Genomic DNA, 57,671 nt, shown 5'->3' on the forward strand with positions numbered 1-57,671 from the left:
GGGCTTGAAGCCAGTTTTTGTACTCTCAAGATTTAAGTAACTGTAAAACGGTTACAATCCAAATTATCTCACTTAGTCAGTTTTTGTACTCTCAAGATTTAAGTAACTGTACAACTACATTAGGAATTGTTTGATGTAAAAGAATTGTAATCTAATAGTTATCTGAGTAATACATTAGCGGAATTGTAATTTAGGCTGAAATGGTTTATAATGAAAAGTAGCAAGTATATTAGGAGGCCGTCTAATGGAGAGAAAAATTAAAAAATCGGTAGTTGCGACCGGTTTAGCTGCAACCACTATTATTTCAGGCAGTTTATCACATCAAGTAAATGCCGAAGAAGTAAAAACACAATCTACTGAGCCAAAGACATCTGAAAAAATCACCAAACCAGTTACAGAAACAGATGTTCAATCAGCAAAGATGCAAGCCGATGCTGCAAAGGTTCAGACAGATGCTCAGCAAAAAGTTGTAGAGCAAGTCAAAGGAGATGTAAATACTTCAAAGGACGCGGTGGCAGATAGCGAAAAAGCTGTTGCAAATGCTGAGGCAGAAAAGAAAGAAGCAACTCCAGAAGTTATTGAAACCGCAAAAGAAGAAGTGGCGACATCAGAGAAGGCGGTTACAACAGAGGGAAATAAGGTTCAAGAAGCAGAACAGTCTGAAACAAAGGCAAAAGAAGCTGTTAAAAATCAAGAAAATGTTGTTGCAGGGCAACAATCACTCGTTGATGTAGCACAACGTGAATTAGATACAGCAAAAGCTCCGGTCGCAAATGAGCAGCAAGAGCTCAACCAAGCACAAGATTCAGAAAAACAAGCAGAAAAAGATTTAGCAGACAAGCAAAATAATCTTGCTAAAGTGAAGGAAGAAGTTGCTAATCTTCCTAAAGAAATCAAATCAGCAACTGAACAAGTCAAGCAAAGTGAGCAAAAAGTTGCAGAAAATCAAGCGGCTATTGATCAAAAAGCCGGTGAAGTAGCCCGCGCTGAACAATCAGCCGCTAATAGAAGAAATGTTGATTTGAGTAAAGCAACCTATGGTGAATTTTTACAACACGCTAAAACAAATGGAGCCAACCAAGCGATTCGTAATGCAGCTGCTGAAGCTCTAACAACTTATGAAAGAGCTAAACGTGAAGACGGTATTACAGTTGGTTCTGACGCAACAAGCCCAGCAACTTTAGAAAATAATTTAAAAGCAATTGAGTTAGTTAGAGCTATCAATGCTTATCGTAGACAAGCTGGATTAAAAGAATTATTGATTGATCCTTACAAAAATCCAGCTAGCCAAGTCCAAACTCTTTATTTTGAAAGAGCAAATTGGCATATGGGTAAATATTTGAGAAATGAAAATGTGGCGATTAGTTTTACTCCAAAAGGAGCCGTTGACTTCTGGCATAGTGAAAAAGCTCTATATCAGCAAATTGCTGCACAATACGGTCTTCCAACTGATGAAACCAAAATTGATGCTAATGCTATTTACCAAAAAGTTGGCGCTACTGTTTTTGCAAATATCGGGCATTATGTCCAAATGATGGATAATCAAGCCAACACTATTTCAGCTGCATATGATCAAGTTCCAAATCAATACAGCAATGTATATGGAACGTCTGAAGTTGGATTTCATAGAGAACCTAATTTTAATGCGCGTGTTAATAACGGTACCCTTCTTACTGCAGATGCTTATGAGCAAGCAATCCGTAATTTTGCTGGTGCTGCAAAAGCTGCAGATGCACAAGCAACAGTGGCCAAGAATCAATTAGCTATGTTGCGAGCTCAAAGAACAGGCTATGTATCTACTTTAAATATCCAAAAGGCAAAATTAGCAGACCTTCAAAAATTGGCCGCGAATCGTTCAGGAGCCCTTGCTACTGCAAACGCTGAGTTGATTACAGCAGAAGCCGCTTTGAAAAAAACAAAGCAAAATGTCGTGGTAAAACAAGCAGCTTTGGAGCGCGCTACTGCAGCTATTGCGTCCAAGTTAGCACCAAAACAAGTAGCTTTAGAAAAAGCTCAAAAAGTGCTAGATAGTGCTAAAAATAAATTAGCAGAACTAAAGAAAGCTTTAATTACAGCGGAGTTAAATGTTGCCAAGGCAAAAGATGCTTTGCAAACTAGTCAAACCAAGCTAAAAGAAGCACAAGATAACTTGGAAAAATTACAAAACGCACCACAAGCACTTGAAGCAGCTCAAAAGGCTCTTCAAGCTGCACAAGCTGACTATGCCTCTAAGGTTAAAACGTTAAAAGATGAAGAAGCAAAACTAGAGATTTCTCGTTCAATTTATACCAAGTTACAAGAAAACTATGAGCAATTGAGAAGTCAACTTCCTCAGAAGGCTCAAAAAGAAACAGATGGAGAAGTACAAAAGTTACACTTATCCAGAACTTACCAACCAAAACCATTGTTAGTCAGACAACAAAATAACGCTCAAAAAGTTCTGCCTGCTACGGGTACTAAAGCAGATCAGATTGCTGCATTAGGACTGCTACTTGGTTTAGGAACTCTAGCTAGTGCTCGCCGTCGTAAAAGAAATAACGAAGATTAAATAATTGAAGATTTTAGAAAAAATCTAATCTTTCTTCCCAAAGGCAAACAACTCTGTTTTCGAGTGTTTGTCTTTTTGATTGAGATAATTAAAATCAACAGTGAAGAAATGATAATAAAATAGAATTTAAATAGAATGTAACTTCTGCCTGATAGATATCTAAAGTATCTATCATTTTGAGAATCAGCACAAAAATAGTATAATAAACTGTATTCTCTTAACGAAACGAATAAAACTAAAGGAGTTTTCTATGCAAGTCATCAAACGTAATGGAGAAATTACTGATTTTAATCCAGATAAAATTTATCAAGCTATTTTGAAAGCAGCACAAACGGTTTATGTTTTGACAGACGATCTACGTCAAAATTTAGCGCTTGTAACTAAAAAAGTAGTGTTAGATCTGGAGGAGGCTGGTGTTGAACGAGCTACTATCAGTATGATTCAATCTATGGTAGAAAATCGTCTGCTAGGTGCTGGTTATATCACTATTGCCGAGCATTATATTTCCTACCGCTTGCAACGAGATTTGGAGCGTAATGGTTATGGCGATCATATTGCAGTCCATTTACATTTTGAACAAATTCGATAAATTTGCAGTCTAGATTACAGGATGAAGTATAACTGTCAGATTTTTTTGAAAAATTTGCTAAAAATAAACTCTCTTTTAAGTTAATAAATATCGCTTGTTCTACAAAAGATTACACATTCCCTTAATTTCTGGGACTTGACAAGTGTATTTTAATATGATAAAATTTAAAAGATTTTAAGCTTGAAGGGAGTGAAAAAAATGTCAAAAACAGTAGTACGTAAAAATGAATCCCTTGACGATGCTCTTCGTCGTTTCAAACGTGCGGTTACTAAAGCTGGTACTCTTCAAGAAACACGCAAACGTGAATTCTATGAAAAACCTTCTGTAAAACGGAAACGTAAATCAGAAGCAGCTCGTAAACGTAAAAAATTCTAATTGAGCAAAATGACAGACTTAGGTCTGTTTTTTGTTTCTATTTAGATAAAATTGAACTCGTACTCAATAAAAATCATTAGTTTTAGCAGGTTTACCGTATGGACGTTATCTGCCATCTCAAAACTCCACAGCAAGTTCAATAGAAGTAGCAGCTAGAGGGGCAGGTTAAGGCAAACAGAATATCAAGAAACCGTGAGAGTAAACAAAAACACTGATTTTCATCAGTGAATTTTTTTCATAATTATTTGCTTTCGAGCAATGCTTTGATTTCTTGAAGAACTTCTAATTCAGTTGGTCCTGCAGCTTCTTCAGCAGTGTCTTCTTCTTTTTTAGTAAGACTTTGCGCTTTTTCAACAGACTTGACGATGAAGAAGAGAACTGTTCCGATGACGAGGAAATTGATAACAGCGCTTAAGAAACTACCGTATGCAATCCCATTCCATTTTAAACCAGCAATTTGTTCTACACCAGCAGCTTTTAAAGCTGGATTGAGAAAGAGTGGAGTAATAACATCTCCAATAAGCGAAGTCACAATAGCTCCAAAAGAATTGGCAATGATAACACCGACTGCTAAATCAATTACATTGCCGCGAAGCAAAAACTCTTTAAGATCCTTTAACATTTTCTTTTTTCTTTCAAAATACTAAAACATATTATATCTTAAAAAAGGGAAAAGTTCAATAAAATGTCTAAAAAGCATAGTGAATATTTTACTTTTTGACAAATTTGTTATAAAATGTAAGTTGTTATTCTATGATAAATTGGGGGTATTGTCTATTGATTGATAAAGAAATCATTTCTGATATTAAAAATAGCGTCAATATCATCGAAATCATAGGAGAAGTCGTTGCTCTAACGAAAGCTGGAAGGAATTATCTAGGGCTTTGTCCTTTTCATGGTGAAAAAACTCCGTCATTCAACGTGGTAGAAGAAAAGCAATTTTATCACTGTTTTGGCTGTGGAAAGTCAGGTGATGTCTTTAAATTTATTGAAGATTATCGTGGTGTTTCTTTTATGGACGCTGTACATATTGTTGCAGATCGTGCAGGGATTCCATTAGAAATAGAGCATAGTAGAAAAGAGCAGTCAACACATACACATCGTCATCAGGCACTTTATGATATTCATGCGGAAGCTACAAGATTTTACCATGCAGTATTGATGACAACAAAGATAGGAGAAGAAGCACGTTCTTATCTTTATGAACGTGGTTTAACAGATGAGGTTATCAAGCATTTTCAAATTGGTTTAGCGCCCAATGAAAATAACTATCTTTATAAAAGTGTTAGTGGAAAGTTTGATGAGCAAGTCATTATAAATTCTGGTTTGTTTAACTTAGCTGATAACAATCTGGTTTATGATGCCTTTCAAAATCGGATTATGTTTCCATTGACAAATGATAAAGGACAAATCATTGCTTTTTCAGGTCGTATTTGGCAAGCAAGCGATATAGATCAGAAAGTTGCTAAGTATAAGAATAGCCGCAGTACACCAATTTTCAATAAAAGTTATGAGTTGTATCATCTGGACAAAGCCAAACCGACTATTAAGAAAAGCCACGAAATTTACTTAATGGAAGGCTTTATGGATGTTATAGCTGCTTATCGTGCTGGAATTGAAAATGCTGTGGCTTCTATGGGGACTGCTTTGACGCATGAGCATGTGGAGCATCTTCGTAAATTCGCAAAGAAAGTCATTTTAACGTACGATGGTGACAAAGCAGGACAAGCAGCGACAGCAAAAGCTCTGAATGAATTGCACGATTTGTCAGTTGAAATTGTCAGGATTCCTGATAATATGGATCCAGATGAATTTATCAAAAAGAATTCTGCTGATGATTTACAAAATTTACTGACTAAAACACGAATTAGTGATATAGAGTTTCTTTTGAACTATTTGAAACCAGATAATATCGAAAACTTGCAAGCTCAAATTGAATTTGTTGAACAAATGTCTCCTTTGATTGCGCAGGTTCAATCAATTACTGCACAAAATTCCTATATTTATATGTTAGCTGAATTGTTACCTGATTTTGACTACCAGCAAGTGGAGCAAGCTGTTAATAATCATCGTTTAGTAAATAGAAGAGAGCAACAACAGCAATCTCATCAACAAGTGTCAAGACTTGACATCCCGGTAACGCAGCAAGTATCGCGGCTAATTAAGGCAGAGAGTCATCTTCTGCAGCGGATGATTGATAATCCTGTGATTTTAAATGATTATCGTTTGAGGAAAGATTTTCATTTCGCAACAGTAGAATTGCAGACTTTGTACGATATTTTAAAAACAAATGGCGAGGTAACGCCACAAGATTTGTCTGAGCAAAATGATTCGGTACAGCAAGCTTGGTATCGGGTCTTAGAAGAAAATCTACCAGAGGAAGTTTCTGAGCAGGAACTGGTCGAAGTGGAGCAAACGCGAGATAAGGAATTGCTTCGCAAAGAAAATCAATTGATTGGTAAAAAAGTCCGTGAAGCATCTCATAGCGGGGATGCAGATACGGCATTAGAAGAGCTAGAGCGATTTATTGCTCAAAAAAGGAGAATGGAGTAGGAATGGCTACAAAACAAAAAGAAGTAACAACTTTTGATGTTCAAGTTGCAGAATTTATTCGCAACCATAAAAAAACTGGTACAGCAACCGATGATGAAATCAACGATCAGCTAGTCATTCCATTTACTTTGGAAGCTGATGGCATTGAAAATCTTCTTCAACGGATTCAGGACGCAGGGATTGCTATTACGGATAAAGAGGGCAACCCAAGTGAACGGGTTTTAAATACAGAGGAAGAAGAAGCTGAATTAACAGACGAGGAGTTGCTTGGCAGCAATTCTGCTAAAGTAAACGACCCTGTCCGTATGTATTTAAAGGAAATTGGTGTTGTTCCGTTATTGACCAATGAAGAAGAGCAAGAATTAGCTGTTCTTGTGGAGCAAGGCAACTTAGAAGCGAAACAACGTTTGGCAGAAGCTAATTTGCGGTTGGTTGTCTCTATTGCTAAGCGCTATGTTGGACGCGGCATGCAGTTTCTTGACTTGATTCAAGAAGGCAATATGGGATTGATGAAAGCCGTTGACAAGTTTGACTATACCAAAGGTTTCAAATTTTCAACCTATGCTACTTGGTGGATTCGTCAAGCAATTACTCGTGCGATTGCTGACCAAGCTCGTACGATTCGGATTCCGGTTCACATGGTTGAGACAATCAATAAATTAGTGCGGGAACAACGAAATCTTTTGCAAGAATTGGGGCAAGATCCAACGCCAGAGCAAATTGCGGAGCGCATGGATATGACACCAGACAAAGTTCGTGAAATTTTGAAGATTGCTCAAGAGCCGGTCTCTCTTGAAACACCAATTGGAGAAGAAGATGATAGTCATCTTGGCGATTTCATTGAGGATGAAGTGATTGAAAATCCAGTTGATTATACAACACGTATCGTTCTGCGTGAGCAATTAGACGAGGTTCTTGACACATTAACAGACCGTGAAGAAAATGTACTACGTCTGCGTTTCGGTCTAGATGATGGGAAAATGCGTACGCTGGAAGATGTTGGAAAAGTCTTTAACGTAACTCGTGAACGGATTCGACAAATTGAGGCCAAAGCCCTACGCAAATTGCGTCATCCAAGTCGTAGCAAGCCACTTCGTGACTTTATTGAGGATTAGTAGACAAAAGGAGGCACCATGGCATACACAAACGAACAAATTGATGATATTAAAAATCGTATCTTAGAAAGTTTAGAGCAAGTTATTGACCCTGAATTAGGAATTGATATTGTAAACCTTGGTTTGATTTATGAGATTCGATTCAATGGTGAAAACGGCGAGACACAAATTGATATGACTTTAACAACAATGGGTTGTCCACTGGCTGACTTATTAACTGATCAGATTCATGATGCGATGTCAGATGTACCTGAAGTGAGCAAAGTAGAAGTGAGATTGGTGTGGTATCCTGCCTGGACTGTTGATAAAATGAGTCGCTACGCTCGTATTGCTCTAGGGATTAAATAAGAATATAGCAGCATGACTTGATTATGCTGCTTTTGTTTTGCTCAAACATTCAGAATTTGTGCAATATTTTAACTTTATACTTTATATCACTTGAAGTATTGTAAGAATCTGTTATAATGGTTGAACATACTAAATTTTAGAAAAGGGAGAGAAGATGTTTAAAAAGGGAGCACTGACGGGATTACTCTTGTTTGGAATATTTTTCGGCGCAGGGAATTTAATCTTTCCGCCAACTTTAGGAGCTTTGTCTGGCGAACACTTCTGGTCAGCAATTGCAGGCTTCGTACTTTCAGGAGTTGGAATTGCTATTTTAACATTGATTATCGGTACTTTAAATCCCAAAGGCTATGTTTACGAAATTTCTAAAAAGGTTTCTCCTTGGTTTGCGACCAGTTACTTGGTAGTTCTATATCTAGCGATTGGTCCATTTTTTGCCATTCCTCGGACGGCAACGACTTCTTATGAAGTTGGGATTGCACCATTGCTTTCGAGTAATATGACAGGATTAGGACTTATTATTTTTACAATCTTGTATTTTGTGGCTGCTTACTTGATTTCATTAAATCCTTCCAAAATTTTGGATCGGATTGGTCGGATTTTGACTCCTGTGTTTGCCATTTTGATTGTCATTCTAGTCATTTTAGGGGCGATAAAATATGGAGCAGCTGCACCGCAAGCTGCTAGCACGGAATACGCAAAAGCAGCTTTTGGAACTGGCTTTCTTGAAGGGTATAATACGCTTGATGCACTTGCCTCTGTTGCTTTTAGCGTTATCGCTGTGCAAACATTGAACCAACTCGGCTTTGCTAATAAAAAAGAATATATCTCAACGATTTGGATTGTTGGAATTGTTGTTGCATTGGGATTTAGTGCGCTTTATATCGGATTGGGATTTCTTGGAAATCATTTCCCAATTCCGGCTGATGTAATAGCTTCTGATGCCAATAAAGGAGTTTATGTCTTATCTCAAGCTACACAAGCTATTTTTGGTCCGACAGCACAGATTTTTCTTGCAGCCATGGTAACAGTGACCTGCTTCACGACTACGGTTGGTTTGATTGTTTCAACATCAGAATTTTTCAATAAAACCTTTCCTAAAATAAGCTACAAAATTTATGCAACAGTCTTTACATTGATTGGATTTGCAATTGCAAATCTTGGTTTGGGAGCGATCATTCAGTATTCAGTTCCTGTCTTGCAAATTTTGTACCCGATTACCATTGCGATTGTAATGATTGTGATTGTCAATAAGTTTGTTGCCTTATCTAAGATTGGAATGCAGCTAACAATCGCAGTTGTAACAATTATTGCCTTTGCGAATATCATTGGCTCGCAATTTAAATTGACTAGTGTGAGCAATTTAATCAATGCTTTGCCATTTGCGCAAGCTTCAATTCCTTGGCTGGTACCAACGATTGTCGGGATTGTGTTGTCTTTGTTTTTGCCAAATAAACAAAAGAGTGACACATTTGAAATGGAATAATTAAAAACATCTATCACGAAAAGTGATAGTTTTTTTATGACCATATCAAATTCAAGTTTTTACAAATCGTATCCTCTATTTTTAGATAGTGAACCAGTGTATACTTTTCCTAGAAAGAAAACGAGGAGGAAAAGATAATGATATCTATTGTGTTTTTGATTTCTGTATTTCTAGCGGGAATTTTATCATTTTTCTCGCCTTGTATATTGCCATTGCTTCCTGTATATGTTGGTATTTTATTGGATACAGATGAACCAAGAACAATCATTATTTTTGGAAAGAAGATTGCTTGGTATGGAATTGTAAAAACACTATTTTTCATTGCAGGATTATCAGTAGTCTTTTTAATTCTTGGATATGGCGCTGGCTTTTTGGGAAAAGTTCTCTATACAGAGTGGTTCCGCTATGTATTAGGAGCAATTGTTGTTTTTCTCGGTGTTCATCAAATGGAACTGATCAATTTTAAGCTACTACAACGACAGAAAAGTGTTCAATTAAAAAAAGATAAAAATAGAAATGATTTTTACAATGCTTTCTTGCTAGGTGTGACCTTTAGCTTTGGTTGGACACCTTGTGTAGGTCCTGTTTTGAGTTCTGTTCTCGCAATTGCAGCTTCTGGTGGTAATGGAGCAGTACAAGGTGGCTTCCTCATGTTAGTTTATACCCTTGGTCTTGCTATCCCATTTCTCATTTTGGCGCTTGCCTCTTCTATTGTTTTACGCCATTTTGGGAAAATAAAACCTTATATGGGACTACTAAAGAAAATTGGCGGGTTACTTATCATCTTGATGGGAATTTTACTTATGCTGGGAAATCTTAATGTTCTAGCTTCAATATTTGGTGGATAAAAGGAGGAATCTCATGAAAAAAACAATGTTAGTCATCACAGGTCTTGTTTGTGTTGCTCTGTTGGGTGCCTGTGGAAATCAAAAATCAGCTAGTGGAACTAAGTCTGGACACGGGCAATTTACAAATAAAACGACAGCTACAAAGTTGAATCAAGGCGAAGCAGCTCCTGATTTTGAACTAAAAGGGGTTGACGGGAAAACTTATAAATTGTCAGATTTCAAAGGAAAGAAAGTTTATCTCAAATTTTGGGCATCTTGGTGCTCTATCTGCTTGTCTACATTAAAGGATACTGATGAGTTAGCTAAAAATTCTGGGAAAGACTATGTAGTTTTGACGGTTGTTTCACCGGGGCATGTCGGTGAAAAGTCTGAAGCAGACTTTAAAAAATGGTATGAGAAACTAGAATATAAACATTTACCTGTTTTACTAGATCCTAGTGGTAAATTATTGGAGCAATATGGTGTTCGTTCCTATCCGACAGCTGCATTTATTGGAAGTGATGGGAAATTGGTAAAAACTCGTCCTGGACTTATTAAAAAAGCAGAAATTGAATCAACTCTTAAAAGCATTAAATAGGAGGGGAGGATGATGGATCATAAAATGAAATGGTTATTATTGGGTGGAGCAGTCCTACTGGTTTTAGGTTTATTTGTGCTGGGAAGTCGCATGATACCAACCCTTAAAAATCAGTCTGCTATTAATCAGATTAAAGAAGCAGCTGTTAGTCAGGCTGAACCGGTCAAGCAAAAGAAAGCGGACTTGAAAAATGCAAATTTAAAGCATATCTATTTGGCAGGAGGTTGCTTCTGGGGGGTAGAAGAATATTTCTCACGAGTAGATGGGGTGGTTGATGCAGTCTCTGGTTATGCTAATGGCACTAGCGAAACCACGAAATACGAACTAATCTCGCAGACAAAACATGCTGAAACGGTTCATGTAACCTATGATGCCAATAAAATCTCTTTAAGAGAAGTCTTGCTACATTATTTTAGAATCATTGATCCACTCAGCAAAAATAAGCAAGGCAATGATCGTGGAGTGCAATATCGTACAGGTGTGTATTATAAAGATCAGGCTGATGTAGAAACAATTAACAAAGTCTTTGACGAGCAGAAAGAAAAATTTAAAGAGCCGTTGGCGGTTGAAAGACAACCATTAAAACATTTTATTAAGGCTGAAGAGTACCACCAAGATTATTTAAAGAAAAATCCAAATGGCTATTGCCATATCAATGTTAAGCAGGCTTCTTATCCAGTTATTGATGCTTCCAAATATAAAAAGCCTAGTGATGCAGAGATTAAAAAGAAACTATCCGATGAAGAATATGCCGTAACACAAAAAAATGATACAGAGCGTGCTTTTTCTAATCGCTATTGGGATAAGTTTGATGCAGGTATTTATGTAGATGTTGTAACAGGTGAGCCACTTTTCTCTTCCAAAGATAAATTTGAGTCTGGTTGTGGTTGGCCTAGCTTCACACGTCCAATCAGTCCAGATGTAGCGACTTATAAAGAAGATAAGAGCTTTAATATGACACGGACAGAAGTGCGAAGTCGCGTTGGAAATTCTCATCTGGGTCATGTCTTTACGGACGGACCAAAAGATAAGGGCGGACTTCGCTACTGTATTAACAGTTTAGCCATTCGTTTCATTCCGAAAGACCAAATGGAAAGTAAAGGTTATGGATATTTATTAGACTATGTGTAACAGCAATTTTCACAGAAATTTGCTATAATGAGTTTAATAAATAATAGGGGTGCGCTAGTGTATTCAATTATGATTGTAGAAGATGAATACCTTGTTCGGCAAGGTATTTCGTCTTTAGTAGATTTTGAAACATTTGATATGGAAGTCATGGATGAGGCCGAAAATGGCTTGGATGCTTGGGAAAAGATACAGCTTGCACAGCCCGATATTGTCTTGACAGATATCAATATGCCACATATAAGCGGGATTAAACTAGCTCAATTGGTCAAAGAACAATATCCTTCTGTTCATATTATCTTTTTAACGGGTTATGATGACTTTGACTACGCTTTGTCAGCAGTAAAATTAGGTGCTGATGATTATTTACTAAAGCCGTTTTCGCGGGAAGATGTGGAAACGATGTTGTTGAAAGTCAAAGAGAAATTGGACAAGGAGCGAAAGCAGCAGCAAGTTCATGAACTGGTTGAGCAAGCAGAATTTTCTGATTTAGAACAAGCAATTCATGATCGTTTGACCGATACAGAATTGTCTCTTAAATCACTTGCTTTTCAGTTAGGGTTTAGTCCGTCTTATTTGAGTGTTCTCATCAAAAAAGAGCTGGGCTTGCCATTTCAGGATTACTTAATTCAAGAACGGATGAAGAAAGCAAAATTACTGCTTTTGACAACTGACTTGAAGGTTTATGAAATTGCAGAGCAGGTCGGCTTTGAAGATATGAACTATTTTTCTCAACGCTTCAAACAAGTCGTTGGAGTGACACCGCGGCAATTTAAACGAGGAGAAGGGAAATGAAACGTTATTCGCTTCTGATTCAGTTAGTGATTTATGTTTTTATCATGATATTAGCTCTTTTGGGAATTGTCGGTGGGATTTATTATCAGACTAGTTCGGTTGCTATTCGCCAGACAACTGAGCAAAATACACGCAAGACCATTCAGCAAAGTGGTCAGTTTATCACTTCTTATTTACAAAAAGTTAAACAGACAACGAGTAGTTTGGCTGAAAATGAGAAAATAAAGACATACGCACAAACACCAAGCCAAGAAAACGCTGAACAACTTCGGCAATTATTCGCAACGATTTTAAAAACAGATTCGGATTTGGTATCTGCTATTTTGGTAACAAAAGACGGAAATCTCATATCAACAGATCCTGAATTAACCATGAAGACATCCGCTGATATGATGAAAGAAAAATGGTATCAGGATGCTATCCATAAAGGTGCTATGCCGATTTTGACACCAGCACGAAGAACCGTCAGCCATACAATTGGTGAAAAATGGGTGATTTCAATCATGCAGGAAGTTGTAGATAAAGACGGTAAAAATTTGGGGGTTGTTCGCTTAGATATTGGATACAAGACGTTGGAAGCTTACTTAGATCAACTGCAGTTAGGAAAAGAAGGATTTACCTTTATCGTCAATGCCAATCATGACTTTGTCTATCATCCTAAAAAAGCAGTTTATTCTTCTCACGCTGAAATGAAAGCGATGGCGCCTTATCTTTCTGTAAAAAATGGATATGTCAAATCAAAACAAGCTTATGTATCTCAATATCAAATTCCAAATAGTGGTTGGACATTGATTGGGGTTTCTTCAATGGAACAATTGCATGCAGTTCAAACACAGATTTTGTGGTCTTTTATTGGAACAGGGTTGTTTGCTTTGGGTGTTTGTCTAATAGGGATTTGGTTTGTGCTTCGGCTTTGGATTAAGCCTTTGCGAGATTTACAAGCAACCATTTTAAAGGTTGGAAGCGGGCATTCAGATTTGAGGGCTAATGAAACCGGCTCTCCTGAATTAGTTGATTTGGCAAGACAATTTAATATTATGTTAGACCGGATTGATCAATTGATGATTGCAGTCAAAGAAGAGGAACAAAATGTCAGAAGATATGAATTGCAGGCGCTTTCCAGCCAAATCAACCCGCATTTTCTTTACAATACGTTAGATACAATTGTATGGATGGCAGAATTTAATGACAGCAAGCGTGTGGTAGAAGTCACAAAATCACTAGCTAAGTATTTCCGTTTAGCTTTGAACCAAGGACATGAACAAATTTCTCTTAAAGATGAAATTGACCACGTGCGTCAGTATCTCTTTATTCAAAAACAGCGCTATGGTGAGAAATTGCAATATGAAATTAAAGAGTTGAAGCAATATAATGACTACAAAATTCCAAAGTTGATTTTGCAGCCTTTGGTTGAAAATGCGATTTATCATGGTATCAAGGAAATGAATCGTCAAGGGATGATTCGAGTTAGTGTTTCTGAAAATGACACGCAGCTCATCGTTTCAATTTATGACAATGGTCGTGGCTTTGTCGCCAGCGAAACTACAAATGCTACACTCGTTCGCTTGGGTGGTGTCGGTTTGAAGAATGTTAATCAGCGTTTGCAATTACAATTTGGTAAATCCTATCACATGGAAATTAAATCTGAAGAAAATACTTATACGGAGATTCGTCTCTATTTTCCAAAGGCAAATAAAACCAACTGATGAAAGATTTCAGTTGGTTTTTAATATTTAATTCCCAACACTGGAGAATTTTTTCATGCCGTATTTGAATAAAGCGTAGTTGATAGTAAAAATAACAAGTAGGACTAAAGGAAGTAGCAAACCAATCCAGCTTAGATTTAAAAAATAAAGAGCTGGAAAAAAAGAAGTAAAAGCATAAGGAAATACAAAAATTAGTATCAATTGGATAAAGGTTGGGTAAATTTTGATAGGGTATTGTGCCATTTGATTGAGGGAGAAAATCCCCATTGTGATAGGGAAAGATTCGACAATCCAAAAAGCAAGAGCAGTAGGTCCTAATTGAATAGCGGCATAGAGTAAACCAATACAAATACAGATAAAGACAAAGAGAAGTAGATGAAAAATGTTCCAATGCAGTCCGAGTAAATGATAGGATTGATAAGTTGCAATAGCTCCCATCAGTGTTGTGCCAAAGCCTTGTAGCTGCACGCGTTCACAAATTAGCTGAAAAAGAGGATTGATGGGCATGATAAGCAGGCGTTCAAACTCACCTTTGCGAATATAGCGGCTTCCAAACATCCAAAGATTGTCAAAGAAAATCAAGTGAACTGAACGTCCGATAGTTGCCATTCCATAAATAAATAGCATTTGTCCATAGTTGAATCCGGCAATTTCCTTGATATTTGCAAATAATACATTTAAAAAGATTAAATAAACAATCTGTTCAATCAAAGAAGAAATAAGTCCAATAAAGAAGTCCATCCTATAAGACATACTAGCAATCAAGTAAGCTTTTAAATTATAAAAATAAATATTGATGTATTTCATCTTCAACCTCCTAAAATGACTAAACGGCGTTTAGCTTGATACCAAAGCAGAGCAATGAAAGCTGAAAGTATCGGAATCCAAGCCAACTGAATCCAGAAGAGTTCAGTATTAACAGGTCTTTTCAAAAGGATATTGACTGGAAAATTAACAGCAAAGCTGTAAGGTAATAGTTTCAAAATATTTGCGATATTTTCTGGATAAAAACTCAGTGGCAAAAGCGATCCAGACGCAAGTGAAAAAAGCCCATTTCTGAGAATCAAAATTCCCCATGTATTCGTCGTGAAAAAGGCTGTTAAGCTAAACCCTAAATCTAGCAAGAGGACAATAAATATTCCTAGCAAACTGGAAAATAGGAAAAGCAAGCCTGTTTGCCAATTTGGAAGATAGAGCTGCCCTTGAATGAAAGGAATCACCAGTAAAATTGGAATGAATTTAACAATTTCAACAATTTTGACAGCAAAGTCTTGGAAAAAGAGCGAAGTAATTAAAGAGTAAGGATAAAGTAGCTCACCAGTAATATTCCCATCTACAATCATCAGAGATAGATCCCGTCCAATACTAAAACTATTTAGATTTCCTAGTAGATTTGCGAAGATAATATAGGTAGTGAACGTTTCTAAAGTATAACCATTAACATGAGATTGGGTGAAAAAAATGGTTTTCCAAACAAAAATAGAGACAAGAACTTGTATGAAAGTACGAATCAGGGTTGCAACAAAGAAAGATTTATATTGAAGTTGCGTAATAAGAGCTAATCGTGTGATATGGATATATTTACTCATCAAGCCCCTCCTCATAAATTTGTTTGACGATATTTTCAATTGTCAATTCTTTGATAGCTAGGTCTTCGATTGAATAATGATCAAAAATCTGATTAATAACTTGGGCATTAGTATAAATATCTGTCTGATAATGAATATTGAAATGATAAGAGTCAATTTTCTCAAAACGAAAACCATTGATTTGGAATAGCTCTTCTATTGGCGTTTGCGTTTTGAAAGAAATGGTTTTAACTGTTGAAAACTTTTTTCTTAATTTCGTCAGACTTCCATCATAAACCTTTTTGCCCTTATCAATGATAAAAATTCGTCCACAGAGTGATTCAATATCTTGCATATCATGAGACGTAATGAGGAAAGTTGTCTGGTGTTCTTTATTCATAAAGCGAATGAAGGAGCGGATTGTTTCTTTTACGCTGGCATCAAGACCAATTGTAGGCTCATCTAAGAAAACAACGGCAGGCTGATGAATGAAAATAGCAGCAAATTCGCAGCGAACTCGTTGCCCGAGCGAAAGATTACGAACAGGCTGGTGAATAAAATCTCCTAGCTGCAACAGGTCAATTAATTGCTCCAAGCGTTCCTCAAAAACTTTATCAGGAACGTCATAGATTTTCGCATGCAAAATAAAAGATTCCAGCACAGGAATATCCCAACGTAAATGTGATTTTTGTCCGAACAAAACGCCAATTTGCTTATTGACTGCTGTACGATGTTTCTGTGGGGTAAGTCCATTAATTTTAACACTACCTCGATCTGGATAAAGAACACCTGTCAGCATTTTTATAGTCGTGGATTTTCCGCTTCCATTCGAACCAATATAACCAATAATTTCACCTTTTTGAACCGTTAATGAAATATTCTGTACAGCGTGAATTTGTTTTTTCTTGGGGTGAAAAAAGGCTTTGATAGAACCCTTAAGACCTAATTCTTTCTCGACAATACTATATGTCTTATATAATTGATTTGCTTCAATCATCATTATCTCCTTGTGGCAGAAAACGTTTGCGTATATTCATTATTATAACAAGTTCACGAAATCTGTGCAAGTGAATTTTATGGAATGATCTTTTACACAGAAAAAAGGATGAGACAAAATTGCTCAACCTTTTCTTTGATTTCTTTAGATCAATGACTGGAAGCAGCAGAAGTAGCATCTGCCTCACTCGTGCTCTCGCTGTGACTACCTGTATCCGAAGCACCGGAAGTTGCATCAGCTTTAGCCTGTCCTCCTGCAGGAGCGAATGGACCGCTTCCGCCAACTAGCTGCTGACCAGTTGTTTCCAAGTACCATTCCAGCCATGGTCTGAAATTAAAGACAATTTCATTGATACCAGCGTAAGAGCCGTCTGGATAGTACATGGCCTGATAATTGTGTGTATTTAAAACTGGTGAATGCGGATTTGGAATCAGGGTGCGGACATATTCTTGATTGCCGTTACGCAAGGTTCCGACCACCCACTCTACATTTTTCATTCTGCCAGCCGGAAGTGAATTGTGAACCGTTGATAGGCGGTTTCCTGACTGAGATGGTACACGTTTTGCCAGCATGGTATCAGGGTCTTGATGTGCATTGTTGTAGTAGAGAAATTGGTTGTTGTCATCGGCGTAAGTCAGTTCAAAAGGCATGGATTTCAAGAACATATTGATCTGATCCACCGTTAAAATACCGTGGTCTAGTTTTACATAGGTATCTCCTGAGACAGCGCCCACCATGGCAGCGGCTTTTTCAACCCATTCAGGATCATCTGGGTCAATGCCTTGAATCGTTGTTGCGATAGGTTTGGTAACATCTAAATTTTCTGGTTCAATTGGTTTTGGTTTTTTCAATTTTGAAACGACCTCTACATATTTCATAAAATTATCCAAGCAGGTTTCAAGGAATTTGACGGTTCCTTCGTTGGTAATATTTCCCTCATCGTCAAAGGCTTCTTTGGCTTTTCCAAGCAGAAATTCATTTCCGGGAAGAGTATAAGCATTGACACCTGGTGCGTCAAGAATTTTGCGTAAATGGACCTGTGCGCGTGAAGTTCCTTGATCGTAGTAAGAAGCGCCCACAATCATGACAGGCTTGTTTTCAAATGGATGAACTTCAAATGACAGCCACTCAAGCACGCTTTTCAGAGCGGCGGTAATGGTATGGTTGTGCTCAGGTGTTGCGATAATGACTCCGTCTGCACGGGTAATTTTGTTGTATAGGAGGCGAAGCTGGAAAGATTCGTCCCATTTTTCGTCTTGATTAAACATCGGAACTTCATCGATTTCCAAGACTTCCAATTCAAATTTTAGTTTAAAATGCCTTCTGATAAATTCCAGTAATTCACGATTATACGATTGCTCTGCATTTGAGCCTACAATTCCTACAAATTTCATTGCATCATTTCTCCTTTACTTACAAGTTTTCCCAGTCGAAGTTTTCAGCTTCTTTGTGCAATAATTCCTGCGCGCTGGATAGTTTCTCGGTAATTTTCACAAAAAGACGGAAATCATCAAAGAGTGCATCTAATTTTTGAATGGTTTCAAGGTCGATGAGATTGCCATCTTTATCAAATGCCTGCAGAGAGTGCGACAGCAAAAATTCAGAGCCAGGCATGACGGAAGCTTTCAACTCAGGGGCATCCAAAATCTGGCGAAGCTGTAACTGTGCACGAGATGACCCCAATGTTCCATAAGAGGCGCCTGTAATCATCACTGGTTTATTGAGCAGTGGGTAAATGCCGTAAGATAACCAAGCCAGAGCACTCATGAGCGAAGCTGGGATAGAGTGGTCGTATTCAGGCGTTCCGATAATAACCCCGTCAGCAGCTTCTATCTTTTCAGCAATTTCCGTTACAATAGCTGGAAGTTTTTTGTCTGCGGGTTTATTGAAAATGGGAATGTCTTTGATTTCCACCAGTTCAATTTCTGCTTTATCCGCAAAATGTTTTTGCATATATTGTAATAGTTGGCGATTGGTGGAACGTTTTGAATTTGTACCAACTAAACCGATGAGTTTTAACATAATTATTTCCTTTCCGATATTAAAATAGCAGTTCTGGCTTTAAACCAGAAGAATAGAATAATTGACCATCTTTTGTAATCCCTAACGCTTCAATCTGTTCTTCTTTTTCAACTTGTTCTAGAATAGACGATGGGCTTTCACCAAATAATCGTGTTGTCCAAATTTCACCATCTACAGAGCGATTAGACACAATCGTTAAACTAGCGACATTTGTCTCCACAGGATAGCCTGTCTTGCTATCAAGAATATGGTGATAGGAATGTCCTTGTTTTTCAAGGGTTCGCTCATAAATTCCTGAAGTCACAACGGATTGATTCACGATAGGAAGAATGGCGAGGTTATTTCCGCGTGTTAATTTTGGATGCTGAATCCCAATCCGCCAAGGACGCTTGGAAACTTGGTTGATTCCTAGTGTTAATACATTCCCGCCTAGATTGATGAGAGCAGAAGTCACGCCTTTATTTTTTAAGAACTCCATCACTTTATCAGCAATATAGCCTTTTGCAAGTGCTCCAAGATCAATTTTCATTCCTTCTTTTGCCAAAAAAACACTAGAAGAAGTAGAATCGAGTTTAATAAAAGTAGGTTCTATTAAAGAAAGGCAATATTTGATTTCTTCCGGCTGAGGCACTTTAGCGTCTGAAAAACCAATTCGCCATGTTTGTACAAGTGGTCCGATAGTAATATTTAAGTGACTATTTTGAGCTAAACTATGCTGTTTTCCTAGCTCAATTAGCTCAAACAAATCAGGATGCACCTGAACCCATTGTTTTCCAGCTTGATGGTTGATTTTCATCAACTCCGAAGCATCATCATTTGCACTAAAGCGTTTTTCATAAAGAAAAAGTAGCTGAATAACTTCGTCAAGTAGCAAACCTGCTTGCGGATGCAGAATTGAAATCGTAATCGTCGTTCCCATTAAGTGAATGGAACGAGAGCTGAAGTCCACCATATCACATCCTTTCTACAAATAAAAAATACATATCTATTATAACAGATAGATAACGTTTTCACAATTTTTTTCTATAATTTTCTGACAATTTCAACAAAGCTGTCTGTCTACAAGATGAGATAAAAACTACATTGAGATTAGAAATGAAAGCATTCATGAAAAGTTCTCTTAAATTGATAGAAAATGTAATATTTTTCAGTTTTATGAGCAAATATATTGTAAACGCTAACACGTAATGTTATAATGTTTTAGTAAATTAAAAATTAAGGTAGGAATTGCTCTATGAGTAAAATTGTTGTTATCGGTGCCAACCATGCTGGTACAGCTTGTATCAATACGATGTTAGACAACTTCGGAAATGAAAACGAAGTTGTGGTATTTGACCAAAATTCAAACATTTCTTTTTTAGGATGTGGAATGGCGCTTTGGATTGGTAAGCAAATTGACGGTCCAGAAGGATTGTTCTATTCAGATAAGGAAAAACTTGAAGCAAAAGGTGCTAAAGTTTACATGGAAAGCCCTGTTTTATCAGTTGACTATGATAAAAAAGAAGTGACCGCACTTGTAAACGGTCAAGAACATCTTGAATCTTATGACAAATTGATTTTTGCGACTGGTTCACAACCAATCATTCCGCCGATTAAAGGTGTTGAAATTGTAGAAGGGAATCGCGAATTTAAAGCGACTCTGGAAAACGTTCAATTTGTAAAATTATATCAAAACTCAGCTGAAGTGATTGAAAAACTGAAAAACAATAAAGGAATCAATCGAGTTGCTGTTGTTGGAGCCGGCTACATTGGTGTGGAACTCGCAGAAGCTTTTGAACGCCTTGGAAAAGAAGTAATCTTGATTGACGTTGCAGATACTTGTCTTGCTGGTTACTACGATCGTGAATTGTCTGATTTGATGAGTAAAAACTTAGCAGATCATGGTATTAAACTTGCCTACGGTCAAACTGTCCAAGCTGTTGAAGGCGAAGGTAAAGTTGAACGTATTGTAACAGATAAAGAAACATTTGACGTAGATATGGTCATTATGGCTGTTGGCTTCCGACCAAACACAGCTCTCGGCGCTGGCAAGATTGAACTTTTCCGTAATGGCGCCTTCCTTGTTGATAAAAAACAAGAAACAAGCATTCCAGGTGTTTATGCAGTTGGTGACTGTGCAACGATTTATGACAATTCCCTTGGTAAAATGAGCTACATTGCCCTTGCTTCAAACGCTGTTCGTTCAGGTATCGTCGGAGCTTACAACGCAACTGGTCATGAGTTAGAAGGCATTGGTGTGCAAGGTTCAAACGGTATCAACATTTACGACCTTAAAATGGTTTCAACTGGTTTGACATTGGAAAAAGCAAAAGCTGCTGGCTACAATGCGGTTGAAACAGGATTTAATGACCTTCAAAAGCCAGAATTTATCAAACACAACAACCATGAAGTAGCTATTCGTATCGTATTTGATAAAGATACACGCGTCATCCTTGGCGCACAAATGGCTTCACACGAAGATATTTCAATGGGAATTCATCTTTTCTCACTTGCAATCCAAGAAAAAGTGACCATTGATAAACTAGCTTTGACAGATATTTTCTTCCTGCCACACTTTAACAAACCTTATAACTACATCACAATGGCAGCATTGACGGCTGAAAAATAAAGATAAGATATTGAGTTTATAAAGCGTTTTTAGTGTAATTCGTATATAGTTGTTGACAAAACATTTTAACAGTAAAAGAGTGCAACTTTATTTGTTCACTCTTTTTTTGCGTATAACAGAAAAATTTTTGATAAATAGAATAGTATTGCTACTTATTTATCAAAAATTTACGATGATTAGACGAAAGAATACTTTGCCCCAAAAATAGCATTTAGAAATATTTAGAAGATAAATAATGTGTTGCGATGCTCCAAATGGTTAGTTTTCTGAGTGTAAGCTTGTTCTTAGGTAGGTCATCAGTCCTTTACTAAAGGTAAAGAAATGATGACTTTTAAGCCTGGCTGATTGTCTAAAAAAACAATTTCACCTTGATGTAATTTAATAATTTGTTTAGTGATAACCGTTCCCATACCATGTGATTCATAATTAGTCGATTTTTGATTTAGCTCAGTAATTTTTTGAGCTGTAATATCTCCTTGATCCGCAATGATGATGAGCACTTTATTATCAGATAATTGATAAGTCAGATCAATCTGGTTAGAACCGCTGTGTATGATACTATTAAGCAAGAGATTTCTAAAAGCTCTTTCTAGTAAAGTTACCTCTCCTTTTACCAACACTGCCTCGGTAGGCAAATCAAAATGAAGTGTAATTGTTTCATAATTATTCAATATATCGGCAATTACTGTTCGTAGGACTGCAACCAAATCAAGACTCGAAAATTCGGAGTGATGCTTTTGATTATCCAATAAGTAGCTCATATTGAGATTAGAAATCATTTCTTTCATAGTTTGAATCTGATTTTCAATTTCCTCCGTCTGCTTTCCTTTACCATATTGCTGCTCTAGCTGACTGTTATAACCTGATATGAGCATAAGAGGATTGCGTAAATCATGACTGACCCCTCTAATCCATTGCTCTTTCATCGTGTTGCTTTCTTCCAAAATATGAGATGTTTCATTAAGGGCTGTCTTAATTTCTGAGAAATTTCCCTTTTCATTAAGAGCAATATTTTGACCCTGAGACAAAGAAGTGACAGCAGTAATAATCGGATCCATTTCCTTTTTAATGCGTAGCTTTGATCGGCTCAAAAGAATAAAAATAAGTAAAAGAATAATACCCAAGAAAACAAGTCCCAAACTGAGAAAATTCCTAATAAATTGTGTATTAGCATAGAAATTAAATTTTGCTAAGGAATGCTTTTTAGGATAGCCCAAAACTAAAATTTGCTGACCTCGTACATAGGAGAAAACAGGGTAATCTTCTAAATACCAACGTGAAAATTTAACCATATCAGCATTGGTATAATGTCTTTTGAGCTGTTGAGGTAAATGATAAGATTGGACAATATTGCCATCTTGATTCAGTACCATAGCCCAAGTATTTTGTTTATCCATTTCAATTTTGCTGCTTTTATCAAAATTAAAATTATTCTGTTGACTCGATTGAGCGATTTTAGTGTAAAGTAGTTCCGGTTTTTCCTTTCCATAGAAACTAAAATAGGATGAGAAAACCAAACCATAAACAAAAACAAGTCCTATGATTAAAGCCAAGAGTAATAGAACATACCTGGTTAATAACTTAGTAAAAAATTTAACGGTATCCATTTAATTCACCTTTAGTTTGTAACCCAAACCTTTAACCGTTATTAAGCTTTCTGGTTTAGATGGATTGGCTTCGATCTTTTGTCGAATCTTACGAATATGAGCCATTAGGGTATTATCATAGCCTTGGTATTGTAAGCCCCAGACTTTTTCTAAGAGTTGGTCAAAAGTAACAATGCGATTCTTATTATCATATAAGACCTTAAGAATACTGTATTCCTTAGCTGTCAGCTGAATCTCTAGTTTTCCTTTGGTAATCAAGGCTTGGCTAAAATGCACCTGGCAAGCAGGCAAAACAAGGGTATCTTCCTTTTCGGGATAGGCTCTTTTTAAGATGGAAAGAATACGCAACTCCAAATCTCTTGGGCGGAAAGGCTTGATAATATAGTCATCTGCCCCTAACTCAAAGCCCTGATATTGTTTTTCTATATCGGAGATTGCCGACAAAAACAAAACAGGAACCGTTGAAGTCTTACGGATACCTTTTAAAACTTCAAATCCTGATCCTTCAGGCAGCATAATGTCTAAAATAACTAAATCAAAAGATTTTTCTTCAAATTGCTCCAAAGCTTCTTTTTGTGATTGTACACTTGTTAGATTGCTAAAACCAGCAATGTTCAATGATTCTTGCACCATTTCTAAAATTTCTGGGTTATCGTCTAAAATTAAGATCTTCTTTTCTTTATAATTCATACTATTACCTCAATAAGACTAGTATAACACATTGCTTCCTTGGTCAAGGACTTTAAAGTAAAAATTAAGGAAGAATTAAGGTAATGAATAGGTTAAAATAAAGGAGTTTCATTATAATAAAAATAGCGAAAGGATATAACATCACTCTAAGATTTTTAAAGGAGAAAACAAATGAACAATTATATCGTTGAAACCAACCAATTAAGTAAGGATTTTTCAGGTGAAGTAGCCGTTAATCAGCTCTCTATTCATATTAGAAAAAATGAAATTTATGGTTTTTTAGGACCAAATGGTGCTGGTAAGAGCACTGCTATGAAAATGCTTTTGGGATTGTTGCAACCAACCCATGGTTCCATTAAGCTCTTTGGCAAAACCTTTAATAGCAATCAAATATCACTCCTCTCAAATGTAGGTTCCCTTATTGAGGAGCCCTCTTACTATGCTAATTTGACCGGCTATGAAAATCTTGAAATTATCCAAAAATTACTTAAATTACCAAAAAGAAATATTGATGAAGTCTTAAAGATTGTCAAACTTTTCGATCAAAAAGACAAGCTAGTTAAAAACTATTCACTAGGCATGAAACAACGTCTAGGAATTGCGCTAGCCATTGTTAAATTTCCTAAATTACTGATTCTGGATGAGCCAACTAATGGTTTAGATCCTGCTGGTATTCAAGAAATTCGTGAGCTCATCAAGTCATTACCACAAAAATACGATATGACTATCATCGTTTCTAGCCATATTCTTTCAGAAATTGAACAGATGGCTACGACTGTCGGTATTATTAATCATGGTCAATTACTTTTTGAAGGTCACCTATCTGACCTTAAAGAAGATGAAAAATATCTGTTTGAGACCAGTGATGATGTAACTGCTAAAAGAATACTAATGTTCAATGGTTTTAATTTGGATGATGACAAAAAAATGATTGTCAACGATAACGATAAAGTTAATATAGCCACTGCTATTCGACTCTTAGTTGAAAATGATGTTGATATTTATCAAGTTCGTATGATTCGTCGATCGCTGGAAGATGTTTTCCTTGATATGACAGGACGGGAAGGAAGTGTTTTGTAATGCTAAATTTACAATTAGAATTTATCAAATTAAAAAGACGTTTTTTCTTGCTATCTTTGATTGCTATTGTAGCAGTGGGCTTGATTTGGAGTGGCGTTGTTATCAAATATGAATTACCTAAAACGCATGAGGCCTATAATGCCATTTATACCATGACTTACTTGAATGATTGTATTTTGCCACTTTTCATTGCAGTTTTAGCGTCTAGACTACTGGAATTGGAACATCTAGGCAAAACTTTTAAACTCTTGCAAACCAGTAACGAAAGTCCTTGGCAACTTTTTAAGGCTAAATTGACTGTGATGGCTATTTTTGCCTTTGTTGTCAGTTTGATTCAAACGCTTTTTCTGAAATTTATTATTCAAGGCATGCAGGTCAGTGTGACACCTGTTTCATTGAGTCTCTTTTTGTTCACAACTTTTTTGGTTTGTCTCTTTCTGTCTTGTTTACATCTTTGCTTAGCTTTTATCTATCCAAAGCCAAGTGTGACAGTGGTAACAGGCTTAATTGGTTCCTTCCTGTCATTTGTAGGTATCGGTGCGTTACCATTTCCTATTCGTATTTTCATTCCTTGGCAATATTTCTCTATGATGGGAATCGCTAAACGGGTGGCTGGAACTAACACTTATCTTTTTCAATATGATAATGCTTATCCCTTTAAATTAGTCACATTATTGCTTATCATTTTTTTAAGCATCTTTGTCAGTAAAAAACTCATTGGAAAGGCGGATCTATTATGATTATTTTTGAATTTAAAAAAATCAAAAAAAGTGCTATTCCGATAACGCTAATCTTCTTTAACCTTGTTGGGTCCTTATTGGGAGCAATGATTTACGCTCTCAATCGAAAGGTGCTCCTAGATGGTACACAAGCTCGCGTCCTTTGGGGACAAACAGTTTTCTATTCCTCGCAGATATTTACTCCTATTCTGATCGGGATTATCTGTTCCATCAGTTGTCAATTCGAGGAAAGTAATAAAAACTGGCAGCGCTTATTAAGTATTCCGGTTAAAGCCAATCGTATCATTTTATCAAAAATCACCAGCTTATCACTAGTCATGGCTATTAGTCAACTGATAGTTCTTCTCTTTTATATTATCAGCGCTTTGGTTTTGAAGGTACCTTTTGCAAATTATCTACTGGACTTTTTGCTTTGGTCTATCACAGGTTGGATAGCAACCATTACTATTGTCACCATTCAAATTTTTCTTAGTATTCGCTTAAAAAATTTCGCAGTGCCTATTCTTATATCAGCTATTTTGGCTATAGCAGGGCTTATGACCCTATTTATTGGACAAGGTCTTTTTAGCATTTTCCCTTATGCTCAGATTGCTGTTGGTGATCGGGCTCGTTCTTTAGTCCCTTTTACCTTATCTGAATTTATCCTTTTCTTAGTTGTCAATTGTGCTTATATTTTTGTCTTCTATACCTTAGCAGTTAGACAGCTTAAAAAGAGATTTATTTAATCTCATTTATAGTAAAAAACAAGAAGAAAGCGAAGATTTATCGTAATTGTTATACAATTAATGATCAGCAAATAAACAGTGTAGAGATTTAATAAGGATATTATCATAAACCAGTTTCGCATGAAGCTGGTTCGATTTTTTATTTAGAATTTCATTCTCTAAAACAAATTCTGCAAGCAATAATAAAAATTGTAAAATTATGCTAAAATAGAGAGAGAACATATTTGGGAGGCAACGATGTCTATTCAGACAGAAAAAGGAATATCAAATACCAAGAAAGAATTTGCATTTACATCTAGCTCGATTATTCTGCAAGTTTCAAGAGGAATTTTAGTCGGGATTATCGTGGGTGCAATTGTTGGTTCTTTTCGTTTTTTGATTGAAAAGGGATTTCATATCATTCAACATTTCTATCAGCAAGGTCATGATAGTATGATTTGGTTTGCTTTTATTTTGTTATTTTATGCTTGCGTGATTTGGATAAGTGCAAAGTTAACGCTCTCGGAAAAGGATATTAAAGGTTCTGGAATTCCGCAAGTAGAAGCAGAGCTGAAAGGTCTGATGAGCTTATCTTGGTGGAGTGTCCTTTGGAAAAAGTATATTCTAGGTGTTTTAGCCATTGCAAGCGGCTTGATGCTAGGACGTGAGGGACCCAGTATTCAACTTGGAGCAATGGGTGGAAAGGGAATTGCCAAACATCTTCATTTAAGCCCTGTGGAAGAGCGTTCTTTGATTGCTAGTGGAGCGGCAGCAGGGCTGGCAGCAGCTTTTAATGCTCCGATTGCGGGTTTACTGTTTGTTATTGAGGAAGTCTATCATCATTTTTCGCGTTTCTTTTGGGTCTCGTCTTTGGCGGCAAGTTTAACGGCGAATTTTGTTTCGCTTATGATTTTTGGAATGACCCCTGTATTAAATATGCCAGATAATATTCCTCTGATGGGACTAGGGCAATACTGGCTTTATTTGTTGTTAGGAATTTTTCTTGGTTTTTCAGGATTTTTATATGAAAAAGTTGTTCTAGCCATGCCTCGTATTTATGATATGATTGGTGAAATGTTGCATCTTTCTCCGCAATATTATCCTATTATAGCCTTTATTTTCATTTTACCAGTAGGATATTTCCTTCCACAGCTTTTAGGCGGTGGCAATCAACTGGTTCTCTCTTTAACCAGTCAACACTATCTGCTATTAACATTAGTGATGTTTTTTGTTATTCGCTTTATCTGGAGTATGATTAGTTATGGTAGTGGGTTTCCTGGTGGTATTTTTCTACCCATTTTAGCTCTCGGCTCTCTTTTAGGGGCAATTGCTGGTATCGTTTGTGTGCGATTAGGCTTTGCAACTCAAGAGCAATTTCCCATTTTTATTATTTTAGGTATGAGTGGCTACTTTGGTGCCATTTCAAAGGCTCCGCTAACTGGCATCATTTTGGTGACTGAGATGGTTGGTGATATACGAAACCTCATGCCTCTTGGTCTAGTGACTTTAGTGGCATACGTTGTAATGGATTTACTGGGTGGAGCACCTGTGTATGAGGCTATGCTAGAGCGATTGCTTCCAGATAGCATGGCAGATGATAGTGAGACAACGCTTATCGAAATTCCTGTTTCTGAGAAAATAGCCGGCAAGCAAGTGCACGAATTAGAACTACCAAGAGATATTCTAATTACCATGCAACATCACAACGGAAGAAATCAAACAGTGAATGGTAGCACGCGCCTGTATCTAGGAGATATGATTTATGTAGTCTTGAAAAAATCAGATATTGGACGCATTAAAGATTTGCTATTGTAAAAGAGGGAAACCTCTTTTTTAGAACCTAAAAGAACAATCTATAATTTCCGAACGATAAAAAATATTATACGTCATTATATTGTAATTTCTGTACCTTATGTTATAATACTAAAGGAAACGTCAGGAAAGACGTAGCGATGTGAAAGCATAGGTAGGTCATTTTTGCATACAATTTACTATTTAAGGAGAGTGACATGCTGAACGAATTTCCTATTTTTGATTATGAAGACATTCAATTGATTCCTAATAAATGTATCCTCAAAAGTCGGTCAGAAGCTGATACGACAGTTACTTTTGGAAATCACACCTTCAAACTTCCTGTTGTTCCAGCTAATATGCAAACAATTCTGGATGAAGATGTAGCAGAAAAATTGGCGAAAAGTGGCTATTTCTACATCATGCACCGTTTTGACGAATCTGACCGTATTCCTTTCATCAAGCGCATGCATGAGCAAGGACTGATTGCTTCCATTTCGGTTGGTGTGAAAGATTATGAATATAATTTCGTTAGCCAGTTGAAAGAAGATGCACCAGAATATATCACGATTGATATTGCGCATGGACATTCAGATAGTGTGATTGATATGATTCAGCACATCAAAAAAGAACTCCCTGATACTTTCGTGATTGCAGGAAATGTCGGGACACCAGAAGCTGTTCGTGAGCTGGAAAACGCTGGAGCAGATGCAACAAAAGTTGGCATTGGACCAGGAAAAGTTTGTATCACAAAAGTAAAAACTGGCTTTGGTACAGGAGGTTGGCAATTAGCTGCTCTTCGTTGGTGTGCAAAAGCTGCACGCAAACCGATTATTGCGGACGGTGGCATTCGTACGCACGGCGACATTGCCAAATCCATTCGCTTTGGTGCTACTATGGTGATGATTGGTTCCCTATTTGCAGGTCATATCGAAAGCCCAGGTCAAATGGTCGAAGTAGATGGTGAACAATTTAAAGAGTATTATGGTTCAGCTTCAGAGTACCAAAAGGGTGCTTATAAGAATGTGGAAGGAAAGAAAATTCTTTTACCAGTTAAAGGACATTTAGCTGACACTTTAGTTGAAATGGAGCAGGACTTGCAAAGTGCTATTTCCTATGCCGGCGGAAGAGATTTAGCTGGTCTTAAGCACGTAGATTACGTCATTGTGAAAAATTCCATTTGGAATGGTGACGCTCATTAACAATAAAATAATTACTTATTTATATTACGAATTTGGCGTAATGTTTCTACAAGGCACCTAATGTCTAACAATAAGTAAGTCTTCAACTTTCCTGCTGTGTTTTAGTAAGGGATTTTGTATTCAGTTGGTTAACCAATTGTTTTAGGCTTGCTTTTGGCAAGTCTTTTGTTTTTTCTAAAAGGAGATTTTATGAAATTATTAGAAGAACGCATCCTAAAAGACGGAAATGTTTTAGGAGAAAATATTTTAAAAGTGGATTCATTTCTGACTCACCAAGTCGATTTCAACTTGATGAAAGAAATTGGTAAAGTGTTTGCAACCTATTTTCGCTCGGCTGGTATTACAAAAATTGTGACAATTGAAGCATCTGGCATCGCACCTGCTATTTATACAGCAGAAGCATTGGGCGTTCCGATGATTTTTGCGAAAAAATCAAAGAACATCACTATGACGGAAGGAATTTTAACGACTGAGGTCTATTCTTTTACCAAACAAGTGACAAGTACGGTTTCAATTGCAGGGAAATTTTTAAATCATCATGATAAAGTGCTTATTGTCGATGATTTTCTAGCAAATGGGCAAGCAGCTAAAGGGCTGGTTAATATCATTGAACAATCAGGTGCCCATGTGGAAGCGATTGGTATTGTGATTGAAAAATCATTTCAAGAAGGAAGAAAGTTACTAGAAGAAGATAGGCGAAAAGTCGTTTCTTTGGCTCGTATTCAAAAATTTGAAAATGGAAAAGTTGTATTTATGGAGGCTGATGCATAATGGAACTGAAAGAAGAAAAACACTCACAGGCGGCTGTCTTAGGTTTGCAGCACTTATTGGCAATGTACTCTGGGTCAATCCTTGTACCCATTATGATTGCTGGTGCGCTAGGTTATTCGAGCCAACAGCTGACCTATCTCATCTCCACAGATATTTTTATGTGTGGTGTGGCAACATTTTTGCAATTGCAACTCAATAAATATTTCGGAATTGGCCTGCCAGTCGTACTTGGCGTTGCTTTCCAATCGGTTGCACCTCTGATTATGATTGGTCAAAAACATGGAAGTGGAGCTATGTTTGGAGCGCTCATCGTTTCCGGTATCTACGTTCTTTTGATTGCAGGAATTTTTTCTAAAATTGCTAATTTCTTCCCACCGATTGTGACAGGCTCAGTCATTACAACCATTGGTTTGACACTTATTCCTGTTGCGATTGGCAATATGGGAAATAATAGTGAAAAGCCCACTGCACAAAGTTTGCTGTTAGCTGCTGTTACGATTTTAATTATACTGTTAGTAAATATCTTTGCGAAAGGCTTTCTTAAATCCATTTCCATTCTGATTGGCTTAATTATTGGAACGATTATTGCTAGCTTTATGGGCTTAGTAGATTTTGCGCCAGTAGCTCAAGCTCCTCTTGTGCATGTTCCGACACCGTTTTATTTTGGAATACCTAAGTTTGAACTTTCATCCATCATCATGATGTGTATTATTGCAACAGTTTCTTTGGTAGAGTCAACAGGTGTTTATTTTGCACTTTCAGATATTACAAACGAAAAGTTAGATAGCATTCGTCTGCGAAATGGTTATCGTGCAGAAGGACTTGCAGTACTTCTTGGCGGTATTTTTAACACTTTCCCTTATACAGGATTTTCACAAAATGTTGGTTTAGTCAAACTTTCTGGAATTAAAACACGTCTACCAATCTATTATGCAGCAGGATTCTTAGTCTTGTTAGGATTATTACCAAAATTCGGAGCTTTGGCACAAATTATTCCAAGTCCTGTACTCGGTGGTGCCATGCTTGTCATGTTTGGTTTTGTTTCTGTTCAGGGAATGCAAATGCTAGCACGAGTTGATTTTGAACACAATGAACATAATTTCTTGATTGCTGCTGTATCTATTTCCGCTGGAGTTGGCTTAAATGGAAGTAATCTTTTTAACAGTTTGCCAACTGGCTTGCAAATGTTTTTCTCAAACGGAATTGTCACGGCAAGTGTCATTGCAATTGCCTTAAACCTTATTTTAAATCATAAGAAGAAATAAAGTTTGACAAGAGGCTGGGAGGATTTCCTCCTAGCTTTTTTGACTATTCTGAGTGCTTATAGTATAGTTAAGAGAGAAGGAATAATTTGAGGAGATTTTATGTACCAAGCTCGCAATTTAAAAGAACGAATGACCTTATTTGTCTCGATTTTTTTGCCAATTTTGATTTATCAACTGGCTAATTTTTCGGCTTCTTTTGTGGATACAACTATGACGGGGCAATACCATACGTTGCATTTAGCGGGAGTGTCAATGGCAACTAGCTTATGGAGTCCGTTTTTTACTTTTTTGACTGGTATTGTCTCAGCCTTGGTTCCGATTATTGGACACCATCTGGGACGAAAACAAGAAGAAAAAATCGCTTCTGATTTTTATCAGTTTATTTATTTATCTCTCGGCTTGTCTCTTCTCTTGTTTGGACTCGTTTTTTTAGGTGCACCGCTTGTTTTGTCCAATATTGGCTTAGAACCACTAGTAGCAGAAGTCTCTATACATTATCTCTGGTATTTAGCACTTGGAATTATCCCCTTGCTTTTATTTAGTGTTGTACGCTCTTTATTAGACGCATTAGGATTGACAAGATTATCCATGTACCTTATGTTGCTCTTACTACCATTGAATGCCAGCTTTAATTACATTTTAATTTATGGGGCATTTGGTTTCCCAGAAATGGGCGGAGCAGGAGCGGGGCTGGGGACTTCGTTGGCTTACTGGGTGCTGTTAATCCTTTCGGTAGTAGTTGCCAAAAGACATCCTAGAATTAAAAAATATCAATTATGGAAAATTCGACCTTTGGACAAAGAAGGATTGCATGAAGGGATTCGTCTCGGTTTTCCTATTGGTGGGACTGTCTTTGCAGAAGTTGTGATATTTTCAGTCGTAGGTTTGCTCATGGCTAAGTTTTCTTCGTTAATCATTGCCAGTCACCAATCAGCTATCAGCTTTTCCAATCTTATGTATGCTTTCCCTATGAGCATTTCTAATGCTATGGCGATTATCGTTTCTTACGAAATCGGCGCAAAGCGTCTAGACTATGTCAGAAAATATTGTGTTTTGGGAAGATTGACTGCGCTTGGGTTCGCTGTTTTCACGCTGACATTTTTATATCTTTTCCGTTATCAAGTCGCTTCACTGTATGGAACCAACAAAGAATTTATACGTTTGACGTCTATTTTCTTAACTTACAGTTTATTTTTTCAATTAGCAGATACTTTTGCAGCACCACTTCAAGGGATTTTACGCGGATACAAGGATACAAAAGTTCCTTTTTATTTGGGCTTGATTGGCTATTGGGGTGTGTCGTTACCAGTTGGATTACTATTGGATTACATGACAAATTTAGGTCCCTTTGCTTATTGGATTGGTTTAATTTCTAGTCTGGTTGTTAGTGGCATTTTATACCAACTTCGTCTTAATCATATTCAAAAAAAGAAATTAGCTTAAATGTTGCATCTACATCATTTATCATTCTGAATTAAAAAAAGAATCTCAGATTTTTATCCAAGATTCTTTTTTGTTATTTTGTACGCATTTCACCTTGTGGGAAATAAGTCCCTTCTGGCATGTCGTTTATGATGACATGAACAGCAGATTGTGGCGCGCCAGTATTTTTTACGACAGCGGCAGTAACTTCTTTTGCAAGAGCTTTCTTTTGTTCTAACGTGCGTCCTTCAAATAAATCAATTCTGACAAATGGCATAGTATTTCTCCTTTTTATCTTTGATATTTTTATTTTATCATAAATTAGGTTTTAAAGCGTGTCAGAATATGGTAAAATAAGAAGTATTAAAAATTGGAGAATTTGAAACGAATTAAAGAAAATGGCTCAGTTGTATTATAAATATGGCACGATGAACTCGGGCAAAACAATCGAAATTTTAAAAGTAGCACACAACTATGAAGAACAGGGCAAAGGTGTTGTTATCATGACGAGCGCACTTGATACACGTGACGGTTTCGGCGTTGTTTCTAGTCGTATTGGCATGAAGCGAAAAGCAGTTGCAATAGCAGAAGATACTGATATTTTCCGCTTTATTCAAGAAATGCCTGAAAAGCCTTATTGCGTATTGATTGATGAAGCTCAGTTTCTTTCTCGTCATCATGTCTATGATTTGGCAAGAGTAGTTGATGAATTAAACGTACCAGTTATGGCTTTTGGTTTGAAAAATGATTTTCGCAATGAGTTATTTGAAGGCTCCAAATATCTTCTGCTTCTAGCAGATAAAATTGATGAGATTAAAACGATTTGTCAGTTTTGCTCCAAAAAAGCAACCATGGTATTAAGAACAACGAATGGTAAGCCGGTCTATGAAGGGGAGCAGATTCAAATCGGTGGGAATGAAACATATATTCCTGTCTGTCGGAAGCATTATTTTCAGCCAGAAATTGACGAAATGAAGAGTTAAGGAGAAGTGTAGCAAACGATGAATATTTATGAACAACTACAAGCCGTTGAAGATCGCTATGAAGAGTTGGGAGAACTTCTGAGTGACCCAGATGTTGTTAGTGACACCAAGCGTTTTATGGAATTGTCCAAAGAAGAAGCGAGTACACGCAATACGGTAGCAACTTATCGTGACTATAAAAGGGTGCTCCAAAACATCACAGATGCCGAAGAAATGATCAAAGACGCTTCTGGCGATGCTGATTTGGAAGAAATGGCAAAGCAAGAGCTCAAAGATGCAAAAGCTGAAAAAGAAGAATACGAGGAAAAATTGAAAATTCTTCTTTTACCAAAAGATCCAAACGATGATAAAAACATCATCTTAGAAATTCGTGGTGCAGCAGGAGGTGATGAAGCCTCGCTCTTTGCCGGTGATCTTCTGACAATGTATCAAAAATACGCCGAATCGCAAGGATGGAAATTCGAGGTTATGGAAGCTTCTATGAATGGAGTCGGTGGCTTCAAAGAAGTAGTAGCGATGGTTTCTGGTCAATCCGTGTATTCCAAATTAAAATACGAATCAGGTGCTCATCGCGTACAACGTGTCCCAGTAACAGAAAGTCAAGGACGAGTTCACACTTCGACAGCCACAGTCTTAGTCATGCCTGAAGTTGAAGAAGTGGAATACGATATTGATCCAAAAGATCTTCGGATTGACATTTATCACGCTTCTGGTGCTGGCGGTCAGAATGTCAACAAAGTTGCAACAGCCGTTCGGATTGTTCACTTGCCGACAAATATCAAGGTTGAAATGCAGGAAGAACGAACGCAGCAAAAGAATCGTGACAAAGCTATGAAGATCATCCGTGCGCGTGTAGCGGATCATTTTGCGCAAATTGCGCAAGACGAGCAAGATGCCGAGCGGAAATCAACTATTGGTACTGGAGACCGATCGGAGCGGATTCGTACCTATAATTTTCCACAAAATCGTGTGACAGATCACCGTATCGGTTTAACGCTGCAAAAGCTAGATACGATTTTAGCTGGGAAATTAGATGAAATCGTGGACGCCTTGGTATTGTATGACCAAACACAAAAACTAGAAGAATTGAATAAATAATGAAATTAGCTCAAATTCTTGCTGAAATGGAAAAACAGCTTGAAGCAATTGGCGAAGAAGCTGAAAGTCTCTCCTTTACTTTTCGAATTTCGAAAAACTTATCTTTTACCCAATTTGTGTTGAAAATGCAGGCAGAAGCAACAGCAGATGATATAGAATTACTGAAAAAGATTCAATCTCAATTATTAGTTCATAGACCTGCCCAATACATTATTGGGAACGCAGAATTTCATGGACATTCGTTCAAAGTAGATGAACGAGTGCTAATTCCCCGACCAGAAACCGAGGAATTGGTCAACCTTATCTTGTCTGAAAATCAAAATAGCAGTCTGAAAGTTTTAGATATTGGAACTGGAAGCGGAGTAATTGCTCTCTCTTTGGCTGCCGAGCGTGCGAATTGGCAGGTCACGGCTTCCGACATTTCCCAAGATGCTCTGGATTTGGCGCAAGAAAATGCAGAAGCAATTGATGTAGCGATTGATTTTGTTCAGTCTGATTGTTTTCAGGCAATTACAGGAAAGTATGATATTATTGTATCCAATCCGCCCTATATTTCAGAAACGGACAGAGAAGAAGTAGGACTAAATGTCCTTGCTTCAGAACCTCATCTTGCTCTTTTTGCTGAAGAAGACGGGTATGCTGTGTATCGAAAAATTGCTGAGAACGCCCAAAAACATTTGACAGAAAAAGGTAAAATCTATCTCGAAATTGGCTACAAACAAGGGGAACATGTAAAAGAACTATTTCAGTCTGCATTTCCAAAAATGAGAATTCGCGTCTTGCAAGATCAATTCGGAAAAGATAGAATGGTAGTGGTAGATAATGGATAAAATTGAAGAAATGCTGAGCAGCGGAGGAGCAGTCGTGCTGCCAACGGAGACTGTATATGGTTTATTTTGTAAGGCACTGGATGAACAGGCTGTCAGTCATGTCTATGACTTAAAAGGCAGACCTCGCGAAAAGGCTTTGAATTTAAATGTTTCAAGTTTAGAAGAGATTTATCAATTTTCCAAACATCAGCCTCAGTATTTAAAAAAACTTTATCAAGCCTTTCTACCAGGTCCTTTGACCATTATTTTACAAGCTAATGAACAAGTCCCAGTTTGGGTAAATTCAGGTATGAAAACAATTGGTTTTCGTGTCCCTAGTCATCCTAAAACATTAGACTTGATTAGAAAATTTGGACCTCTCATTGGTCCGTCCGCAAATTTATCTGGAAAGAGTAGCGGAGTAAACTTCCAGCAAATTATGACCGATTTCAATCACGAAGTTCTTGGTATAGAAGATGATGCTTTTCTAACAGGACAGGATTCAACTATTTTGGATTTATCTGGTGAAACAGCATATATTCTACGCCAAGGTGCTGTCACTTGCGAAGAAATTCTCGCTAAAATTCCAGAAATTCACTTCTAAACCTTGACTAAATAGGTTTTAGCCCCGCTTTAAGAGAAGGGAGACTCTTATGATTTTTGACCATAAAGACTATAAAGAATATGACGCTGAGCTTTGGGAAGCCATTGCTGCAGAAGAAAAACGTCAGCAAAACAATATTGAATTGATTGCTTCAGAAAATGTTGTTTCAAAAGCTGTTATGGCAGCACAAGGTTCTATTTTAACCAATAAATATGCCGAAGGTTATCCAGGCCGTCGCTATTATGGTGGTACGGACGTTGTGGATGTGATTGAAACTTTAGCGATTGAACGTGCTAAAGAAATCTTTGGAGCAAAATTTGCTAATGTTCAACCCCACTCAGGCAGTCAGGCGAATTGTGCGGCTTATATGGCCTTAATTGAGCCAGGCGACACAGTAATGGGAATGGATCTTGCAGCAGGCGGACATTTGACACATGGCGCAGCTGTTAGCTTCTCTGGAAAAACCTATAACTTTGTGCCTTATAATGTCGATCCTGAAACGGAACTTTTAGATTTTGATGCTATTTTGGCGCAGGCTAAAGAAGTCAAACCTAAATTGATTGTTGCAGGTGCTTCTGCCTATTCACATATTATTGATTTTGCTAAATTCCGTGAAATTGCAGATACTGTCGGAGCCAAACTCATGGTAGACATGGCTCATATTGCCGGTTTAGTTGCCGCTGGTTTGCATCCAAGTCCAGTACCGTATGCACATATTACGACAACTACTACTCATAAAACCCTTCGAGGACCTCGTGGTGGCTTAATTTTGACCAATGATGAAGAGTTGGCGAAAAAGATCAATTCCGCAATCTTCCCAGGAATTCAAGGAGGACCGCTAGAGCATGTCGTGGCGGCTAAAGCAGCTGCTTTTAAAGAAGTGTTGGATCCAGATTTCAAAGTTTATGCTCAGCAGATTTTGGATAACGCTAAGGCAATGGTTCAAGTATTCCAACAACATGGTAATTTCCGTGTTATTTCAGGTGGTACGGAGAATCATCTTTTCCTTGTGGATGTGACCAAAGTCGTTGAAAATGGGAAAGTCGCTCAAAACCTTTTGGATGATGTTCATATCACTCTTAATAAAAACTCTATCCCTTATGAAACCTTATCTCCATTTAAAACAAGTGGCATTCGTATTGGAACTGCAGCTATTGCAGCTCGTGGCTTTGGGGTAGCTGAAAGTACTAAAGTAGCAGAATTGATCATCAAAACTTTAGAGAATGCAAACAACGAAGCTGTTTTAGAGCAAGTCCGTGCAGAAGTTAAAGAATTGACCGATGCCTTTCCACTATATGAGGACTGAAATGGACATTTACGTAAAAAAAGCTATTATTCATCAATTTAGTCCATCAGACACCGACCTTCTTTTAGCAGATAAATATCTCAATATTACTCCTAAGATCGAAGAATATCTTCGCAAGAAGATTGAACGTGTCTATTCAGATGAGGCCAAAACAGGTATTTTTACCGAAGATAATGTCTTTTTATCACATATGACAAAAGACCTTTTAGAAACTTCTATAACGATTGCCAATCTCTGGAAAGAGGAGTTTTCGGTGAGCGAAAATCAGAAAACCAATGATTTGATTTTTGTTCAATTTGATAAGGAAGGCGTGGAGCATTTTGCTTTTTTGCGGATTGCTCTGCGAGAAACACTCACTCACTTGGGTGGAGAAGTAGACAATCCTATCAAGATTACCCAGAACAATTTGCCGGGATTTGGTACAGGTGCCGATGAAGCCTTGGTTATCAATCTTCAATCACGTAAATACCATTTGATTGAAAAACGGATTAAATACAATGGTGCTTTTCTCAATTATTTTTCTGATAATCTGTTACAAGTCAATCCTAAAATTTCTCCTAAAAAATCTATCAAAGCCTTAGAAAAAACGGCTCAAAAAGTTGCAGAAAGTTTTAATCAGGATGATTTTCAATTTCAATCCAAGGTTAAATCGTCTATTTTCAAAAATTTAGAAGAAAATGATGAATTATCACCGGAAAAATTAGCAGATGACTTGTTTGATAACAATCTGACAGCTCGTTTGACTTTTATTGATCAGGTTAAGGAAACAATTCCGGAAACTGTTAAATTTGATGAAATTGATAGTAGTCGTCAGAAGAAAAAATTTGAAAACCAAAAGCTCTCTCTTTCAAATGGAATTGAGCTTATTGTCCCCAATAACATCTATCAAGATGCGGAATCCGTAGAATTCATACAAAATGAGAATGGAACCTATTCCATTCTCATCAAAAACATAGAAGATATCCAAAGTAAATAATGTTTAAAATTCTTAGAAAATTGATCCTTCTCATTCTTTTAATTCTTGTTGCTTACAAGTTGGTTCAAGTTTATCATGATGTCAAACAGGTGATGACCTACCGTAGCTTAGTGAGAGAAGTGCTAGGCGAGCGAGATACTGCAGCCAATGAGGAACTAGTCCTTGCTATGATTTATACTGAAACAAAGGGAAAAGTTTCTGATGTCATGCAATCTAGTGAAAGTGCAACGGGTCAGAAAAACTCTATTTTAGATAATAAAGAAAGTATTCGACAAGGAGTTCAGACTTTATCCACCAATTTAAATCTAGCGCAAAAAAAGAAAGTAGATGTTTGGACCGCTGTACAAGCCTATAACTTTGGTCGCTCCTATATTGACTACATTGCAAAACACGGTGGCGAAAATACCCTTGATTTGGCAAAAAAATACTCCAAAAATGTTGTCGCACCAAGTTTAGGAAATGTGACCGGCAAAACCTATTCTTATTACCACCCCATCGCCCTCCTACATGGCTCTAAACTCTATATCAATGGTGGAAATTATTATTACTCCCGACAAGTCCAGATGAATATGCACATCATGAAAGTGATGAATTGGTTTTAATAACATCACACCCCTAGTAGCTTATTCCTACTAGGGATTTTCAAACAAATCAATTGTCATTTATATCGTTACATGTTATACTTAAAAGTATATCTCACAGACAGAAGCGATAAAAATGACGAAAAAAGCGGTCCTAACTACAGGAGTTTTAACAGTTCTGATTGCTATTTCTGCTTTTTTCTTTTATAACGTTAGAGCGGACGGTAAATTAGACAAAAAGAATTATGTGCAATCCACTACGCCAACCCTTTTCTTTCATGGTTACGGAAGTAGTGCCAATGCGGAGCAGCATATGACGAATGCGGCAAAAAAAGCAGGAGTAACAAAAACAGTTATTCGAGCAAATGTTGATAGAAATGGTGCAGTTACGTTAAGGGGAGACATTCCAAAAGGTGCTATCAATCCAATTGTAGAAGTGAATTATGAAGATAATCGCAATCCCATTGACGTTGGAAATTATGCAAAGGCTATAGTTAGTAAGTTACAAGAAAAGTATGGCTTTACAAAAATGAATATGGTAGGTCATTCTTTAGGGAATATGTCGATTTTGTATTATCTTTTAGAACATGCTCAAGATGAGAAATTACCACAGCTGCAAAAACAAGTGAATATCGCAAATTTTGCTGCCGGTTTAGAAGCTATGGGCTTACCAGCTGATGTAAAAGTAGATAAAACGACAGGGAAACCAAATCAAGTCACACAAACTTTCCAAAGATTATTGCCATTACGTGAAGTTTTTCCACAAAATCAAATTGACGTTTTGAATATCTACGGTGATTACAAAAATGGCTCAGATGGTTCCGTTTTAAATGCTTCATCTCGCAGCTTGAAATACTTGGTTGCCGATAATGCAAAATCTTATCAAGAAAAGAAAATCATAGGTAAATTAGCACAACATAGCCAATTACATGAAAATCCAGAAGTAGATAAAATACTAATTCAATTTTTGTGGGGAAAATAAGCTGATAAATTTAAAAGCCAAACTTCTTATTTCTTGAGGTTTGGCTTTTTTGTTTTTACTCCCACTCAACGGTTGCAGACTCCTTGGAAATCTCTATCTAATAGGCTTTTTAAGGAGTTAGTAATTCTTTGGTGGGGTTTTTGGTGGGAATGTTATTTTGAAATTGATTGGTTCCCGTTGAAATGTACTAAGCTAGAAGATGGGAAAGAAACATTAATAATTCCTACCATTTCATTAGTGATAACTTCATCAGCGCCATCCCATAGATGTGAGTAGTGTTTCAAGGTGATTTCTGGAGAAGAGTGTCCTAAACGTTTTGATAGAATAAGTATAGAAACATTTAATTCATTAATTAACAGTGATGCATGGCTATGTCGGAGCCCCTTTGCTTGGATAGGTTTTACGTGAGCAATCTTGGCGTACCTTTTAATAATCCTTGAGATTGTAGATTTTAGCATAGGTAAGCCAAGCCGTCGTATGAAAAGATAAAATCGTTCTCGTGTCCTAGTCCAATCTTTTTTTGAGCTTCACGCCATTTTTTTAACACATCAATAGTATCTTTATCTAAACTAATCATCCTTTTTCCATCATTGATTTTTGTGTAGGAATTTCGAGTCCATTCTTTTTTGTTTTTAACAATAAGCATATGATGAACTCGAAGGCGTTGCTTATCAAAGTCAACATCATTCCATTGAAGGGCACATCCTTCATTTACACGTACGCCAGTCATGAAATATACCCAAATCATCACGAAGTTTAAATGTTCATATACATCTTCAATGTAAATTTGTGAAATAACAGCTTCAAATTCGCTTTTAGTCCAATATGGGATATTACTTTTCCCTTTAGGAATTGCATTAGATTGCTTAGAAATATTTTTTTCTACATATCCCATTTGCAAAGCATAGTCCAATGATTTCCTAAACATGCCAAAGATGAGGCTAGCATATCCTTGTGAATATCCGGCACCACCCTCATCTTGACTAGTCAGTAACCATGTTCGAAACATCTGGACTTGTTCGAGTGTAATCGAACGAAGTGTAGTGTCACCAAAACGATCACAAAGCTGTAAAAGATTTTTCTCTCGAACTGAAAATGTGCTGTGCTCAACTGTTGTTCTATAATATGGAATATAATGTTCTTCCATAAATTGTCGATATTTCATCCGGTAGTTAGAATAACCTTGAGATTGCTGATATTCATATTTCAGCCGAGTTAATTCCTTATTTGCTTCTGCAGCTGAATTAAATGGATTTCCGTGTTGATCTACCCTTGATTTCTTTCGTACACGTTTTCCGGTAACTCTATCTTTACCAAATTCGGTTTGAATAAAAAATTTTCCGTCTTTGTCAGTATAGACTCCTGGAAATTTAGTTTTCTGTTGATGTTGTGGCATTATTCCTCCATATGAAGTGAAACACCCAGAATTTCTTCAACAGCAACGATAGGGACATGCCCTAAACGTCGATTATTATAAAAGGCATACCCCTTTTGTACCATAATTTGCTTAGCTTGTCTAATAATTGAAATGGCAGTATAGGGATTGTAACCCATTTTAATTAAATCTTCTTTGTTCATTGTTTGTTTCATAATTAATAATCCTCTTGAAATTTCTAAATTTTATTGCGATAATAGAAGTAGGTAATAGATATTATTACTAGTATATTTTGAGTTTGTTTCTGACACCGACCAAAGTTTGGAAGCAAGCTCTTTTTTTGTTCTAAAAAATTCACACATATCTATTTCCTTTCTCAAATATTAAACTCAAACCGTTTACATATAAATATATGTTTGTTGTTATATCAAGGTTTACAACCATAAATATAAAAAAGTTATTATTAAATTTGCGTTATTTTTTATTGATATCTAATAGTGATTTTCCCAAAAAATTCTGATTTAATATCTAAACTAAGTAACTCCCCATCTATAGAGGTTTTTAGATTACATGACCTATCCTGCTTTAAATTCTTAATTTCTACACGCTCTACAGAAAAATCCTGTAAGGATAATTTACATTTATCTATTCCAGCAAAACAAGGCATTGATGAGAAAACCTCTAATATACTATTTTCATTATTGATTTTTTCTTCTAAACTCCTTTGTTTTTCTTCCGGTGTTAATTTTCTTCTAGCCATTCTATTAAGTTCCTTTCACATAGTATTTTGATAAAGTATGTTGTTTGGGCTAAGATCAACATCTTTTTCTAAAGGTTAGTTAATTTTTTAAGCTTCTATTTATTTAACTCACCTCCTATTATTTAGTATGTCACAAATGTTGTCGAAAACGCCCATTTTTTAAAAAACAAATGAAAAAAATTTTTAAAAATAAAAAAACACTCAATTTTGAGTGCTTTAAAAACGCGTCGTAATAAGGTTTTGAAGAAAAAAAGTAGGTACTTACCTATTTAATAAAAAAAATTTTTTTATTTCAACGAGAGCTATACCATTATTTTTTAGAAGTGCTGATTAGTTTGCTTGTGCGATTAACTTATATGCATAGGATTTTTGAAACTCTTCTGGTCGATTGTGTCCGAGAGCACGTGATACAATTAAACAAGCCTTTCGATCAAGGACAACACCTTTTAATTCGCCTCGTAGATAAATTTTTTCTTTTTTATCTTTGATATCTTTGGGATCTCGCGCGACAAGAAGATAAAGACGTTTTGCGTATTCTGCACGATATTTATGAGGTTTTAAAGCAGTTGGAACTTGAAACACACGCTTTTTACCAGCTAGTTTAAATTCTTCAACAAGACTCTCTAATTCTTCTTTGTCTCGCGTAATAATCGGAACCCAACGATCTCGTGCTCCTTTTGATTTATGCTTTTTACCAATGATTTTAAGATAGTATCGACCATCTTCACGTTGGTAGAGGGAGTCTCCAGTAATTGCTTTTAATTCATTTTTACGTAACCCAGTGGCAGATACGATTGAGAACCAGCGATTATTTGTTTCTGCAGACATCCTGTCGTCATTAGACTTCAAACGATTATTCTTTTTGTCGGCTCGATATCGAATATCTGTTGCAACAAAAGCAGTAGAAGATACACCTAAGACTTTAGCTAATGCTGCTTTATAGGTTGACTGGGTTGGAGCAGAAAGTCCTAATTTCTTACAATGTTCTAAGTATTGATTTACTAAGTCGATCCATCCCTCAATATCGTTAGATTTTTCAAGAGCTTCTAAATCTTCGGCAGTAGTTATTGAGGCAACAAAGGAAGCGAATCTGCTCCAGGAACCAGCGTAGTTATGAAGAGTTCGGTCTGTGTGGATTAAATGAATGTCCTCTCCCGTTTTTTTGGATTCATTTCGCTTGATACCTTTCCCTTTTTTAAAGCGCGTGACTAGATTAGTTGGTCCTTTTGATTGGACGAATTGTTTACGGCCTTCGAAAGTAGTTAGAGAATCCATCTGTTGTTTCTTAGCTTTCTCTTTAGCTTTTCGTCGATCAGCACGACTACGTCTCTTCTTTGCCATAGTTCTTTCCTTTCTATAGTAGATAATGTGCTTTTAAAGAAGATTTTAAGAAAATTCTTAAGGTCTTTTTAATTCAAGTTGAAGTAGTGCAGTGACTTAAGCTTATATTCACTGGTGTAGTATCTTCCCTTTGCTTAGGGCGCTTCTTAATTGATGGCTAAGAAGATAACCAAGTCATTTTACAACATGACAAGTTGACTCAATTCAAATAAGATGTAGAGTTCCATCTTGCAGATGAAAATCTGTTGTTTTTTCTTGTTAGTCTTTTTCAGGTTTAAATGCTCTGAATTTAGCGACTGAGTTAAGCTATTATATGAACTTGGCCCCCCACACATTGTCATCTTTCATTATATTTTTAAACTTAATAAACAATAAAAGGAGAAAAAACATGAACGTTTATAAAGAGTATTTATGTAAAAAAATTTTAGAGACTGTAAATATCGAAATTGAAACAGGTGCGGATTTTGATGTTACTGTTAATTTTTGCCGTGATGAATATAATTTTTATCTAACTTTATTTCGCGAGGGAGAGGAGCTAGAATTTGATTTCATTGATGATAGGTTGAATTTGATTATTGATCATTGTTGCCATGATAAACTGTATTATAGTATTACAGAAATGGATGAGATTTTAAATTTTAAATATGCAATTGATATGTTAGTGGAGTTATTCGTGGCTAATAAATGGTATACGTTTGTACAAGATTTAACTACTCATAATCTATGGGAATTGGTTGAACAGTATAAAAAAGGTGAATTAAGAGATTATTATTAAAATTGAAACATCTAGTTATTGAAAAAAAGATAACTGGACGTTACAATAAAACATGTGAATTAGTTTTTTTAAATATCTGATAGTAAGAGATAGTTCGAAAGGGATTATGAAATGAAAACTCCAAAGCTATATAATGAATTGGTCAATGAGAAAAAAATGACAAATGAAATTATTGCAGAATGTATATATTCTGTGAATAAACGAGCTAAAAATTATCGTGATAAAATTAAAGAATACAAAAATGGAAGGTTCCATCAGCATTTGGAGAGTAATATTGAAAAAGCGGAGGAGGAAATGGGGAAATGCTATCAACTAAAAGAAGAATTTTTGAAAGTATTTACCCCGACTCTGATTCACAAACAATTCATTGGCGAAGAGAAAAAAAGAGTGTATAGTTATGAAAAAAACTATGAGGAATTGTTGAAAGAAAAAACTAATGATATTTTTTGGAAAAATAGTTACTACGATTACGATAAAGATATGGAGGTCGAGTTTTTTGATTATCATCTAGGAACAAAAAAATATCTATATTTCTTATATTACGAAATTGGAGAATATAGTTTTCATTTCCCCATTTCTGAGAAAATTGCAGAAAGTAATACAGAATTAAAAATTCAAGAAATCGACGAAAATTTTAAAACTCATGGATCTAAGATTGAGGGATTGCTGTCAATGCAATTTGTAAAAAAAGTCTTGGAATTACTGCAAAGCGAAGATTATACAATTGTGAATCTAGTGTAAACAAAAACGCACCATTTTTGGTGCGTTTTTGTTTTTTGTGCTATAATAGAAATAAATAAAAGGAGGAGTTACATGATTGGAGAAAATATAAAAACGTTACGTAAAACACATAAATTAACCCAGCCTGAGTTTGCAAAGATTGTTGGTATTTCTAGAAATAGTCTGAGTCGTTATGAAAATGGGACAAGTCGAGTTTCGACAGAATTAATAGATCGTATCTGCAAGAAATTTAATGTTTCGTATATCGATATCGTAGGGGAGGAAAAAATGCTCACACCAGTAGAAGATTATCAATTAACTCTGAAAATTGAAGTGATTAAAGAACGAGGGGCGAATATCTTAGCGCAACTTTATCGTTTTCAAGATGAACAAGGAATTGCATTTGATGATACTTTGAATCCTTGGGTTCTAATGAGCGATGATTTGTCTGATTTGATTAACACGAGGATTTATCTTGTTTCAGCTTTTGAGGATATAGAGCGATTTAATGGCTATTTGGATGGTATTGAACGTATGCTAGAACAAGCTACTCATTTGGTGGTGGCTTAATGAAACTAGAAGAATTTAGTCAAGATAATTTTGAACAAGCCTCCAGACGGCTTGTCCGTTCTTTAACTCGTGGAAAAACAACCTCATCTCAGCCCAAGGCTATCTTGCTAGGTGGGCAGAGTGGTGCTGGGAAAACAACGATTCATCGTATTAAACAAAGGGAATTTCAAGGAAATATCATTATCATTGATGGAGATAGTTATCGATCTTTTCATCCGAACTACCTTGACCTACAGAAAAAATATGGTAAAGATAGTGTGGATTATACCAAAGTATTCGCGGGACAAATGGTTGAATATCTTGTAGATGAGTTGAGTAAACAAGGTTATCATTTGCTAATCGAGGGTACTTTGAGAACAACAGAAGTCCCTAGAAAAACAGCACAATTATTGACAACTAGAGGCTATCAAGTCTCACTTGCACTGATTGCAACAAAGCCAGAATTGTCCTATCTCAGCACTTTGATACGTTATGAGGAGCTCTACGCCATAGATCCTAGTCAATCTAGAGCGACTCCCAAAGCACACCATGATGGAATTGTAGAACATTTGGTTGATAACTTACGGGAGTTAGAAAATGATAAAATTTTTAATCAAATTCAAATTTATCAAAGAGATCAATAGTGTGTTTATGATTCGCAAGTAGACGAAACCTCAGCAGCAGAAGTTCTATACGAATGCCTGTTTGGAAAATGGAATAAGGTGGAGGAAGAGATGTTGAAGATGGGTCAGGAACGGTTGAGAGATTTGTGATGGAAGAACGGTAATAGTGGTATTTTCTAAAATCATATTTAGGTTAGATAATTAATTAATTGGAAACTCAAGAAATGATCTTAGAAAGTGATATAATAAAAGTTAGATATAACAAATTAATTTAAGGAGGGACTCATGCCAACTTTACAGTCACAGTTTATTAAATTTCACGATACCATTAAGCTAGATGCTGACGATAAAAAGGTATTAATTGACAAACGTAAAGAGGTTGAAGAAGCAATAAATAAAGGTGTCTCAGAATTTGGAAAAAGCTTTTTCAATCAAGGAAGTTACTCAACTCACACGGGGATTTTGCCAATTGATGAAGGGGATTATGATTTAGATAGAGGTTTAAAAATCGATGTTGATAGATATTCGAATTCTCCTAAAGAAGTAAAGAATTTTATTTTTGATGCATTAGTCTCCGAATTTGGTGAAAATAGAGTCAAAGTAAAAAATCCATGTGTGACAGTATCATTTCCTGAAGATAGTGTTCATATTGATATAGCGGTGTATTGTACTGAAAATGATAACTATTTTTTAGCCAGAGGAAAACTGAATAGTACTGATGAATGCATTAAATGGGAGGAAGCGGACCCTGTAGAATTAACGAAAAAAATTAATAATGCTATGGAGAACTCCGAAGACAGAAATCAATTCCGGAGAGTAATTCGTTACTTAAAAAGATGGAAAGATCTCAAATTTAAAAATCAAGATAATAGACCGACAGGCATTGGGATTTCAGTTTTTGCTGTTAATAATTTTTCTGTAAGCAAAAAAGTAGACTATTTATCTGGGAACGCTACTTATGATGATATTTCAGCTTTAAGAAATTTAGTAAATACTATGATTAATTCGTTTTCGGATACATATGATGTTGATAGAAACTTATTTTATCCGAGATTAGAGGTTTCCTTACCTGTTAAGCCATATACTGATGTATATGAAAGGGTATCAAATATACAAATGGAAGCCTTTAAGAATAAATTAGAAAAATTAAGAGACTCACTAGATGAGGCAATAGATTCCACTGATTTAAGTGACTCTACAAAAATATTGAGTAAACAGTTTGGTGATGATTTTCCTATTATTGAACAAAAAGAGACAGCAGAAAACTTTGGAACTCGGGCTATAATCAGTGATTATCCAAGTGCTTAGAGGCGTGTATGTTAGAAAAAGAAGAAATATTCCAGATATACTTTGACGAAATACCTTCAGAGAGCTTGGAGTCTGAAGATAAGGAATGCTATTTTTATCAATATAAAAAATTTACCTTAAAAATTATCGTTTCTAATGACTTTCCACACTCACTTCCTGAATTTTATCTTTCAAATTATATGGATTTTAATAAATGGTATAGCCATGTCGGTTCCGAAGGAAAATTGTGTTACATTTCAGAAGATAATTTAATTTGGGACTTTAACAATCCACGTAGATTATTGAAAGATTGCTGTGAAAAAGTAAAGGAATTATTGGATAGTTGGGATACACCCAAAATGACCGAAGAGCTCAGGAAAGAGTTTTTGTCATATTGGCATATCAGTTGTTTGAAGTCAAAAACAAAATATATAGCTATTCGAAGTTATTTATCCAGGGTCAGCACATTTGAGGAACATGAATTAGTCCTGTCGAATCAGAAATTCCATCTTTTTAATTATGATTCACAACTCAAAGAGAGTGTTGCACCACAATCTAAAAAAAGCAGAGATGTTTATATACTGCCACTTAAAGATTCGAATTCTGTGATTCCTCCTAATCCCCTGAATGAACTAACAGAAGCAACTTTTAAGAAAATAATCACAGGAAATCTATCTTCGGGTGTTAGGCGTCGCTTTCAAAAGTGGTGTAAAACGAAACGAAAGTCATTCATATTAATTTTATCACTTCCTATATCTGATAATAATTATGTTTTGTTTGGTGCGAGCTTTGAATATAGTACTTCCAAATTTCCATTTAAAATTGATAATAAGGTGCAACAAAAAAATAAAAATAGAAAAAACATTGATTCTAAGGCAAAAAAATCAAAAAGTGGGAGTTGCAAAATTATTCCAGCATACATTACAAGATTCGACAAGGAGTATAGAGTGAGTAGGACATCCCAAGAATATGATTTTCTGAATAAAAAAGTAGTCATTATTGGACTTGGATCTGTAGGATCATTTGTTGCAAACAATTTATCTAAAATGGGTATAGCGAAACTTCTTTTAATAGATCCTGATTTTTTAACGGTAGATAACATTTCAAGGCACTACTTAGGTATGGATAGTGTAATAGACAATATTCAAAAAGTAGACGCTTTAGAAGATAAATTGAAAAAAGAAAATCCAGATTTAGAAATTGAATGTGAGGGTATCCGATTTCAAGAAATAGTTCGAAAGAATCCAAATTTATTTCATGAATATGATTTTGTTTTTTCTTGTGTCGGAGATACTAAAACAAATTTTGAAATTAATCATTTTTTCAGAAAGATTGGAAAAACGGTATTGTATTGCTGGTTAGATCCATATGGAGTTGGGTATCATAACCTACTAGTTTCTCCACAAAATAATGGATGCTATATGTGTATGAATTATGAAGATGGGCATCTTGTTAATAATAGAGCCTCTTTTGCAGAGAAAAATCAAATATTTGAAAAGCGTCTAGCTAGCTGTTATTCTTCATTTATTCCTTATAATGTTGTTGCGCCTAGTTCTTTGGCAAATAAAGCTATTGAAGTATATTTACAGTACTTGGGTGGGGAGTTTTCTTCTGAAAACAGATTGGTATCAGAAATTGGTTCAGATAAACAGTTTGGAAAAGAAGGATTTACATATAGTGTTCGATACTACAATTGTTTAAAAAATAGTGATTTATTAAATGTTGCTTTAAGAGTAAATACATCTTGTCCAGAGTGTAACGGGGAGTATAAAGTTGATATATGTAAATCTGAATAATAAATATCAAATTGTAATACCATCTGATATTTTTAATTCATTACTAGAGTTTAGGCAACTGGGTTTGGAACCTGAAGCAGGTGGTATTTTTGTTGGTAAGAGACTTTTAAATAATTCGATACTTATTATAAATTTTTCAGAACCACAGGAAAATGATGTAAGAAGTAGATTTAAATTCTCAAAAACTTCTTCATACCACCAGAAATTTGCAGATGATTATTTTGGTAAAAGTTCAGGTTTTATAAGTTTAATTGGAGAATGGCATACCCATCCTGAAGATATACCTACTGCATCTAATGTTGACATTCAATCATGGGAAAAAATTATCTCAGATAATGATGACAGATTATTTTTTTTGATAATTGGGCTTCAGGCTGGTAGATTCTACTTTAGGGAATCAAATGAGTGGCAATCCACTCTAATCTATTTTAAGGATGTATAGAATACGTATGAATCGAAAAAATAAATTATTTAAGAAATGTTTTTTTGGGTCTCAAAAATTTTGTTTACCATTAGTTTTAATTTTTCTATTTCCAATTCTTATTTGCTATTTGATTGGGAAGAGTTTGACGCTAGTTGAAGTTGAAAAAATATCAAATACCAATTTTTTTACAAGAACTATTTTTGAAATAATTCCTGATAATTCTATCGCTACTTATATAGTTCTTTATTTATTAATCTCTACTTCATTATTGATGATTTTTAGAAAAAACAATGCGGAACGAATATTTAATGATGGTCATTCTGTATATCTTCATAACTGTTATAAAAGACTGTGGATCGCAGCAAATATATTAGGTTATCGAAAATTACAACTTATAGGTGTCTCAATACCAATGCAGTTTGAACTTATTATTAATGGAGTTTTTTCAGAGTTTATCTCTGAATCATCTGTTGTGCAATACGATGAATTTCAAGGAGATATTATTGTTGAGTATCCAATTGAAAACAAAAAGAATAAAGTTGTCAATTTATTAGTATGTGATACATATGATATTCCTTTAGAAAAATTAGCAGCTGACTATTTAGAAAATACAACAGTAAAAATTTCATCGCAACGAAAGTATAGTGGTAACAGATATAACAATCCTCAATTAGTTAGTACAGTTCGAGAAGAAACGCAAAAAATAGTTAACTCCTATAAAGAAGTTAATCTTTTTATGACAACAAATCCTTTTAATACACAAAAAATCGTAGGGACTTCATTCTTAACATTAGATAGATCAAGTTTTGATAGAGTATCGGTTATACAGATGGATGAAACAAAAATTTATAAAGATCAATTTATAATATACAAAAGATAACATGATGGGGTATTATAATATTCCAATTAATGTTTGATAGCATTCTAGCTTCTTGAACTTGCCTGCTTTTTCCTTATTGTCTTAATGTTGATAATTCAATCTGAATCATACCACTATAGATCCAATTGTAAAGTGTTTTAAAAGTCACTGTCTGTCTATTATTTAGTTTAAATAAATCTTGTATCTGTTTTTGGAAACTATTAAGCTTTTAGAGTAGTCCCTATTTCTTTTTTAGTTTCGGCGTTCAAGATGCTTTTCTTAGCTAAACCTCCATAAGATTTTTAATCTCTTTTAGATAAACACTGCCTTGAACAACGTTTCACCACTCTACTGATAATAAAACGATGGTTACCAATCTTAGTTGCAATTTGATAAAAATTTCCCCCTAATTCCACATAGGTATCTATCTTAATCTGTTCCTTTGGTAAGATGATAGTAGCACATAGAACCTCATAGTTTTTTTGTCGGTGTACTTACTTACAGCTTACACTATTTTGGGTTTCTTAAGTTTTTTGTTGTACTATATTTTAGAATTTATCTATTAAAAATATACAAAACAATAACAATTTAAATGGTGTGAACTTTTTGGTAAAATCTAGCTCAATTCGTGTATTTTTAGGGTAAAATTCACACCATTCAAATGAAAGTTATTCAAATTAGATAAAATCGTTCTTTCTGAAAATGTGGGAAAACATTGATTTTAAGCCCATCTTGAAACTTATTCAAATAGAAATGTTTCCAACCAGGTCTTAAGAAAGCTCGTAAAGCATCACAATTCTCAAAACGTTAATCAATACGATTATATCAACGTTTCAAAGCACTCAAAAGTTTACCTTATGGGTGCTTTTTTCGTGTTTTTTTGAAAAGTTTACCTTATTTTCACCTTATTGTTTTAGAGACTTTAAAGCAAATTCACCTACTGTCATAGGAACTACATTAGAAGTATTTACATAAATCTGTATTGTTCCTGTGTCACTGTGTGTTAGAGCTTCAGAAGTTTCCTCAAGCGCAACTCCAGCTCATTTTTCTGGTGTGGCGCCTTGATTTCCCATAGTATTTTGTGTTTTAATATATAAACTATATAGACAACAAAAGCATTTCTTTAAATTCTGTAAATTTCACTTTGTGTAAATATGAGAAAATGTTGAATGCAGATAATAACGGGAGATGATTTACAATGATAAGTTTAGAGTTGCTGTCTGAAGAAAATAGTCTAGAGGTATATTCTTTTGAAAAAGAAAATCGGGAGTATTTTGAGAGGAATTTACCTCCTAGACCAGCTAACTATTTTGATCTAGAAGGTTTTAAAGAAATTACAAGGGAATTGTTAACGGAACAAAGGAATCGTGATGTCTACATGCACCTTATTAGAGATTCGCAAGGTGTTATGGTCGGGAGAATCAATTTAAGTGTCTTAGAGGGTGATCGGAAAACAGCAGAGCTTGGGTATAGGATTGGGGAAAATGTCACCAATTTAGGCTATGCAAGCGAAGCGGTTAAGCTCGTTTTAGACAAGGCCTTCACGACTTATGGTTTCAATAGAATCATTGCAGGAACAGCAAGAGATAATCTAGCTTCTCAGAGAGCGCTTTTAAAAAATGGTTTCACCTTTGGTTGGATTATAGAAAATGACTTAAAAATTAATAATGAGTGGGTTGATACAGCAGTATTTGAGATAACGAGGTCATAATATCATCATTTCCAGTCTATTGATAAGGTTAATGGAGTTATAATCTTTTCAGACATTCAAGAATTTACTCTTGGATGTCGTTTTCTGACTGCTTTCCTTCGATAGTTTAGATAGTCAGTATGGAGTAGAAGATTAATGTTACTCGCTCGGTCGTTGTATGTAAATACAAATTGTATTTTGATATGTTTATCTTTTTTCCGAGCAATTCTGTGATAGTTTCATTATAGTTCGTATGAATTTTTTCTACATTTATAATGTTTTCTATATTACCCACTACAGATAGTATAGAGCCAAAATGAACCAGAAAAGGTAGAATTTTCACCTTATTTTTGGTATAATATTTATTATTTGAACTAATATAGGTAGAAAGTAATCTGTATTATATCGATATATATATTTATAGGGATTTTAATTATTATTTAAAAATAATTTTTTATTTTCAATATTGGAATATCAAATATTCTAATATAGATTGGAGTGGATGAAATTGATGGATAATACGAAAACACTACAAAAATTAACGGCTTTATTCTTAGTTTTTATAATGCTGTTTGGGATAATTGTTCCGAACACTGTTGTTTTTGCAGAAGGAGTATTAGCTAAAGATACAATGACAGATGTCAAAAAAACTGGTAATGAAACTAAAGAAAAGATAGCTCCTGAGGATCAAGCAGATAAACAGGACAATAAAACAGATTCTAAAAAAACTGATAAGGAAGCTGAAGAAAAGATAGCTCCTGAAGAACAAAAAGATAAGCAGGACACTAAAGATGAAACAAAAGAGGATGAGTCAGAAGTTAAAGAAGAAACAACTAAGCCTAAATTTAATCAATCTTTAACGAAATCAGTTTCTTTGAATCCCGGAGCTCCAATGGATAATGGTAAACTTATGGTATATGATGACAATCATAAGATTAAAGATACATCAAATGGAGATGGAACATCAGTAAATCCATATAATTTGGCAACTATGACGGATACATTGTTTACCATAAACTATACTCCTTTTTTCCGTACAAAAGATGATGGGAGTAATGAGTTTGGAGATCAAAAAATTGTTGTCGATTTACCAACTTATGGATTCAAACTTGCTAATCCAGGAATTGAAGGAGTACAATTTGAAAAAATTACATTGCTTGATGCAAGGGGGAATGTAATACCATTAGATTCAGCAGCACAAACTAATTATGATAAAGTTGTAAAAATTATCTATGACATTAATGATAATTTCCTTCGATCTTTGGGCGGAGGTTCAAGTTTGGTATTTAATATCGCTTTTAATAGACGTAGTTTAACAGATGAAGAATGTAAAAAGTGGATTAATGAAGGAAGGCTTGAAACAAAACTTAATGTTACAGTCTGTGAGGGAGACAACAATACTCCAATTAATAGTACAGGAAATTCATCAGAATATAAATGGAGAATGTCACCAACTAATTATGACGATCCTAAAACTACAGTAACAGGAGATCGACATCTAAATGCGAGTAGCATGGCGAAGATTGCAAATTCTGGATTCATAAGATTTTATGATACAGATCCTGCAAGTGGTCCGTTTACAGGAAATAAAGATTACTATTATTATAAGCAAGGAACAATTCATGACGCGGATACTCCTCTAATGAGTTTAAAACATATCAAGGTTTATGTTCCGAAAAATGGAAGTGTTGAAGGAAATTTCATTTTACAAAAATTACAAATCAGAAATGGATTATATGATTTAGATCTTGCTTATTATGCGACAGTCAGTGAAATGAAAAATGATGGTGATGGAAAGGGAAATTACTATCTCATAACACCAAGAAAACCCTTATATAATAATGGAAGTGACCACAAATGGAACGATGCATTTACAAAGGGATTTTCACCTATTTGGCAAGTTCCTGATGGAATCGACAATATTGGTTCAGATACTTTATATGAAGCTACAACACCTGAATTTGTCTTTGAAACTCCAAATGGTACAGACGGCAAAAAGGAAGTTGTTATCAGCGCTGATGGACAAGGCGTAAAGATTAAAACTATGAAAGCTAATACTGTCGATGGATATGAAATTCATAGTTTTGCTGGACCTGGATATCAACTTTATAAAAATGCTGGAGGATATTATACTGCAAATGCAGTTTCTGCAGATGCAAAGTATTCTGATGTTGGCTATACACGTTTAAGTAATGAATATTATATTTTAAAAGATGCTAATGGAGAATGGAATGAGTATCTTCCAAAGAATAAGACTGGTGCAACAGTTGAAAAATATGAATTTCCTGAAGAAATTCAACCCACTGCATGGAAAGGAACTGCTCAAACATGGAATACAGATTCTTATAAAGTAGCAAAAGTAGTCTATACTACAGCAGATGGTAATAAGCATACAGCAGATGTAAATTCACCTGTTCATTTAGCAAATAAAGTTAATAATTTTCCTGAAGTCAAGTTTGATATTTCTGGTGGAAGAGTAACTAAGGTTGAAGTTCATTGGGAGTATTTGAATAACGACACCTTTAATGCAAGTACACATTATGCGGGAAAATATAATGCAAATACTCATAGATTGTCATATGCTCAAAGTAAGTTCGATTATTATGTTACTCCCACAGCTACAGGACATTTGCAGGTAAAATATTCTACAAAATCTACTGATCCAACTGCGGATGCAAATGATCATTTTGATTATGAAGCTAATAAAGCTGTGAAAAGTCCTGTTAATAATGTGAGTGGAAAAGCAAAGGATGATTTCTTCTGGACAACTGTAACTCAAAAGAAATGTACACCTTTGAAAGCTGAGAGTACTGGTGATAGATTAAAGGAAAATGTATTATATCCAAACCAAGCGGAAAATGGAACTTTTTATGATACTTGGAAATTGTTCTTTGATTATGGAACGAAGAAAGAATTTTCTCCTGTAACGAAAAATCCAAGAATTGATTTGACAGTGGGAACTTTGAATCTCAAAGGACTTGATTCTAAGGCTGACAAAACTGGACTTTTGACTGGGAAATTTACAGCAAATAAATCCTTAAGTGGTTGGAAAATCATTTATAAAACTGCGGATAATGTACTTGGAATAGAGGGTACAGAAAAGGTATATAATATTGGAAATATCGAAGATGGAACAAAAATAGACCTTGGAATTAATAGGGATATTGAACATCTATCAAGTATTGTTTTAACTTATGATGGAGTATATAATATTGAGCCATTTGCCGATAAAGAAACAGGAGAAACAGTATTATTTTCCAACATTGAATATGAACTTAGAAATACTGATTTTAAAGGCAATCCATTGACGATAGAGAAGGAAAAGGGACTTGCTTGGTATGGACCTAATTACTTTATTCAGAATTTAGAAGGCAAATATTATAATGAAAGTTGTAGCGATGGAAATCATATTCATGACGCAGGCAAAGGACAAGCCTTTGGTGGTAGGACATGGAATAGTATAAAACTACCGCAACGTTATGGTATTCTTACTAGAACTTATATCGTTACAAATAAGACTGCCGATAATGTGATTGAGCCTTCAGGTAATGATACAAATAATTCTATTTCTCAATCAGGAACAAGTACTCAAAAGGTTAAATTTAATACAAAAGCTTACGCTTATGCTATGAACTCAGACATGCCTGAAGCGGGTAAGATGCCTTATGGAATTCCTGAATCCGCTTATGTAGAAATAAAAGATAAACAATTTGCTGCAGATGTAGATAAATGTAAGTTTTTAGGATTTGATAATGCATCTGGCAATGTTATTATTAAACAAGTTACAGATGCTGATGGTAGAGTATGGATTAAAATGTCTATTACAGAAGCGGGCATACAAGCTTTAAATAGACAATTTAGAGAAATTACTAAGAATAAAGCTTTTTCTTACTATTATTACTACAATGATAGTGTACTTAAATTTATGGAAGATCCAGTTGTCATTGCACTGAAGAGTTTTAGATATACAAGTGTTACATCTCCAGGAGAAAATGAGCATCGTCCATATGGAATGGTTTACTACGATATGAGTAAACTTGAGAGCAAATTGGACGGTAGTAAAAAAGAATATTATAGCCATGCAAAGCTTGAAGGAGATTTATTCCAACTTTCTGAAAATGCTGCAAAAGCTCTTGATGCTACGAAGGAAAAGAAATTATTTGGAATTGATTTGAGCAAGGTGGAAGTTGTTGTATCCAAGAATACGGCGGTAGGATCAAATATATTCCCTGGGAAATATGATAATATCGTCTATGGAACAGCGGGAAGTAAATTTCCTACACAGACTTTCTATCCAGATGAAAGAGATAATTTACGTGGAGACTTCTTCGTTCAAGCTCCAGACTCAGATGGATTTAAGGACTTTAAGGCTATCTTAGAAATTCCTAAAAAGGATAAATCTATATCCTATACACAAAATAATGAAACTGTTCAAACACCGAAAACCCAAGTGGATATGTATTTGACTGGTGAAGTTAAGGTAATGGGAGATAGTCGTCCTGGTAAACAAGAATTTAGTTATAGCATAGATGGTGGAAATACTTTCGTTTCAGCCGAAAATATAACGGATTGGGGAAAAGTAACCCATGTTAAACTTGATTTGGGAGAACTTCCTAAAGGCAGTCAGGTCAATATTAAGCTACCGCTTAAAACTCATGCGAAAACAACAACAGATGAACTTGAAGCATACATTGGTGGAAGTTTTGAAACGACTGATTATACAGGAGTTAAAACGAGTGGATATATAAATCCTGCAAGATATATTTATGGAAATTATGCAGTTGCTTCATCAGATGTATGGTGGGATAAAAACGAAAATGGAGAATTTGATGAGGGAGAAACAAAAGCAGAAGGTGTTAAACTTGAACTATATTCTCCAAATCATGATATAACAATTAATAACAAGTTAATTCCTGCTAATACTTTAATTCATAGTTCAACTACAGATGAAAATGGAAGATATGAATTAAAGAGTTTTATGAATGAGGCTGGTCAATGGGTAAAAGTTACGATGCCAGATGGTGAAACGAAACTTACATTGAAGGCAAAAGATTCGGATATGTTAAAATCAAAGAACTCCGATTTTGACAGAACACGCTATAAAACAGCTGAATTACCAGAATTGGTAAGAGAAAAACCGCTTGATACTATCGGTTGCGGACTTATTCGAATTCCAAAAATAAAAACGGAAACAGTTAATCTTCACGTTGGAGAAGAGTCAGAAGAAGGAGCAGCTAAAGCTGTTGCAACAAGTGACCATCCTACTGTATCTCCTAAATTAAAATATCTTGAGTTACAAAATGATGTAGCCGATGTTGATGATAGTGGTAAAGTAAGAGGAAAGACGATAGGTAAAATTAAAGCTGAAGTTACAACAACCAACACATTGGCTAGTAGCGATCAGGCAATACCTGAAGATACCGTCAAGGCGGAGTACGATATTATTGTTTATGGAAAGGTAAATTATAATAAAAATCATGCTGATGTAACTGGAGAAGCACCAAAGGATAATAACGAATACTATCCATCCATTACAGAAAATGGAAATGATGCCGATACTGATAAGGTAACTGTCTTAGATGCAGGTACGATGAAACGATC

At 35.6% G+C, this 57,671-nt stretch carries 51 protein-coding genes, 4 pseudogenes, 1 CRISPR repeat array and 1 riboswitch (2 of these 57 cut by a window edge); of the genes and pseudogenes, 39 read left to right on the forward strand and 16 right to left on the reverse strand.

Annotated features, from left to right (window positions below; genetic code table 11):
• A CRISPR array of direct repeats spans positions 1–115; the repeat unit is 36 nt; unit sequence GTTTTTGTACTCTCAAGATTTAAGTAACTGTAAAAC; it begins 4,800 nt to the left of the window's first position.
• 129 nt (positions 116–244) lie between these two features.
• The 3 genes from ACOMA9_RS04925 (at position 245) to rpsU (ending at position 3,512) form a co-directional block, all read left to right on the forward strand.
• Positions 245–2,548 carry a CAP domain-containing protein gene (locus ACOMA9_RS04925; RefSeq protein WP_330945114.1) on the forward strand — a complete coding sequence of 768 codons (2,304 nt, stop codon included), beginning with the start codon at positions 245–247 and terminating at the stop codon, positions 2,546–2,548.
• 250 nt (positions 2,549–2,798) lie between these two features.
• Positions 2,799–3,137, forward strand: a complete 339-nt coding sequence (locus ACOMA9_RS04930) for an ATP cone domain-containing protein (RefSeq protein ID WP_003042152.1) — start codon at positions 2,799–2,801, stop codon at positions 3,135–3,137.
• A gap of 198 nt (positions 3,138–3,335) precedes the next feature.
• A complete protein-coding gene (gene rpsU, locus ACOMA9_RS04935; RefSeq protein WP_000048054.1) occupies positions 3,336–3,512 on the forward strand; it encodes a 30S ribosomal protein S21 in 177 nt (58 codons plus the stop codon).
• Between the two features lie 241 nt (positions 3,513–3,753).
• On the opposite strand, the gene mscL is transcribed toward rpsU, so the two are convergent.
• Positions 3,754–4,134, reverse strand: a complete 381-nt coding sequence (gene mscL / locus ACOMA9_RS04940) for a large conductance mechanosensitive channel protein MscL (RefSeq protein WP_330945113.1) — start codon at positions 4,132–4,134, stop codon at positions 3,754–3,756.
• A gap of 155 nt (positions 4,135–4,289) precedes the next feature.
• Here mscL and dnaG point away from each other — a divergent pair, with 155 nt between their 5' ends.
• The 9 genes from dnaG to ACOMA9_RS04985 all read left to right on the forward strand — a co-directional run bounded on the left by dnaG (position 4,290) and on the right by ACOMA9_RS04985 (position 14,065).
• Positions 4,290–6,065, forward strand: a complete 1,776-nt coding sequence (gene dnaG, locus ACOMA9_RS04945; protein ID WP_330945112.1) for a DNA primase — start codon at positions 4,290–4,292, stop codon at positions 6,063–6,065.
• Positions 6,066–6,067: 2 nt separating this feature from the next.
• Entirely contained in the window at positions 6,068–7,180 is a 1,113-nt protein-coding gene (gene rpoD, locus ACOMA9_RS04950; RefSeq protein WP_049534006.1) for an RNA polymerase sigma factor RpoD, read from the forward strand.
• A gap of 18 nt (positions 7,181–7,198) precedes the next feature.
• On the forward strand, positions 7,199–7,528 hold the full coding sequence (locus tag ACOMA9_RS04955; RefSeq protein WP_003024629.1) for a metal-sulfur cluster assembly factor: 330 nt from the start codon (positions 7,199–7,201) through the stop codon (positions 7,526–7,528).
• Between the two features lie 154 nt (positions 7,529–7,682).
• On the forward strand, positions 7,683–9,011 hold the full coding sequence (gene brnQ / locus ACOMA9_RS04960) for a branched-chain amino acid transport system II carrier protein (RefSeq protein ID WP_330945111.1): 1,329 nt from the start codon (positions 7,683–7,685) through the stop codon (positions 9,009–9,011).
• 137 nt (positions 9,012–9,148) lie between these two features.
• Complete coding sequence (ccdA2, locus tag ACOMA9_RS04965) at positions 9,149–9,859, forward strand: thiol-disulfide oxidoreductase-associated membrane protein CcdA2 (RefSeq protein ID WP_192876333.1); 711 nt, start codon at positions 9,149–9,151, stop codon at positions 9,857–9,859.
• A gap of 13 nt (positions 9,860–9,872) precedes the next feature.
• Complete coding sequence (locus ACOMA9_RS04970) at positions 9,873–10,436, forward strand: redoxin domain-containing protein (RefSeq protein ID WP_330945110.1); 564 nt, start codon at positions 9,873–9,875, stop codon at positions 10,434–10,436.
• Positions 10,437–10,448: 12 nt separating this feature from the next.
• Positions 10,449–11,567, forward strand: coding sequence for a peptide-methionine (R)-S-oxide reductase MsrB (gene msrB, locus ACOMA9_RS04975; protein ID WP_330945132.1), 1,119 nt, complete (start codon positions 10,449–10,451; stop codon positions 11,565–11,567).
• Between the two features lie 57 nt (positions 11,568–11,624).
• Complete coding sequence (locus ACOMA9_RS04980) at positions 11,625–12,359, forward strand: response regulator transcription factor (protein ID WP_022525119.1); 735 nt, start codon at positions 11,625–11,627, stop codon at positions 12,357–12,359.
• Positions 12,356–14,065: a cache domain-containing sensor histidine kinase gene (locus ACOMA9_RS04985; RefSeq protein WP_421424795.1), complete on the forward strand. Its 1,710-nt coding sequence runs from the start codon at positions 12,356–12,358 to the stop codon at positions 14,063–14,065. The genes ACOMA9_RS04980 and ACOMA9_RS04985 overlap by 4 nt, the downstream gene beginning before the upstream one ends.
• A 27-nt stretch (positions 14,066–14,092) precedes the next feature.
• On the opposite strand, the gene ACOMA9_RS04990 is transcribed toward ACOMA9_RS04985, so the two are convergent.
• The 6 genes from ACOMA9_RS04990 to ACOMA9_RS05015 all read right to left on the reverse strand — a co-directional run bounded on the left by ACOMA9_RS04990 (position 14,093) and on the right by ACOMA9_RS05015 (position 19,601).
• A complete protein-coding gene (locus ACOMA9_RS04990; RefSeq protein WP_186832738.1) occupies positions 14,093–14,872 on the reverse strand; it encodes an ABC transporter permease in 780 nt (259 codons plus the stop codon).
• 2 nt (positions 14,873–14,874) lie between these two features.
• Positions 14,875–15,654: an ABC transporter permease gene (locus ACOMA9_RS04995; RefSeq protein WP_195323053.1), complete on the reverse strand. Its 780-nt coding sequence runs from the start codon at positions 15,652–15,654 to the stop codon at positions 14,875–14,877.
• Positions 15,647–16,630 carry an ABC transporter ATP-binding protein gene (locus ACOMA9_RS05000; protein ID WP_330945131.1) on the reverse strand — a complete coding sequence of 328 codons (984 nt, stop codon included), beginning with the start codon at positions 16,628–16,630 and terminating at the stop codon, positions 15,647–15,649. Before ACOMA9_RS05000 ends, ACOMA9_RS04995 begins: the two co-directional genes overlap by 8 nt.
• 149 nt (positions 16,631–16,779) lie before the next feature.
• Positions 16,780–18,024 carry an NAD(P)H-dependent oxidoreductase gene (locus ACOMA9_RS05005; RefSeq protein WP_003029756.1) on the reverse strand — a complete coding sequence of 415 codons (1,245 nt, stop codon included), beginning with the start codon at positions 18,022–18,024 and terminating at the stop codon, positions 16,780–16,782.
• Positions 18,025–18,043: 19 nt separating this feature from the next.
• Complete coding sequence (locus ACOMA9_RS05010) at positions 18,044–18,652, reverse strand: NADPH-dependent FMN reductase (protein ID WP_330945108.1); 609 nt, start codon at positions 18,650–18,652, stop codon at positions 18,044–18,046.
• Between the two features lie 19 nt (positions 18,653–18,671).
• Positions 18,672–19,601, reverse strand: coding sequence for an FAD:protein FMN transferase (locus ACOMA9_RS05015; RefSeq protein ID WP_306806813.1), 930 nt, complete (start codon positions 19,599–19,601; stop codon positions 18,672–18,674).
• Positions 19,602–19,886: 285 nt separating this feature from the next.
• On the opposite strand from ACOMA9_RS05015, the gene nox reads away from it, so the two are divergent.
• Positions 19,887–21,260, forward strand: coding sequence for a H2O-forming NADH oxidase (nox, locus tag ACOMA9_RS05020; protein ID WP_330945107.1), 1,374 nt, complete (start codon positions 19,887–19,889; stop codon positions 21,258–21,260).
• Positions 21,261–21,556: 296 nt separating this feature from the next.
• On the opposite strand, the gene ACOMA9_RS05025 is transcribed toward nox, so the two are convergent.
• On the reverse strand, positions 21,557–22,867 hold the full coding sequence (locus ACOMA9_RS05025) for a sensor histidine kinase (protein ID WP_021001669.1): 1,311 nt from the start codon (positions 22,865–22,867) through the stop codon (positions 21,557–21,559).
• The gene (locus tag ACOMA9_RS05030; RefSeq protein WP_003024592.1) at positions 22,868–23,557 is read right to left on the reverse strand and encodes a response regulator transcription factor; all 690 of its coding nucleotides are present in this window, start codon (positions 23,555–23,557) and stop codon (positions 22,868–22,870) included.
• 171 nt (positions 23,558–23,728) lie between these two features.
• On the opposite strand from ACOMA9_RS05030, the gene ACOMA9_RS05035 reads away from it, so the two are divergent.
• From ACOMA9_RS05035 to ACOMA9_RS05070, 8 genes are all read left to right on the forward strand, one after another.
• Positions 23,729–24,637: an ABC transporter ATP-binding protein gene (locus tag ACOMA9_RS05035; protein ID WP_106082811.1), complete on the forward strand. Its 909-nt coding sequence runs from the start codon at positions 23,729–23,731 to the stop codon at positions 24,635–24,637.
• On the forward strand, positions 24,637–25,377 hold the full coding sequence (locus ACOMA9_RS05040) for an ABC transporter permease (RefSeq protein ID WP_330945106.1): 741 nt from the start codon (positions 24,637–24,639) through the stop codon (positions 25,375–25,377). The genes ACOMA9_RS05035 and ACOMA9_RS05040 overlap by 1 nt, the downstream gene beginning before the upstream one ends.
• Entirely contained in the window at positions 25,374–26,102 is a 729-nt protein-coding gene (locus ACOMA9_RS05045; protein WP_330945105.1) for an ABC transporter permease, read from the forward strand. The genes ACOMA9_RS05040 and ACOMA9_RS05045 overlap by 4 nt, the downstream gene beginning before the upstream one ends.
• A 237-nt stretch (positions 26,103–26,339) precedes the next feature.
• Positions 26,340–27,896, forward strand: a complete 1,557-nt coding sequence (locus ACOMA9_RS05050) for a ClC family H(+)/Cl(-) exchange transporter (RefSeq protein ID WP_330945104.1) — start codon at positions 26,340–26,342, stop codon at positions 27,894–27,896.
• A 194-nt stretch (positions 27,897–28,090) separates the two neighbouring features.
• The gene (guaC, locus tag ACOMA9_RS05055) at positions 28,091–29,074 is read left to right on the forward strand and encodes a GMP reductase (protein ID WP_037567304.1); all 984 of its coding nucleotides are present in this window, start codon (positions 28,091–28,093) and stop codon (positions 29,072–29,074) included.
• Positions 29,070–29,165, forward strand: a riboswitch (purine riboswitch). It overlaps the preceding gene by 5 nt.
• Positions 29,166–29,263: 98 nt before the next feature.
• On the forward strand, positions 29,264–29,845 hold the full coding sequence (locus tag ACOMA9_RS05060; protein WP_330945103.1) for a xanthine phosphoribosyltransferase: 582 nt from the start codon (positions 29,264–29,266) through the stop codon (positions 29,843–29,845).
• Positions 29,845–31,110: a nucleobase:cation symporter-2 family protein gene (locus tag ACOMA9_RS05065; RefSeq protein WP_330945102.1), complete on the forward strand. Its 1,266-nt coding sequence runs from the start codon at positions 29,845–29,847 to the stop codon at positions 31,108–31,110. The genes ACOMA9_RS05060 and ACOMA9_RS05065 overlap by 1 nt, the downstream gene beginning before the upstream one ends.
• A gap of 99 nt (positions 31,111–31,209) precedes the next feature.
• On the forward strand, positions 31,210–32,553 hold the full coding sequence (locus ACOMA9_RS05070) for an MATE family efflux transporter (protein ID WP_330945101.1): 1,344 nt from the start codon (positions 31,210–31,212) through the stop codon (positions 32,551–32,553).
• 73 nt (positions 32,554–32,626) lie between these two features.
• On the opposite strand, the gene ACOMA9_RS05075 is transcribed toward ACOMA9_RS05070, so the two are convergent.
• Positions 32,627–32,827, reverse strand: a complete 201-nt coding sequence (locus ACOMA9_RS05075; RefSeq protein WP_224785091.1) for a 4-oxalocrotonate tautomerase — start codon at positions 32,825–32,827, stop codon at positions 32,627–32,629.
• A 103-nt stretch (positions 32,828–32,930) separates the two neighbouring features.
• Between ACOMA9_RS05075 and ACOMA9_RS05080 the strand changes: the two genes are divergently transcribed.
• From ACOMA9_RS05080 to ACOMA9_RS05115, 8 genes are all read left to right on the forward strand, one after another.
• Entirely contained in the window at positions 32,931–33,515 is a 585-nt protein-coding gene (locus ACOMA9_RS05080) for a thymidine kinase (RefSeq protein WP_003029730.1), read from the forward strand.
• Between the two features lie 18 nt (positions 33,516–33,533).
• Positions 33,534–34,613 carry a peptide chain release factor 1 gene (gene prfA, locus ACOMA9_RS05085; protein WP_106082816.1) on the forward strand — a complete coding sequence of 360 codons (1,080 nt, stop codon included), beginning with the start codon at positions 33,534–33,536 and terminating at the stop codon, positions 34,611–34,613.
• A complete protein-coding gene (prmC, locus tag ACOMA9_RS05090) occupies positions 34,613–35,443 on the forward strand; it encodes a peptide chain release factor N(5)-glutamine methyltransferase (RefSeq protein WP_059220738.1) in 831 nt (276 codons plus the stop codon). The genes prfA and prmC overlap by 1 nt, the downstream gene beginning before the upstream one ends.
• Positions 35,436–36,026, forward strand: a complete 591-nt coding sequence (locus tag ACOMA9_RS05095) for an L-threonylcarbamoyladenylate synthase (RefSeq protein WP_049513293.1) — start codon at positions 35,436–35,438, stop codon at positions 36,024–36,026. Before prmC ends, ACOMA9_RS05095 begins: the two co-directional genes overlap by 8 nt.
• A 49-nt stretch (positions 36,027–36,075) precedes the next feature.
• Positions 36,076–37,332, forward strand: a complete 1,257-nt coding sequence (gene glyA, locus ACOMA9_RS05100) for a serine hydroxymethyltransferase (RefSeq protein WP_151380270.1) — start codon at positions 36,076–36,078, stop codon at positions 37,330–37,332.
• A 1-nt stretch (position 37,333) separates the two neighbouring features.
• On the forward strand, positions 37,334–38,308 hold the full coding sequence (locus ACOMA9_RS05105) for a nucleoid-associated protein (protein WP_247906627.1): 975 nt from the start codon (positions 37,334–37,336) through the stop codon (positions 38,306–38,308).
• The gene (locus ACOMA9_RS05110) at positions 38,308–38,910 is read left to right on the forward strand and encodes a lysozyme family protein (RefSeq protein WP_247906626.1); all 603 of its coding nucleotides are present in this window, start codon (positions 38,308–38,310) and stop codon (positions 38,908–38,910) included. Before ACOMA9_RS05105 ends, ACOMA9_RS05110 begins: the two co-directional genes overlap by 1 nt.
• A 115-nt stretch (positions 38,911–39,025) precedes the next feature.
• Positions 39,026–39,871 (forward strand): alpha/beta hydrolase, encoded by an 846-nt coding sequence (locus ACOMA9_RS05115; RefSeq protein ID WP_247905568.1) that lies wholly within the window; start codon positions 39,026–39,028, stop codon positions 39,869–39,871.
• 152 nt (positions 39,872–40,023) lie between these two features.
• Here the strand turns inward: ACOMA9_RS05115 and ACOMA9_RS05120 are convergent.
• The 4 genes and pseudogenes from ACOMA9_RS05120 to ACOMA9_RS05135 all read right to left on the reverse strand — a co-directional run bounded on the left by ACOMA9_RS05120 (position 40,024) and on the right by ACOMA9_RS05135 (position 43,347).
• A pseudogene (locus ACOMA9_RS05120) lies at positions 40,024–41,267 on the reverse strand (tyrosine-type recombinase/integrase).
• A complete protein-coding gene (locus tag ACOMA9_RS05125) occupies positions 41,267–41,461 on the reverse strand; it encodes a DUF3173 domain-containing protein (RefSeq protein ID WP_025168515.1) in 195 nt (64 codons plus the stop codon). The pseudogene ACOMA9_RS05120 and the gene ACOMA9_RS05125 overlap by 1 nt, the downstream one beginning before the upstream one ends.
• A 266-nt stretch (positions 41,462–41,727) precedes the next feature.
• Positions 41,728–42,006 (reverse strand): hypothetical protein, encoded by a 279-nt coding sequence (locus ACOMA9_RS05130; RefSeq protein WP_421424804.1) that lies wholly within the window; start codon positions 42,004–42,006, stop codon positions 41,728–41,730.
• Positions 42,007–42,336: 330 nt separating this feature from the next.
• Positions 42,337–43,347, reverse strand: a complete 1,011-nt coding sequence (locus ACOMA9_RS05135; protein WP_151380594.1) for a site-specific integrase — start codon at positions 43,345–43,347, stop codon at positions 42,337–42,339.
• A gap of 388 nt (positions 43,348–43,735) precedes the next feature.
• On the opposite strand from ACOMA9_RS05135, the gene ACOMA9_RS05140 reads away from it, so the two are divergent.
• From ACOMA9_RS05140 to ACOMA9_RS05175, 8 genes and pseudogenes are all read left to right on the forward strand, one after another.
• Positions 43,736–44,122: a hypothetical protein gene (locus ACOMA9_RS05140; RefSeq protein WP_247906624.1), complete on the forward strand. Its 387-nt coding sequence runs from the start codon at positions 43,736–43,738 to the stop codon at positions 44,120–44,122.
• 156 nt (positions 44,123–44,278) lie between these two features.
• A complete protein-coding gene (locus tag ACOMA9_RS05145) occupies positions 44,279–44,863 on the forward strand; it encodes a hypothetical protein (protein ID WP_330945099.1) in 585 nt (194 codons plus the stop codon).
• A 72-nt stretch (positions 44,864–44,935) separates the two neighbouring features.
• Complete coding sequence (pezA, locus tag ACOMA9_RS05150; RefSeq protein WP_106082826.1) at positions 44,936–45,412, forward strand: type II toxin-antitoxin system antitoxin PezA; 477 nt, start codon at positions 44,936–44,938, stop codon at positions 45,410–45,412.
• A pseudogene (gene pezT, locus ACOMA9_RS05155) lies at positions 45,412–46,164 on the forward strand (type II toxin-antitoxin system toxin PezT). The gene pezA and the pseudogene pezT overlap by 1 nt, the downstream one beginning before the upstream one ends.
• Positions 46,165–46,299: 135 nt before the next feature.
• On the forward strand, positions 46,300–47,322 hold the full coding sequence (locus ACOMA9_RS05160) for a cyclic GMP-AMP synthase DncV-like nucleotidyltransferase (protein WP_247906622.1): 1,023 nt from the start codon (positions 46,300–46,302) through the stop codon (positions 47,320–47,322).
• Positions 47,323–47,330: 8 nt separating this feature from the next.
• A complete protein-coding gene (locus tag ACOMA9_RS05165; protein WP_421424806.1) occupies positions 47,331–49,097 on the forward strand; it encodes a ThiF family adenylyltransferase in 1,767 nt (588 codons plus the stop codon).
• Positions 49,075–49,539: a Mov34/MPN/PAD-1 family protein gene (locus ACOMA9_RS05170; RefSeq protein WP_330945098.1), complete on the forward strand. Its 465-nt coding sequence runs from the start codon at positions 49,075–49,077 to the stop codon at positions 49,537–49,539. The genes ACOMA9_RS05165 and ACOMA9_RS05170 overlap by 23 nt, the downstream gene beginning before the upstream one ends.
• A gap of 7 nt (positions 49,540–49,546) precedes the next feature.
• Positions 49,547–50,401, forward strand: coding sequence for an acyltransferase (locus ACOMA9_RS05175; RefSeq protein WP_330945097.1), 855 nt, complete (start codon positions 49,547–49,549; stop codon positions 50,399–50,401).
• Positions 50,402–51,285: 884 nt separating this feature from the next.
• Here ACOMA9_RS05175 and ACOMA9_RS05180 read toward each other — a convergent pair.
• Positions 51,286–51,420 (reverse strand): annotated as a pseudogene (locus ACOMA9_RS05180) (site-specific integrase); the annotation flags it as partial.
• Positions 51,421–51,578: 158 nt separating this feature from the next.
• Here ACOMA9_RS05180 and ACOMA9_RS05185 point away from each other — a divergent pair.
• A complete protein-coding gene (locus ACOMA9_RS05185; protein WP_106083795.1) occupies positions 51,579–52,091 on the forward strand; it encodes a GNAT family N-acetyltransferase in 513 nt (170 codons plus the stop codon).
• A 65-nt stretch (positions 52,092–52,156) separates the two neighbouring features.
• Here the strand turns inward: ACOMA9_RS05185 and ACOMA9_RS05190 are convergent.
• Positions 52,157–52,264 (reverse strand): annotated as a pseudogene (locus tag ACOMA9_RS05190) (site-specific integrase); the annotation flags it as partial.
• A 317-nt stretch (positions 52,265–52,581) separates the two neighbouring features.
• Here ACOMA9_RS05190 and ACOMA9_RS05195 point away from each other — a divergent pair.
• On the forward strand, positions 52,582–57,671 hold the 5' portion of the coding sequence (locus tag ACOMA9_RS05195) for a Cna B-type domain-containing protein (protein ID WP_421424809.1). 1,342 nt of this gene lie beyond the right edge of the window; the window shows 5,090 of its 6,432 coding nt (coding positions 1–5,090); its start codon is at positions 52,582–52,584; its stop codon lies off the right edge, out of view.

The organism is Streptococcus atopicus (assembly GCF_049166725.1).
GTDB classification, from domain to species: Bacteria; Bacillota; Bacilli; order Lactobacillales; family Streptococcaceae; genus Streptococcus; species Streptococcus hominis.

Bases quoted from the DNA above. Each gene is read 5' to 3' on its own strand.
- ACOMA9_RS04925 (WP_330945114.1), top strand. From the start codon at position 245: ATGGAGAGAAAAATTAAAAAATCGGTAGTTGCGACCGGTTTAGCTGCA.
- ACOMA9_RS04930 (WP_003042152.1), top strand. From the start codon at position 2,799: ATGCAAGTCATCAAACGTAATGGAGAAATTACTGATTTTAATCCAGAT.
- rpsU (WP_000048054.1), top strand. From the start codon at position 3,336: ATGTCAAAAACAGTAGTACGTAAAAATGAATCCCTTGACGATGCTCTT.
- mscL (WP_330945113.1), bottom strand. From the start codon at position 4,134: ATGTTAAAGGATCTTAAAGAGTTTTTGCTTCGCGGCAATGTAATTGAT.
- rpoD (WP_049534006.1), top strand. From the start codon at position 6,068: ATGGCTACAAAACAAAAAGAAGTAACAACTTTTGATGTTCAAGTTGCA.
- ACOMA9_RS04955 (WP_003024629.1), top strand. From the start codon at position 7,199: ATGGCATACACAAACGAACAAATTGATGATATTAAAAATCGTATCTTA.
- brnQ (WP_330945111.1), top strand. From the start codon at position 7,683: ATGTTTAAAAAGGGAGCACTGACGGGATTACTCTTGTTTGGAATATTT.
- ccdA2 (WP_192876333.1), top strand. From the start codon at position 9,149: ATGATATCTATTGTGTTTTTGATTTCTGTATTTCTAGCGGGAATTTTA.
- ACOMA9_RS04970 (WP_330945110.1), top strand. From the start codon at position 9,873: ATGAAAAAAACAATGTTAGTCATCACAGGTCTTGTTTGTGTTGCTCTG.
- msrB (WP_330945132.1), top strand. From the start codon at position 10,449: ATGGATCATAAAATGAAATGGTTATTATTGGGTGGAGCAGTCCTACTG.
- ACOMA9_RS04985 (WP_421424795.1), top strand. From the start codon at position 12,356: ATGAAACGTTATTCGCTTCTGATTCAGTTAGTGATTTATGTTTTTATC.
- ACOMA9_RS04990 (WP_186832738.1), bottom strand. From the start codon at position 14,872: ATGAAATACATCAATATTTATTTTTATAATTTAAAAGCTTACTTGATT.
- ACOMA9_RS04995 (WP_195323053.1), bottom strand. From the start codon at position 15,654: ATGAGTAAATATATCCATATCACACGATTAGCTCTTATTACGCAACTT.
- ACOMA9_RS05000 (WP_330945131.1), bottom strand. From the start codon at position 16,630: ATGATTGAAGCAAATCAATTATATAAGACATATAGTATTGTCGAGAAA.
- ACOMA9_RS05005 (WP_003029756.1), bottom strand. From the start codon at position 18,024: ATGAAATTTGTAGGAATTGTAGGCTCAAATGCAGAGCAATCGTATAAT.
- ACOMA9_RS05010 (WP_330945108.1), bottom strand. From the start codon at position 18,652: ATGTTAAAACTCATCGGTTTAGTTGGTACAAATTCAAAACGTTCCACC.
- nox (WP_330945107.1), top strand. From the start codon at position 19,887: ATGAGTAAAATTGTTGTTATCGGTGCCAACCATGCTGGTACAGCTTGT.
- ACOMA9_RS05025 (WP_021001669.1), bottom strand. From the start codon at position 22,867: ATGGATACCGTTAAATTTTTTACTAAGTTATTAACCAGGTATGTTCTA.
- ACOMA9_RS05030 (WP_003024592.1), bottom strand. From the start codon at position 23,557: ATGAATTATAAAGAAAAGAAGATCTTAATTTTAGACGATAACCCAGAA.
- ACOMA9_RS05035 (WP_106082811.1), top strand. From the start codon at position 23,729: ATGAACAATTATATCGTTGAAACCAACCAATTAAGTAAGGATTTTTCA.
- ACOMA9_RS05040 (WP_330945106.1), top strand. From the start codon at position 24,637: ATGCTAAATTTACAATTAGAATTTATCAAATTAAAAAGACGTTTTTTC.
- ACOMA9_RS05045 (WP_330945105.1), top strand. From the start codon at position 25,374: ATGATTATTTTTGAATTTAAAAAAATCAAAAAAAGTGCTATTCCGATA.
- ACOMA9_RS05050 (WP_330945104.1), top strand. From the start codon at position 26,340: ATGTCTATTCAGACAGAAAAAGGAATATCAAATACCAAGAAAGAATTT.
- guaC (WP_037567304.1), top strand. From the start codon at position 28,091: ATGCTGAACGAATTTCCTATTTTTGATTATGAAGACATTCAATTGATT.
- ACOMA9_RS05060 (WP_330945103.1), top strand. From the start codon at position 29,264: ATGAAATTATTAGAAGAACGCATCCTAAAAGACGGAAATGTTTTAGGA.
- ACOMA9_RS05065 (WP_330945102.1), top strand. From the start codon at position 29,845: ATGGAACTGAAAGAAGAAAAACACTCACAGGCGGCTGTCTTAGGTTTG.
- ACOMA9_RS05070 (WP_330945101.1), top strand. From the start codon at position 31,210: ATGTACCAAGCTCGCAATTTAAAAGAACGAATGACCTTATTTGTCTCG.
- ACOMA9_RS05080 (WP_003029730.1), top strand. From the start codon at position 32,931: ATGGCTCAGTTGTATTATAAATATGGCACGATGAACTCGGGCAAAACA.
- prfA (WP_106082816.1), top strand. From the start codon at position 33,534: ATGAATATTTATGAACAACTACAAGCCGTTGAAGATCGCTATGAAGAG.
- prmC (WP_059220738.1), top strand. From the start codon at position 34,613: ATGAAATTAGCTCAAATTCTTGCTGAAATGGAAAAACAGCTTGAAGCA.
- ACOMA9_RS05095 (WP_049513293.1), top strand. From the start codon at position 35,436: ATGGATAAAATTGAAGAAATGCTGAGCAGCGGAGGAGCAGTCGTGCTG.
- glyA (WP_151380270.1), top strand. From the start codon at position 36,076: ATGATTTTTGACCATAAAGACTATAAAGAATATGACGCTGAGCTTTGG.
- ACOMA9_RS05105 (WP_247906627.1), top strand. From the start codon at position 37,334: ATGGACATTTACGTAAAAAAAGCTATTATTCATCAATTTAGTCCATCA.
- ACOMA9_RS05110 (WP_247906626.1), top strand. From the start codon at position 38,308: ATGTTTAAAATTCTTAGAAAATTGATCCTTCTCATTCTTTTAATTCTT.
- ACOMA9_RS05115 (WP_247905568.1), top strand. From the start codon at position 39,026: ATGACGAAAAAAGCGGTCCTAACTACAGGAGTTTTAACAGTTCTGATT.
- ACOMA9_RS05125 (WP_025168515.1), bottom strand. From the start codon at position 41,461: ATGAAACAAACAATGAACAAAGAAGATTTAATTAAAATGGGTTACAAT.
- ACOMA9_RS05130 (WP_421424804.1), bottom strand. From the start codon at position 42,006: ATGGCTAGAAGAAAATTAACACCGGAAGAAAAACAAAGGAGTTTAGAA.
- ACOMA9_RS05135 (WP_151380594.1), bottom strand. From the start codon at position 43,347: ATGGCAAAGAAGAGACGTAGTCGTGCTGATCGACGAAAAGCTAAAGAG.
- ACOMA9_RS05140 (WP_247906624.1), top strand. From the start codon at position 43,736: ATGAACGTTTATAAAGAGTATTTATGTAAAAAAATTTTAGAGACTGTA.
- ACOMA9_RS05145 (WP_330945099.1), top strand. From the start codon at position 44,279: ATGACAAATGAAATTATTGCAGAATGTATATATTCTGTGAATAAACGA.
- pezA (WP_106082826.1), top strand. From the start codon at position 44,936: ATGATTGGAGAAAATATAAAAACGTTACGTAAAACACATAAATTAACC.
- ACOMA9_RS05160 (WP_247906622.1), top strand. From the start codon at position 46,300: ATGCCAACTTTACAGTCACAGTTTATTAAATTTCACGATACCATTAAG.
- ACOMA9_RS05165 (WP_421424806.1), top strand. From the start codon at position 47,331: ATGTTAGAAAAAGAAGAAATATTCCAGATATACTTTGACGAAATACCT.
- ACOMA9_RS05175 (WP_330945097.1), top strand. From the start codon at position 49,547: ATGAATCGAAAAAATAAATTATTTAAGAAATGTTTTTTTGGGTCTCAA.
- ACOMA9_RS05185 (WP_106083795.1), top strand. From the start codon at position 51,579: ATGATAAGTTTAGAGTTGCTGTCTGAAGAAAATAGTCTAGAGGTATAT.